This is a genomic window from Aliisedimentitalea sp. MJ-SS2, from assembly GCF_032586155.1.
Taxonomy (GTDB): domain Bacteria; phylum Pseudomonadota; class Alphaproteobacteria; order Rhodobacterales; family Rhodobacteraceae; genus JAWHTC01.
Window position 1 is genome coordinate 1,068,840 of the sequence record NZ_JAWHTC010000001.1, and the last position, 55,573, is coordinate 1,124,412.

Here is a 55,573-nt window from a genome sequence, read left to right on the forward strand (position 1 = left end):
AACTGACCGATACTATTCGGCGGCAGTTGCACTGAAGCGAGACGTTAAGGTGGTACCAACTGCCCGGCCACCTTACCGGTTCGAGGATAACGGCGGCCACGTTGAGATCCGCGCCGATGAACTTCTCGACCTAGGGCAAGAAGACGCGGTTGTAGCGATAGACCGACGCGTGTTGCAGTTCGGGCGGGCTTGTCTCGGCGATGTTTGCCACGGGTGCCAGGGTGGATTCGACAGCCTTCGTGCCGGCCTTCGAAACAAACAGGGTTGCCAGCTTAGCGTTTGAAAATAAGAGTATTTCCGGCGTTTCCGGGACCCATCCCACTTACCTGCATGGACGTAAACTACTCTTTAACCATTCTCGAAAAAAGTAGGCGCAGGAGTAATTTTAGTTGAAATGTTCTCATTTTGGTCTCATACGGAACAAGAGGTGAACAAAAACTCCCGATTGCTGCCGGTTGGTGGCTGTGGAATAAGAAAGGCGACAGAGATGGCAACGGCAAAAGTTCTCGATATGAAAAAAGGCAACGGCGACAAGCAGAAGGCGTTGGATAGCGCACTGGCTCAGATCGAGCGGCAGTTCGGCAAGGGCTCGATCATGAAGCTGGGCGCGGACAATGCAGTGCAGCAAATCGAGTCGACTTCGACCGGATCGCTGGGGCTGGATATTGCCCTTGGCATCGGCGGGTTACCCAAAGGACGGATCATCGAGATTTACGGTCCCGAAAGCTCGGGCAAGACGACGCTGACGCTGCATTGCGTGGCCGAGGAACAGAAAAAGGGTGGGGTTTGCGCCTTTGTTGACGCCGAACACGCGCTTGACCCGCAATATGCCAAGAAACTGGGTGTGAACCTGGACGAGCTGTTGATTTCGCAGCCCGACACTGGCGAACAGGCGCTTGAGATAACCGATACGCTAGTGCGTTCGGGTGCCGTGAGCATGGTGGTGGTCGATTCGGTGGCCGCGTTGACGCCCAAGTCGGAACTGGAAGGCGACATGGGGGATTCCAGCGTCGGAGTACACGCCCGATTGATGAGCCAGGCGATGCGCAAGCTCACCGGGTCTATCGCGCGCTCGAACTGCATGGTGATCTTCATCAACCAGATCCGGATGAAGATCGGCGTGATGTTCGGCTCGCCCGAAACCACCACTGGCGGTAACGCGTTGAAATTCTATTCAAGCGTCCGGCTGGACATTCGCCGCATCGGCGCGGTCAAAGATCGCGACGAAATTATTGGGAACCAGACCAAAGTCAAAGTGGTCAAGAACAAAGTGGCACCGCCCTTCCGCGTGGTCGAGTTCGATATTCTCTATGGTGAAGGCATCTCCAAGACCGGTGAGTTGATCGATCTGGGCGTGGCCGCGGGCGAGGTGCAGAAATCCGGCGCCTGGTATTCTTATGGTGATGAGCGCATCGGCCAGGGCCGCGAAAATGCGCGCCAGTTCCTCAAGGATCATCCAGAAATCGCGCTGGAGTTGGAAGATAAGATTCGTGCGGCGCACGGGCTTGATTTCGACCTGCTGGATGGGCCGGCCGGTGCCGATGGCGACGATGAATTGCTGGATGGCTGACGAGATCGGATGACTCAAGCCACCAAGGATGAGCTTTATCGGGCCATTCCCGATATTCTGGCCGCCCCCAAAGACGGGGCGGTCATTGACATGTTATGTCTGCGACCGGGCTACGGCGAGCGCAAGTTCGTGGATCAAATCGAGGTCACGCGCAGTGGCGGTATCCCGGGCGAACGTTGGGTCACGGCACCTTGGCTGAGGCTGGAGGATGGCAAGCCGCATCCGGGTATCCAGGTCTGTGTCCTGCAGAAACGTGTGCTGGACCTGGTCTGGCGGGATCGCGAGAACACACCTCATCCCGGTGATACTTTCATCGTCGATATGGAACTGAGCGAAGCGAATTTGCCGGTCGGTCAGCTGTTGCTGGCCGGCGGCGCGGTGTTGAAGGTTTCGGATGTGTTCAACGATGCCTGCGTGAAGTGGAAGGCACGCTATGGCGCGGCGGCCAAGGATTGGGTGACGGCACCGGGACACCCCGAATTGCGACTGCGCGGTCTCCTTTGCAGCGTCGAGCGGGACGGGGTCATACGCAACGGGGACAGTCTGACCAAACTCGCTGCCGATTAGGTGCGGGAGCCCCATGTCCTGTGGACAGGCGGCTGGGTAGGGGATAAACCCCGTCTGAACCGCCAAATTCTGCAAAAGAGACAAGAAAAATGGCCAGCCTGAACGACATCCGGTCGACCTTTCTAAACTTCTTCGCCAAGAACGATCACGAGATCGTGGCATCGAGCCCGCTAGTGCCGCGCAATGACCCGACGCTGATGTTCGTCAACTCGGGTATGGTACAGTTCAAGAACCTGTTCACCGGGGTCGAAACCCGCGACTACAAGCGCGCCACTACGGCGCAGAAATGTGTCCGCGCGGGCGGCAAGCACAACGATCTGGACAATGTCGGCTACACCGCGCGCCACCACACGTTTTTCGAGATGCTGGGGAATTTCAGCTTTGGCGACTACTTCAAGGACGAGGCGATCCCCTTTGCCTGGGAGCTGATCACCCGCGAATACGGCATCCCGAAGGACAAGCTCTATACCACCGTCTATCACACCGATGACGAGGCGTTCGAGATCTGGAAGAAGGTTGGCGTCCCGGAAGACCGGATCATCCGCATCGCTACGTCGGACAATTTCTGGCAGATGGGGCCGACCGGGCCGTGCGGACCCTGCACCGAGATTTTCTATGATCACGGCGATCACATCTGGGGTGGCCCTCCGGGCAGCCCGGAAGAGGATGGCGACCGGTTCATCGAGATCTGGAATATCGTTTTCATGCAGAATGAGCAGTTCGAAGATGGCTCGATGAAGGCGCTGGACATGCAGTCGATCGACACCGGCATGGGGCTGGAACGGATCGGGGCGCTGTTGCAGGGCAGCCATGACAACTACGACACCGATCTGTTCAAATCGCTGATCGAGGCCAGCGCCGATGCGACCGGCGTTGATCCTTATGGCGACAAGAACGTTCACCACCGAGTGATTGCGGATCACTTGCGCTCGACGTCGTTCCTGATTGCTGACGGGGTGATGCCGTCAAATGACGGGCGCGGTTACACCCTGCGCCGGATTATGCGGCGGGCGATGCGGCATGCGCATCTTCTGGGCGCCAAGGACCCGGTGATGCATCGGCTGGTTCCGGCGCTGGTGCAACAGATGGGAGCTGCTTACCCGGAACTGGGGCAGGCCAAGGCGCTGATCGAAGAGACATTGGAATTGGAAGAAACCCGGTTCCGCAAGACCTTGGATCGCGGGCTGAAGCTTTTGGATGATGAAGTGTCCGACCTGGGCGAGGGCACGGCGCTGTCCGGTGAAGCAGCGTTCAAGCTTTACGATACCTATGGTTTCCCGCTCGACCTGACCCAAGACGCGCTGCGCGAGATGGGGCGCGAGGTCGATGTCGACGGCTTCAAGGTCGCAATGGAAGAGCAGAAGCAGAAAGCCCGTGCCGCCTGGTCGGGGACTGGTGATGCCACCGAAAGTGCGGTGTGGTTTGACGTGGTGGACGCTGCGGGCGCAACCGATTTTCTCGGCTATGACACTGAAAAGGCCGAGGGCCAGATCGTGGCGCTGATCGTCGACGGGACCGAAGTTGAGCAGATCGCCGAAGGGCAATGCGGCTGGGCTGTGGTCAATCAGACGCCGTTTTATGGTGAATCCGGCGGTCAGGTCGGTGATACCGGCGTGATCCGACGGTTGGACAATCGCGATGATTGCGCGGTGGTGACGGACACGAAGAAATTTGCTGACGGGCGGCTCTATGCCCATGCCGTTGAGGTAAAACGCGGAACCTTGCTCAAAGGCGATCCGGTGGAGCTTGAGGTTGATCACGCGCTGCGCAGCGCGATCCGGGCCAACCACTCGGCCACGCACCTTCTGCACGAGGCGTTGCGGGTGCATCTGGGGGATCACGTGGCACAGCGTGGGTCCTTGAATGATGCTGAGCGCTTGCGCTTTGACTTCAGCCACGCCAAGGGGCTGAGCGGGGATGAACTGCGCGCGGTTGGGGAAGAAGTGAACGGCTTCATCCGTCAGAACTCGACGGTCAGCACAAGGATCATGACGCCGGATGATGCGCGCGAGATCGGGGCACAGGCGCTGTTTGGCGAGAAATACGGTGACGAGGTGCGCGTGGTGTCGATGGGCACCGCGCCAACCGGCAAAGGCTCGGGTGGCGAGACCTATTCGATCGAGCTGTGCGGCGGCACCCATGTGAAACAAACCGGTGATATCGGGCTCTGCGTGATCCTTGGGGATAGCGCATCGAGTGCCGGTGTGCGCCGGATCGAGGCCCTGACCGGGGCGGCGGCATTTGAATACCTGGAACAGCAGGCAGCCTTGGTGGCCAATCTGGCGGGGGCGGTCAAGGCACAACCGGGTGAGTTGCCCGAGCGGGTCAAGGCGCTGATGGATGAGCGCAAGGCGTTGCAGAACGAGGTGGCTCAGCTGCGCCGCGAACTGGCCATGGCTGGTGGCGCGGGGCAGGGCGGTGGTGCCGAAGCGGAAGAGGTCAACGGCGTCAAGCTGATGGCGCAAGTTCTGAAGGGTGTGTCAGGAAAGGATCTTCCGGCGCTGATCGACGAGCATAAGCTGAGGATTGAAAGTGGTGCCGTTTTGCTGATCGCGGAAGATGGCGGCAAGGTGGCCGTGGCCGCGGGCGTGACTAATGACTTGACCGAGACGCTCTCGGCAGTTGACCTTGTGCGGGCGGCTGTGGCGGAGCTGGGTGGCAAGGGTGGCGGTGGCCGTCCTGACATGGCGCGTGGCGGCGGCCAATCTGCCGACAATGCCGACGCGGCGATCAAGGCGGCCAAGGCCGCGATGGGAGGATAAGATGGGTGCACTTTGGATTGCGCATGTGACCGTGACCGATGCCGAAGCCTATGGCAAATATGCCGAGCTTGCGGGCCCGGCGATTGCCAAGCACGGCGGACATTTCATTGCCCGGGCCGGGCGGTTCGTTCAGCTTGAGGGAAAGGAGCGTCCGCGCAACGTGGTCGCCAAGTTCCCGTCCGTCGAGGCGGCGGTGGAGTGTTACAACTCGCCGGAATACCAGGAAGCGCTGAGTCATGCGCGCGGAGCAAGCGAGCGTGAACTGATGGTGGTTGAAACCAGCGAATAGACCTGGTTTCGCAGGGCGAATCCAGCCCTACGCAGAAAGAAGGCCGGGGATTAACCCGGCCTTTTGTTGTTTATCAGTAAGTCTTGGCCGCGCGTTTGCGCTCGTGTGGGTCAAGGTAACGTTTGCGCAGGCGGATCGCGTTGGGGGTGACCTCGACCAGCTCGTCGTCGTTGATATAGGCGATAGCCTCTTCCAAGGACAGCGTGATCGGCGTGGTCAGGCGAACCGCCTCGTCTGTGCCCGAGGCCCGCACGTTGGTCAGTTTCTTGCCCTTGAGCGGGTTCACCTCGAGGTCGTTTTCACGGCTGTGTTCGCCGATAATCATGCCGGTATAGATTTTCTCCTGCGGCGAGATGAACATCTTGCCGCGATCTTCGAGGTTCCACAGGGCATAGGCCACGGCCTCGCCGTTTTCCATCGAGATCAGAACGCCGGCACGGCGGCCAGGAATGGTGCCCTTGTGCGGGGCCCAGCCGTGGAACACGCGGTTCAGAACGCCGGTGCCGCGGGTGTCGGTCAGAAACTCGCCGTGATAGCCGATCAACCCACGTGACGGTACCTGGGCGATGATGCGGGTCTTGCCGGCACCGGCGGGGCGCATCTCGGTCAGCTCACCCTTGCGGGTGCCGGTGATCTTCTCGATCACCGCGCCGGAATACTCGTCATCGACGTCGATGGTGACTTCCTCGATCGGCTCCATGCGCTGGCCATCCTCTTCGCGCATCAGCACCTGCGGGCGCGAGATGGAAAGCTCGAAGCCTTCGCGGCGCATGTTCTCGATCAGAACACCCATCTGCAGTTCGCCCCGGCCTGCAACCTCAAAGGCTTCGCCGCCGGGCGTGTCGGTAATTTTGATGGCGACGTTGGATTCCGCCTCTTTCATCAGCCGATCGCGGATGACGCGGGACTGCACCTTCTTGCCGTCGCGACCCGCAAGCGGCGAGTCGTTGATGCCGAAGGTCACAGTGATGGTGGGTGGATCGATCGGTTGGGCGTCCAGCGGGGTTTCTACGGCCAGGGCACAGATCGTGTCGGCCACGGTGGCCTTGGACATTCCGGCAATCGAGACAATGTCACCTGCCTGAGCCTCGTCGATGTCCTGTTGTGACAACCCGCGGAAAGCCTGAATTTTGGTGACCCGGAATTGCTCGATTTTCTGACCGACGCGAGACAGGGCTTGCACCGTGGCGCCGACTTTGAGCTTACCGGTTTCGACCCGGCCAGTCAGGATGCGGCCCATGAACGGGTCGGCTCCCAATGTGGTAGCCAACATCGAGAAATCTTCGCCCTGATGGGCGATCTGGCGCGGCGCGGGCACGTGATTGACGATCAGGTCAAACAGCGCATGCAGATCCTTGCGCGGGCCGTCGAGTTCGAAGTCGGCCCAGCCGGAACGCCCAGAGGCATACATATGCGGGAAGTCGAGCTGGTCGTCATCGGCGCCCAGATTGGCGAAAAGATCGAAACACTCGTCCAGCGCGCGGTCGGGCTCTGCATCGGGTTTGTCGACCTTGTTCAGTACCACAATCGGGCGCAGGCCAAGCGCCAGAGCCTTGGAGGTGACGAACTTGGTCTGCGGCATCGGACCTTCGGCAGCATCGACAAGCAGGACAACGCCATCAACCATGCTGAGAATCCGCTCCACCTCGCCGCCGAAATCGGCGTGGCCTGGGGTGTCGACGATGTTGATGCGCGTGGTTTTCCATTCAACGGATGTAGGCTTGGCGAAGATGGTGATACCGCGTTCGCGTTCCAAATCGTTGGAATCCATCGCCCGTTCGGCAACAGCCTGGTTTTCCCGGAAAGCGCCGGATTGTTTGAGCAGTTCGTCCACAAGCGTGGTCTTGCCGTGGTCAACGTGCGCGATGATCGCGATATTGCGAAGGTCCATGATGATGCGTTCCCTTGAGTTGGCGCTGCGCCTAACCTGCCTGAGACCAAAAGGCCAGAGCCAAAGCGCGGCCCCGGGTTGCGGTGGGGGCAAGGTGTGATAAATGCAGGCGTCAGATCAGTCAGGATAGGCCAAATGAACCTTTTTTCCGATATTCGCACGCTTGTGATCCAAAGTCTTGAGGCCATGCTGGACGAGGGCACGCTGCCGCGCGATCTGGATTTCGCCAATGTTGCGGTCGAGCCGCCGCGCGATGCGGGTCATGGCGACATGGCGACCAATGCGGCGATGGTTCTGGCCAAGCCTGCCAAGATGAAGCCGCGAGACATTGCCGAGGCGCTGGCAGGGAAGCTGGCTGCGGATGACCGGATTGTCAGTGCCGAGGTGGCCGGGCCGGGGTTCTTGAACCTGCGGTTGGATACGGGCGTTTGGCAGGGAGTGGTAAAGGCGGCGCTGTCCGAGGGGGCGGAATTTGGTCGCTCGGCCATGGGGCGAGGTCAGCGGGTGAACGTGGAATATGTCAGTGCCAACCCGACTGGCCCACTGCATGTGGGCCATACGCGTGGCGCTGTGTTTGGCGATGCGTTGGCGTCGCTGCTGGATTTCGTCGGCTATAAGGTGACCCGCGAGTATTATATCAACGATGGCGGCGCTCAGGTTGATGTGCTGGCGCGGTCGTCTTTTGAACGTTATCGCGAGGCCTGTGGGCTGGAGCCAGAAATCGCAGAGGGGCTGTACCCCGGTGATTATCTTGTGCCGGTGGGTGAGGCGTTGAAGGCGAAATATGGTGAGAGCCTGCTTGATCAGCCCGAGGACAAGTGGCTGGAAGAGGTGCGCGAGTTCGCCACTGAAAAAATGATGGACCTGATCCGCGAGGATTTGGGTCAGCTTGGCGTGAAGATGGACGTGTTCTTTTCGGAAAAATCGCTTTACGGCACAGGCCGGATCGAGGCGGCGCTTGAGGCGTTGCAGGATAGGGGCCTGATCTATGAAGGTGTTCTGGAGCCGCCCAAAGGCAAGAAGCCCGAGGATTGGGAACCGCGCGAACAGACCCTGTTCAAATCGACCGAGCACGGCGATGACGTGGACCGGCCAGTAAAGAAATCCGACGGTAGCTGGACCTACTTTGCGCCGGACATCGCGTACCACTTTGATAAGGTTTCCAGAGGCTTCGACGCGCTTATTGATGTTTTCGGCGCCGACCATGGTGGCTATGTCAAGCGGATGAAAGCGGCTGTTTCCGCGCTTAGCGATGGCAAAGTGCCGCTTGATATCAAGCTCACCCAGCTGGTGAAGCTGTGGAAGAATGGCGAGCCGTTCAAGATGTCGAAACGCGCCGGCACCTTTATCACCCTGCGCGACGTGGTCGACCGGGTCGGTCCGGACGTGACCCGGTTTCACATGCTGACCCGCAAGAACGATGCGCCGCTGGACTTTGATTTCGACAAGGTTATGGAACAATCCAAGGATAACCCGGTCTTTTATGTGCAATATGCCCATGCGCGGGTCTGTTCGGTGTTGCGCAAGGCTGCGGATGCGGGGATCACTGCTGATGATGCCACGCTTATGGCTGCCGATTTGGGCAAACTGGATCACGATGCTGAGCAAGCGGTTGCCAAGAAGGTTGCCGAGTGGCCGCGTCTGGTGGAAACCGCGGGACGTACCAACGAGCCACATCGAGTGGCGTTTTATCTCTATGAACTGGCCAGCGAATTCCACTCGCTGTGGAACCGGGGCAATGACGAGGCCTCCTTGCGATTCCTGCAGGAGGGCGATGCGGCCACAAGCCAGGCGAAAATCGCTCTGGCGCGTTCCGTGGCCGTTGTTATTTCTGCAGGGCTTGGTATTCTAGGCGTGTCTCCAGCGGAAGAAATGCGGTAAAAAGCCGCCAACGCTGGGGATTGGCAGTAACGATCCCCGGCGACCATGCATCACCGGGGCGTAAGCGAGGCGAACATGGCGGATTTTCCTTACGGCGGCCCCACGGGGGCGGTCGAACCCGATCAGGCACCGATTCAGAGCTCTAGGGCGCAGGGCTCCGATACGCTTCAAACCCTTGGAACCGTTACCAACTGGGCGGGCGCAGCGGTATCGCTGGCGCTGATCGTTGGGATTGGCGTCTGGGGCTATAAGATGTTGTCGCGCGACGTGTCGGGCGTGCCAATCGTGCGCGTGGCCAGCGGTGATCCTATGCGCGTGCAACCAGTGGATCCCGGCGGCAGCCCGGCGATGCACCAAGGGTTGGCCGTAAACCAGGTGGCGGCAGAAGGCGCGGCCGAGCGCCCAGCGGATCGATTGGTTCTGGCCCCGGCACCGGTCTCGCTGGATGATGAAGACATGGCCGGTGCGGCAGCGCAGGTTGCTTCTGCTCCGGTGACAGATGATGAACCTGCCCCGGCAGCGGTTCCGGCCGTCGTGGCGGAGACGCCGCAAATGGCATCGATCCGGGCGTTGGCGGACCAATTGACCGGCGGCACCGCGCCGTTGGACGAGGTGGCCCCGGCACCTGATGCGACACCTGAAACCATTCAGTCAGTGGCTGCTGTTGCCCCGGTTGTTACCACACCGAAGAAACCTGATACGCCCACGGCCAAGCCCGATGTCAAACCAACCAAGGCTGTGGTTAAGGGGGGGATCAAGAAATCCCTGCGCCCGACTGTACGCCCGGACGGGTTGAAAAAGGCGGCTGCAGTGGTGCCTGCTGCAAGCGCGCTTGAGATTGACCCTTCGGACATTCCGGCAGGCACCAAGCTGGCGCAGTTAGGCGCGTTCGACAGTGCAGAGACTGCACGCAAGGAGTGGAACAAGCTGAGCAACCGGTTTGGCGACTACCTTGAAGGAAAGCAACGGGTTATCCAAAAGGCCAAGAGCGGCGGCCGGGTGTTTTACCGACTGCGCGCCATGGGCTTTGCTGATCTGAGCGATGCGCGGCGCTTCTGCTCGGCACTGGTGGCCGAGCGCGCTGATTGCATCCCGGTGACCACCAAGTGAGCAATTTCGGCGCCACGATACTGGATGCCGACGGGCTGACCCTGACGGGCGAAGAGAGGGCGTTTTTCCGCGAGGCTGATCCGTTCGGCTTCATCCTGTTTGCCCGCAATGTCGAAAGCGCCGATCAACTGCGTCGCCTGACCGGTGAGATGCGCGAGGCGGTGGGACGCGAAGCGCCGATCACCATCGACCAGGAAGGCGGACGGGTGCAGCGGATGCGCAGACCCCGATGGCGCGAATGGTTGCCGCCGCTGGAGCATGTTGAAGCCGCCGGTGAACGGGCGGAGCGGGCAATGTATTTGCGCTATCGCATCATAGCGGATGAACTGCGCCAATGCGGCATCGACAGTAATTGTGCGCCTTTGGTGGATGTGGCGCAGCGTGAGACTCATCCGTTTCTGTTCAACCGCTGTTACGGTGACGAAGCCAAGGCCGTGGCCCGGATCGGGCGCGCGGTGGCCCAGGCGCACCTAGATGGTGGGGTGCTGCCGGTGGTGAAGCATATCCCTGGCCATGGGCGCGCCGTGACCGACAGCCATTATCATTTGCCGCATGTTTCGTGCGCAAAGAATGACTTGGAAGAGATTGATTTCTTTCCGTTTTATGCATTGAATGACTTTCCGATGGGGATGACGGCCCACGTGGTCTATGAAGCGGTAGATGCTGCGCCAGCGACCCTGTCGCCAGTGATGATGCAAGTGATCCGAGAGGAGATCGGTTTTGATGGGCTGATCATGACCGATGATATTTCGATGAAGGCCTTGCGGGGCAATTTGGGGCAGTTGAGCCAAGACGCGCTGAAAGCGGGGTGCGATGTGATCCTGCATTGCAATGGCGCGCTGGACGAGCGTCGACAGGTGGCCGAGGCCGCAAGCCATATGAGCGATCAGGCGCAGGCCCGCGCCGAACGGGCGCTTGAGGCCCGTAAAACCCCAGATGAAGTTGACATTGCCGCGCTGGAAGCCGAACTTGAGGCGCTTTCGGGTGGCGCTACGGCAAGTTGACAGGGCATGGCTGAGAACACAGACGAGTTTCAGGAAGACCAAGTGTCGGTGGCCGAACGGCTGGCCGCCGAGGCGCTGATCGTCGATGTTGACGGGTTCGAGGGGCCATTGGATGTCTTGTTGACCCTGTCGCGGACCCAAAAGGTCGATCTGCGCAAGATTTCAGTGCTGGAACTGGCGCGGCAGTACCTGACCTTTGTCGAAAAGGCCAAAGCACTGCGCATCGAGTTGGCGGCTGATTACCTGGTGATGGCGGCGTGGCTGGCATTCCTTAAATCGCGCTTGCTGTTGCCCCCCGATCCGGCGGAAGAGGGCCCTTCAGGCGAAGAATTGGCGGCCCATCTGGCGTTCCAACTGGAGAGATTACAGGCGATGCGTGATGCGGCCGCGCGGCTGATGGCACGCGACCGGCTGGGGCGCGATTTCTTTGCCCGCGGCATCCCCGAAGACGTGATGCGCACCAAGAAAGTGATCTACACCGCCAACCTGCTGGACCTGATGCAGGGTTATGCGCGCATCCGTACCCGTGAGGAGTTCCGCCCATTTACCATGGATCGCGACGCGGTCTTTACCATGGAACAGGCGCTGGAACGGATGCGGGGGCTGATCGGATTTGCCGGCAACTGGACCGACCTGTCGAGCTATATGCCCGAAGGCTGGGAAAGTGATCCGGCCAAGCGGCGTTCGGCCACCGCCTCGACCTTTGCGGCCTCGCTGGAGCTGGCCAAAGAGGGTAAGGTCGAGATTCGCCAAGCCGAGACATTTGCTCCGATCCAGCTTCGGAAAAAGGATTAGGATCATGGCCGAGGATATTGAAAAAACAGAAGAAAGCCTGTTCGAAGCGCCGCCCGTTGCCGAGCAGGAGCGGATGTGTGAAGCGATCCTTTTTGCCAGCGCCGAACCGGTCAGCATCAAGGAGTTGAATAGCCGTATGCCGCACGGTGCGGATGCGGCCGAGGCGCTGGTGCATCTGCGTAAACGTTATGAGGGGCGCGGTGTGCAGGTGGTGAAGGTGGGCGATGCCTGGGCGATGCGCACGGCTGCGGACCTTGGCTTCCTGATGCAGAAAGAAACGGTTGAGACCCGCAAGCTGTCACGTGCGGCGATCGAGACGCTGGCGATCATTGCTTATCACCAACCGGTCACCCGGGCTGAGATTGAGGAAATCCGTGGTGTCTCGGTTAGTCGGGGAACGGTGGATCAGCTGCTCGAAATGGAATGGATCCGGTTCGGACGGCGCAAGATGACGCCGGGGCGTCCGGTGACCTTTGTGGTGACGCAAGGGTTCTTAGACCATTTCGGGCTGGAAAGCGCGCGCGATCTTCCGGGGCTGAAGGAGCTGCGTTCGGCTGGGCTGTTGGAGAGCCGACCACCACCGGGGCTGGGGCCGCAACTGACCGAACCGGACGACGATGAAGAGAGCAGCGAGGGGCAAAGCGAGCTGTTCGAGGACTGATTGTTTCCGGCATTGTTGCGAAAATGGAAACGCCATATTCTTGGCGTATTCCAGCGCTAGACTGCGCTCGAGGCAGCAGACAGGATGGGTGCAATGAACGTCAACCAGATTATCAACATGATCATGCGCATGGTCATGCGCAAGGCCATCAACAAGGGGCTTGATGTTGGAATCGACAAGGTCGCGGGCCGTGGCAAATCGCGCGAAGACATGACGCGGAAGGAGCGGCAGCAAGCGAATGCCGACAAGAAAAGCGTTAAGAACGCCCAGAAGATGATGAAGATGACCCGGCGTCTGGGCCGGATGTAACCGTGTCGCGGCCGGTTCAGGCCGCGCGGAAATGTTTCGACAGTTTCAGCCCCTGGCCTTGGTAATTCGAGGAAATCCCCGAGCCGTAGAGTTGCGACGGCAGGGCCGCCATATGTTCATAGACCAGCCGCCCGACCACCTGGCCGTGTTCCAGGACAAAGGGCGATTCGTGACAGCGGACCTCGAGAACCCCGCGTGATCCGGCGCCGCCGGCGGCGTCATGGCCGAAACCGGGATCAAAGAACCCAGCATAGTGCACCCGGAACTCGCCCACCATTGCCAGGAAAGGGGCCATTTCGGCGGCAAAGGCGGGCGGGATATGCACCGCCTCGCGGCTGACCAGGATGTAGAAGGCACCGGGATCAAGTATGATCTGGCCGGTGGCGCTGTTTAGTTCTTCCCAAAACTCGGTCGGGTTGTAATAGCCGATTCGGTCCAGGTCGATCACCCCGGTATGGGGCTTGGCGCGATAACCGACCAGCGTACCCGACGTCGGTTTCAGGTCGACCGAAAACCCCAGCCCGCCGTCGATCACGGCTTCGCCATCCACCAGCGGTGTTTGTGCATGTGTGGCGATGAGTTCCTCGTCGGTCAGAACCGCATGGCCGGCGCGAAAACGGATCTGGTTCAGGCGCATACCGGGGCGGACCAGCACGGAAAAGCTGCGCGGGCAGATCTCGGCATAAAGTGGGCCAGTGTAGCCAGGCGCGATGCGGTCGAATTCCTCGCCACCATCGGTGATAGTTCGGGTCAGCAGGTCGAGCCGCCCGGTCGAGCTTTTGGCATTGGCCACGGCCTGGATGTCGTCGGCCAGGTCAAGACTTTCCATCAAGGGCACGACATAGACGCAGCCCTTTTCCAGAACGGCCCCGTGGGAAAGGTCGATCTGATGCATTTCGAATTCGTTCAACCGTTCAGCAACCGAGCGCCCATACCCGGCCAGGAACGAGGCGCGGACACGATAGGCGCGGGTGCCCAGCCGCAAATCGAGGCTGGCCGGCTGGATCTGTTCGGGCAGGATTGGCAGTTCGGCGGACAAAGCGCCGCTTGCAATCATCTCTTCCAGGTGCTGGCTGGCGAGAACACCTTTCATGCGGCAACTCCTTGTCGTCTGGTGGTGCGGTTCTGCGTCCGCGCCGTTTGATCGGATATAGCAAGGCGAGAGCGGGATTTGGAGCGAAAATTGCACCGGTTCACCATGGCCGAGCAGATCAAGCCAGAACGGCCAGCGTTCACAGATGCAAAGGGGTAACCTCTTGCCTGGGAGGGGAGAAATTGGTCGGGCTAGCAGGGTTCGAACCTGCGACCTCCCGTCCCCCAGACGGACGCGCTACCAGACTGCGCTATAGCCCGACGGTGCGGTTTACATAGCGGTTTTATACGCGGGGGCAAGGGGGAATTGCGGTGTTTGTGGCTTATTCGCCTGCCGCGTTCCCCTGACCATCCTGCATTGCGGCCAGCTTGTCGCGCAACGCAGCGGCCTCGGCCAATTGTGTTGCGTCAAGCGGACGGCTTTTGCGGGCGGCGAGGCGGCTCAGAATGCCTGGTGGGGCGGTGATGTCCTCTTCGCTTGGAATATCAGGCACGTTGATTTGGGCTGGCCGTAGGGGTTCCGGTTCAGGCTCTGTTTCTTCCGCCGACGATTCGGCGAACTCGGCCGGAGTTTCGTCCGCAGCGTTTTCGACCGATTCTGCCATCGGGTTTTCTGCCGGTTCGGTGCCGGTTGCCTCGGGCGGCGTCGGCGCGGCGCGGTGCAGGAAGGCAGGAAGCTCTACCTCGGCTTCCGGTGCCGGGGTCTCGTCTGCGGCCTGCACTTCCTGTACATCGTCTTCGGCTGTGGCCCGTTCTGGTTCGGCTTCGAGGGCTGCGGGCGCGTCCGCTTCGGCGTGCGGGGCTGCGAAGTCTTCCAGAACGCGGGTATCGCTGGCCGGCGTGCCGTCGACGGGTTCCTGATCCTGTGCCGGGCCGTCGGACGTCTCAACAGGATCTGCCGCAGTTGCGCGCAAGTCGCTTGACGCCTCTTCGGTTGCTGCCTCTCCAGCCAAGTCCTCGGATGGTGCGGCGGTTCGCACGTCTTCGGCCGATGCAAAACTCGGGTCCGCGGCCGCAGGTTCAGCAGGCTGGAACGGAACCACGTCGGCGCTGGCGGGTTTGGCCAGGGTCTTGTCGACCTCGGAGACACCGGTGGTGATGTCGTCCTGTACGAATTCAAGTGGCTGCGAAAGTGAGGCGACGTATTTAACGCCTTGTTCGCGCAAGATTTTCTGCACTCCTTTGATGGTCATTCCATCATCGTGCAGCAGCTTCTTGATGCCGCCGATCAGCAGCATGTCACTGGGGCGGTAATAGCGCCGCCCACCAGCGCGCTTGACCGGTTTCACCTGTGTGAACTTGCTTTCCCAGAAACGCAGGACATGAGCCGGGGATCCAAGCCACTCGGCCACTTCGGAAATGGTGCGAAATGCATCCGCCGATTTTGCCATCTTAAAGGCGGCGCCTCCTTAGCGCTTGTTGCCTTCCGCGACACGTTCTTTCATCAGATGCGACGGACGGAAGGTGAGAACCCGGCGCGGGTTGATTGGAACCTCTTCGCCGGTTTTGGGGTTGCGGCCCACCCGGGCGGCCTTTTCACGTACCGAAAACGTCCCGAAAGACGATATCTTTACCTGTTCGCCACGCACAAGGGCATCAGACATGTGTTGCAGCACGCTTTCGACCAGCTGGGCGGAATCGTTGCGCGACAGACCAACCTCGCGAAAGACAGCTTCGCTCAGGTCCATTCTTGTCAGTGTCTTGTCGCTCATTGTTCATCTTCCCCCGTTGGTTTTCACAACTCTAGGGGCATAGGAATTTCCGAGTCAATAACAATGGCTTAGAAGCCTTGGTTTCAGAGTGTTTTTGCCCGGCCAAGTGGTGTAACGTACCAATCTTACCAGCGCAGAACCACAGACCCCCAAGCCAGACCGCCACCGATCGCTTCGGTCACTAGCAGGTCACCTTGCCTGATCTGGCCGCGTTCGACTCCGACCGACAGGGCCAGTGGGATGGAAGCGGCAGAGGTATTGCCGTGGTCCTGAACCGTGACGATGACGCGTTCCATCGGTACGCCCATCTTCTTTGCGGTGCCACGGATAATGCGGATATTGGCCTGGTGCGGTACGATCCAGTCGACGGCATCGTCGTCGAGGCCGATCTTCGACAGGGCGGTGTGTGCAGTCGAGGTGAGCTTGTCCACCGCTTGGCGGAACAGGGGGTTGCCCTGCATCCGAAGCTTGCCGGAATGGCCGGTGGAGGACACGCCACCATCGACAAACAGCATGTCACGGAACCGGCCGTCGGAATTGAGATCAGCGGACAGAACGCCACGATCGTCGGCGGTTCCTTTTCCGTTTTCAGCACCCAGAACGATGGCCCCGGCGCCATCCCCGAACAACACGCATGTGGAACGGTCAGTCCAGTCCATAATCCGCGAGAAGGTTTCAGCGCCGATGACCAGCACTGTCTTGGCCTGTCCCGACAGAATCAGCGCATTGGCGTTGGTCAGGGCAAAAACGAAACCGGCGCACACAGCCTGAACGTCAAAGCCAAAGCCTTGGGTCATGCCCAGCCCCGCCTGGACCATTGTCGCAACAGACGGGAAGGTGAGGTCAGGGGTCGATGTGGCCACGACCACGGCGTCTACGTCATCGGGTTCCAGCCCGGCCGAGGCCAGGGCCCGGCGCGCGGCGATAATGCCCATATCTGAGGTGGTTTCATCGGCGGCGGCAAAGTGTCGACGTTCAATGCCCGAGCGCGACTGGATCCATTCGTCGGACGTATCAAGGGTCTTCTCGAAATGGCTGTTGGGTACGACGTTTTCAGGCAGGTAATGGCCAACCCCTTGCACGACCGCTCTTACCGTCATTTGTCTGCACCATCCTTATCGTCAGCGTCGCCGTCTGCGGCGGCCATGGTTGCCGATGCAATCCGCGCCGCCAGTTTTGCCGAGAAGTTACTCTCGGCCAGTTGGAAGGCAAGCTGGATCGCCGCCGAAACCCCGGTGGCATCGGCGCCGCCATGGGATTTAACCACCGGTCCGTTGAGCCCCAGAAACACGCCGCCGTTCACCCGGCGCGGATCGATTCGTTTTCTCAATCGCTGCATCGAAGTATAGGCCAAAAGTGAAGCCAGCCGTGACAGCGGGGTGTACTGGAACGCCTCGCGTAGGAAATCCCCGATCAATGAGGCGGTGCCTTCGCCGGTCTTGAGCGCGATATTGCCGGTGAATCCGTCGGTCACAATAACATCGGCGCGACTTCCCGGAATGTCCGACCCTTCTACGAATCCAACATAGTCGAACCCGCCGTTCTGGGCGTTTTCAGCAATCAGCCGGTTGGCGGCCTGCATTTCCGAACGGCCTTTGAATTCTTCGGTCCCGACATTCAACAACCCGACGCGCGGGCGCTTCAGGCCAAGGCCGTTACGGGCATAGGACGCCCCCATGAGCGCATATTGCAACAGGTCGCGTTCGTCCGCTTTGATATCGGCACCCGCGTCCAGCATGACGTTGAAGCCTTGCGGGTTGCGTGACGGCCACAGCACCGCGATGGCCGGACGATAGACCCCGGGCAATTTGCGCAACCGCACCACCGACAGCATCATCAGCGCCCCAGTATTGCCGCAGGACACACAGACGTTGGCCTCACCCAAGCGTACGGCCTCGATCGCCGACCACATCGAAGTGGTCTTGGAGCTGCGCATGATCTGGCTGGGCTTGTCGTCCATGCTGACCACGTCAGGCGCGTCGCGAAGCTCGCAACGGTCGACCAGGTCCTTGCGTTTTACAAAAAGGGGCTCAAGCGTGGCTCGCGGCCCGTGGACGATGAAGCGCATGTCGGGACTGGTTTTCGCAGACAGCGAAATGCCGGCGACAACTGCCGCCGGCCCCTTGTCGCCGCCCATGGCGTCAACCGAAATGATGATGGGTGTCTGCCCCTCAGAGGGGAAAGTGCCCGATGATTGGCCGGGATTCTGTGTCTCGCCGGACATTCAGCGGGCGGCCCGAGACCGGCCTCAGGCCGCGTCTTCGTCGAGCTCGATGTCGTCAACCACCGCGACGATTTCCTTGTCGTCGTAATGCCCGCAGGAGGGGCAGACGTGGTGTGGTCGCTTCAGTTCACCGCAGTTCGAGCATTCGTTCGGGTTTGCGGCAACCAGCGCATCATGTGCGCGACGGTTGTTGCGACGCGATTTCGAGACTTTGTTCTGTTGGACGGCCATGGCGCACTTCCAATTCCATATTCGCGGGTCCACGTTCCAAAGCGGCGCATGGGGCCCTGTTTCGATTGGGCGCCGATGCGCCCGTTTCACGGGTGTTGGGGGCTCATATTCGGATCACACGGGCCTGTCCAACACAAATTTGTCAAGAAGCCGGGAAAATAGCCAAATTCCGCGCTTGTGCAAGCTATTTTTCTGCGTCTGCGAAGAAATCAGCCCTCACCATCGAGGCTGTCGCGCAGCGCCTTGAGCCCGGCAAAGGGGCGGGCGTCCTCGTCCTGCATCGGGGCCTTGCCGGGTTCGGTGAACTGGGCGGCCTCGAGATGGGCACCTCCCAGGCGGGGATATTGCGGCAACCCCAGTGCCAGGGCCTCTATCATCACCGCCTCGAGGTCGATATGGCTGCCCAGCTTGTCGATGGTTTCATCCTCGGGCATTTCGATTTCGCCGTCGATATCATCATCGCTGCTGGTCTCGTCGGGCAGGTTTGCGAGGAAGCGGCGGATCACTTGATCCTCGATCCTGGTGGTCACCGGGTCGAGCGTGACGACGCATGGCTGGACCACCGTGGCGCCCAGCCGGGCTTCGAGTCGCCAATCCGTTTTTCCTTCCGAGGTGATCTGGCCCTCGAATCGCATCTTGCGCAGCCCGGTCAGATTCATCTCGTCGGCGATGGCCGACATCTGGTCCGAATCCGGGGTTAGGCAAAACCGTGTGGCGCGGTTTTGCGGCAGGTCAGAGACCCGAAAACGGCTTGGGCTAGTGTTGGACATTCACGTTCCATTCTTGAAGACAGCTTGAAGATTGGGGGGAAGCTGTTGTAAGCGGATATAAAGGCGCAAATCGCCAAGGCAAGAGGGCAGCGTTATGGTGGGACATTCCAAGGCAAAGCTGTGGCTGGCAGGTATCGCGCTTGTCGCCGTGACCGCCTGTTCATCGATCTATCGCAATCACGGCTATGTTCCGACCGAGGACGAGTTGGCCGAAATCGTTGTCGGGGTTGATACCCGGGCCACGGTGGATGACGTGATTGGAGCGCCATCAGCCGGGGGGTTGCTTGAGGGCGGTGATTATTATTACGTGCGCTCGCGGGTGAAGCATATTGGCATGCTCGAGCCGCAGATTATCGACCGGCAGGTTTTGGCAATCAGCTTTGATGGCGGTGACGTGGTGCAGAATATCGAACGTTTTGGACTGGAAGACGGGCAGGTTGTTCCGATTGCCCGGCGCGTGACCAATTCGAGCGTTGAAGGCAAAGGTTTCCTGCGTCAGCTTCTCGGCAACCTAGGCAGCTTCAACCCGGGCGCTTTGCTAAGCAACAACTGATCTTTGGCGCCGTGGTCGGCGGCTCGTTCTAAAGTCACGTGCGGCGTGCTAGGATATGACTGTTTTGACTTGCCGGAGCGAGGCGCTTCATGAATCCGGTTTTGACCAAAGGCCGTTACAATGCGCGCCTTTCCCGAAATGCGGCGGATATTGCCGCGGCGCAGGCTTTGCGTCACAGGGCCTTTTTTGGCGGCAACGGCGTGGATCGTGATCGGTTTGACGGCACGTGCCTGCATCTTCTGGTGGACAAGCGTGAGACCGGCCAGACGGTTGCCTGCTGCCGCATCCTGCCGCTTGAGGCGGGTCAGATTGGCGAGAGTTATTCAGCGCAGTATTACGAGCTCTCGGCACTTGAAAGCTTTGATGGCAGGATGCTTGAAATTGGCCGCTTCTGCTTGCTGCCGGGCGAGGACAATCCCGACATCCTCCGCATCGCTTGGGGCGCGCTAGCTGCCTATGTCGCTGACAAAAAAGTCAAGATGCTGTTTGGCTGTTCCAGTTTCGAGGGCACGGACGCGGCGCGGTATATGGATGCATTTGCGCTGCTCAAGGCCCGCCACCTGGCACCGGAACGCTGGTTGCCACGGGTCAAGGCACCCCGGGTTTTCCGGTTTGCCACACAGCTTGTGGAAACACCGGACCTGCAACTGGGTATGCAGCGGATGCCACCGCTGCTGCGCACCTATCTGATGATGGGGGGATGGGTTAGCGACCATGCCGTGGTGGACCGGCAAATGGGGACGCTGCATGTCTTTACCGGGCTTGAAATCGCGGCGATTCCGCCGGCCCGCAAACGGTTGCTGCGGGCTGTGGCGGCTTGACGGCATGGGGTGCGCGGGGTAGCTGACAAGCCATGGCGCGAGCACCTTTGTTACAACTCTCCGACATTTCACTCACCTTCGGCGGTGAGCCAATTTTCGACGGCGTTTCGTTGGTGGTTCAGCCCGGGGATCGTGTCGCACTGGTTGGTCGAAACGGATCGGGAAAATCAACTCTTCTCAAGGTGATGGCGGGCCTTGTTGAGGCGGATCGCGGCACCCGCGTGGCCGGCCCCGGTGTCAGTGTCGGCTACATGGAACAGCATCCCGACATGGCCGGTTTTGCCACGCTGGGCGACTATGCATCGAGCGGGTTGGAGCCGGGCGAGCTTTATCGGGTGGAGCGGGCCGGTGAAGGGTTGAAATTCGACCCGGCGCGACCTGTCGAGACGGCGTCTGGAGGTGAGCGGCGGCGCGCGGCCTTGGCCAAGCTGATGGCGGAAGCGCCCGAACTGATGCTCTTGGACGAACCGACGAACCATCTGGATATCGAGGCGGTGGAGTGGCTGGAGAGCGAGTTGAAATCGACCCGCACGGCCTTTGTGTTGATCTCGCATGACCGGGCGTTCTTACGTGAGCTGACACGCGCAACCTTATGGATCGACAGGGGAATTGTGCGGCGACATGAAAAAGGCTTCAGAGATTTTGAAGCTTGGCGCGACAAGATCTGGGACGAAGAAGACACCCAGCGCCACAAGCTCAACCGCAAGATTAAGGCCGAGGCGCGATGGGCGGTCGAGGGCATCTCCGCCCGGCGGAAGCGCAACATGGGCCGGGTGCGGGCGCTGCAGGAACTGCGCAAGGAGCGCGCCAGCCAGATCAAGCGACAGGGCGCGGCAGGGATGGCGCTCGACTCGGGGCCAAAGTCCGGGCGTAAGGTGATCGAGGCACGTGGTATTTCAAAGGCTTATGGTGAAAAGTTGATCTTAAAGCCATTTGATCTGACGGTCATGCGTGGTGACCGGGTGGCCTTTGTCGGGCCCAACGGGGTGGGCAAGACGACACTGCTTAAGATGCTGATGGGCGAGATTGAACCTGATAGCGGTAGTGTCAAGCATGGCACCAATCTGGAACCGGCGGTTTTCGACCAGGCGCGGGCGCAATTGGACCCGGACGCGACGTTGTGGGACAGCCTGACTGGTGATCCGGGAATGCGGGTATCGGGCAGTTCGGATCAGGTGATGGTGCGTGGGACGCCGCGCCACGTGGTCGGATATCTGAAAGAGTTTCTTTTCGATGAACGCCAAGCGCGGGCGCCGGTGCGCTCGCTGTCGGGCGGGGAGAAGGCGAGACTATTGCTGGCACGGTTGATGGCACGGGAAAGTAACCTTCTGGTTCTGGACGAGCCGACAAACGATCTTGATGTCGAGACGCTCGATCTTATGCAGGAACTGCTCGATAACTATGACGGCACCGTTCTGTTGGTCAGCCATGATCGCGATTTTCTGGATCGGGTGGCCAGTATCACCATCGCGATGGAAGGCGATGGCAAGGCCGTGACCTATGCGGGAGGCTGGACGGACTACCGGGCGCAGCGGGCCGAGAGTGTTGCGATTGAGGCAGCGGAAAAATCATTTAAAACAAAAGCTTCCACGCCAAAGGTGAAGCGGGAGAGAGCGCCGAAGGCGGGGCTGTCTTTTACCGAGAAACATCGGTTGGAAGAGTTGCCCGAGGTGATGGAGCGGTTGGAGGCAGAGATTGGCAAGCTGGAGGAATTCCTGGCCCAGCCGGACCTTTTCACCGCTGAACCCTTGAAGTTCAAAAAGGCCAGCGAGGCGCTTGTCGAGCGTCAGGAAGCGCTGCGGAAAAGCGAAGAAGAATGGTTAATCCTGGCTGAAAAGGCCGAAGAAGAGGGTTAACACGGTCCGAAAACAGGGGGCTGGACTCTGTCCGCTATCTGTCGGGTATCTGTCGGGCGGCCGCGGTATTAACCTTTGCGCGGAGACACGCCTGCCTGTGCGCGGATTTCAGCGCTATTTCGTTGCACGACGTGTTTGTTGTTGTCGGCCCGGATTTGCCTGCATAGCGTTGAGCCACTGTTTTGCCGCAATTTGCTGCAAAAGATATCGAGCACGTGAACAAGAACGCAGAGGAGATTCGTCGTGGAATGCGTGAGGAAATCACTGTTGGCGCTTAGCGTTTCGGCCCTGGCCCTGGTGCCGGTGGCCACTGGATTTGTACTTGTTTCAGCCGATGAGGCCGCTGCGCGCAATGGCGGTAGCGGTGGCGCTGGCGGTTCCGGAAATGGTGGCAGCGGAAACGGAAATGGCGGGGCCAACGGAAACGGGCCGGGCGATGCAACCGGAAACCCGGGTAATGACAAGGATGTCGGCCGAGCCGGGGAGACCCCGAATGGCGACACCGAAGGATGGGGCGGCGGTACACGCGGGCGCTCTGATGCTGAAAATGAAGAAAACGAAGAAGAGCAAGAATCCGCGAACTGAGGTTCAATGCTCAATCTAAAAACAGCCTGCCCGAGGTCTCGGGCAGGCTGTTTCGTTTTGATCGTTCTGCTAAAGCCGGTTCGCCGATTGTCGACGACGGATTCTTATTCGATTGATGTTGCCAGCGCTACGACGTGACTGTCGGTGCTGCGCGCAAATCATTGCATCCGCAAGGCGCCGTCGATTCGAATCACGGTGCCGTTCAAGTAGCCACATTCGACGATGAATCCGGCCAGGCGGCCATATTCATTCGGGTCGCCCAGGCGTTGCGGGCAGGTGACATCCGCGGCAAGGCTGTCCTGCACCTCTTGCGGCAGGCCGGTCAGCATCGGCGTGGCAAAGATGCCCGGCGCGATGGTCATGACCCGGATGCCATCACGCGCCAGATCGCGCGACATCGGCAGGGTCATGCCGACGATGCCACCTTTGGAACTGGCATAACCGACCTGGCCTTTCTGACCGTCGAACGCGGCGATTGAGGCGGTGTTGATGATCACGCCGCGGGCGCCGTCGGATTCGGGGTCGTTCTTGGCCATCTCGGCGGCGGCGAGGCGGGCGACATTGAAGCTGCCCATCAGGTTGATGTCGAGAATACGCTTGTAGTGATCGAGGTTATGCGGGCCGTCGCGTCCCAAAGTCTTTTCAGCGGTGCCGATCCCGGCGCAGTTGATGGCGGCGTTGATCCCGCCCATGGCCGATTTCGCCGTGGCGATGGCGTTGGCGACGCTGTCTTCCGAGGTCACATCGGTTTCAACGAAGGTCTGGCCCAGTTCCTTGGCAAGGGCCTCGCCCTTGGTCGCGTCACGGTCGAGAAGCGTAACCTTGGCGCCGTTTTTGGTGAAATGGCGGGCGGTGGCTTCGCCGAGACCCGAGGCGCCCCCTGTAATGACGGCGCATGTGGTGGAAAGCTGCATGGGAGGGCTCCTTCGGGTTAAGAAATGAACATATGTTCAGTTAACGCGATGGACAGGTTTTGTCAAAGTTACGTTGGGGCCGGGTGTTTATCAGCCTTTTGGTCGGGTCAGGGTGCGTTTCATCACGCCGAGCGCCAGCACGGTGACGGTGATGCGAAAGACGTGGTGCAGGGTGACAAAGGCCGGATTGGCGTTGAGCGACAGCGCCACCAGCGCCATTTCGTTGACCCCACCGGGGGCGAAAGTGATGAGCAGGACCTTGAAATCCTGACCTGTAGCGGGGCCGATGAGCAGCGCGATGACCCCGCCGAGGATCAGCATGGCCGAGACCGAAAGAATCGACAGGCCAAGGCCACGGATTAGCATATCGCGGCTAAGGCCGGCAAAGCGCATGCCCAGCGACGTGCCGACGATCACCTGGGCCAGTTGCATGAGCCATGCCGGGATTGAGAGCGGGTAGCCGAGGAGCGCCAGAGCGGCCGAGGCGAGGAGTGCGCCGGTCAGCTGCCAGGCGGGCAGGCGCAGGAGCTTGCCCAGGGTGATGCCGGCGATTTGGGCAGCGATGAGAAGTGGCCAGTTGATCGGCATGTCCGGGGCCGAGAGCCCCATGCCCGCGGCAGAGCCCACCGGGTGCCCTTCCCACAAGGATAATCCGAGAGGGACGAGGGCGATGACGCCTGTGATGCGCAGGAATTGCTGGGTCACCAAGCGGCGGATGTCTGCGCCGGCCTCTTCGCCCATTGTGATCGCCTCGATCAGCCCTCCGGGGGCCGAGGAATAATAGGCGGTGGCGTGATCATAGCCGCCGATGCGGCGGAAGATCAGGTAATTGACGGCAAATGCAATAGGCACGAAGGCGACGATGGCGCCCATGGAGATGGCAAGGGCCGTGGGTTGGGAGAGCAGTTCGGGTGAGACCTGGGCACCGATCACAAGGCCGATGATGGCGATGAAGATAATGCGGAAGGTCATCGGGAACCGGTAATCAGGCGGCAGCAGGCGTGGAATCGCGATCGCGGGGATGGCGCAAGCGACCAGGCTACCCAGGAGCCAGGGCAGAGGCAGGAGGGTATACGAAGCCAGCCAGCCGCCAAGCCCACCACAGAGGCACAGGGCAAGGGTGATCAGGGCGAGGCGGGTCAGGGGCATGCGGTGTCCGATGTCAGGGGATGGTAGGCCCGGCAGGACTTGAACCCGCAACCAAAGCGTTATGAGCGCTCTGCTCTAACCAATTGAGCTACAGGCCCATCCAAGGGTGTTGCTAGCGGTGGCAGGAGGTGGCGTCAAGCATGGCTGTGGGATTGGGGGCCAGCCCCCAAACCCCCGGGATATTTCGGCAAAAGGAAGAGGCGGGTATGGGTTGGAATTGTGGGCTTTGCGTTGCATGGGGTGCGGGGATGAGATAGGGCAAGCCCCAAGCATTTTCCGGGGGACGATCATGACCAAAAAAAACGGAATCACCTATGCCGAGGCGGGCGTCGATATTGACGCGGGCAACGAGCTGGTGGAGCGGATCAAGCCCGCTGCCAAGCGGACCACGCGGCCCGGTGTGATGGCGGGCCTGGGCGGTTTTGGGGCGCTGTTTGACCTCAAGGCGGCCGGGTATGAGGATCCGGTTCTGGTTGCGGCGACGGACGGCGTGGGCACCAAGCTGCGGATTGCGATTGACACTGGTGAAGTCGATGGCGTCGGTCAGGACCTTGTGGCCATGTGCGTCAATGACCTTGTGTGTCAGGGCGCCGAGCCGTTGTTTTTCCTTGATTATTTCGCGACCGGTCGGTTGGAGATGGACACGGCAGCACGGATTATCGAGGGCATTGCCAAAGGGTGCGAGCTTTCGGGTTGTGCGCTGATTGGCGGCGAGACGGCGGAGATGCCGGGGATGTACCCGGACGGTGATTTCGACCTGGCTGGTTTTTCTGTGGGTGCGATGGAGCGGGGCGTGACCCTGCCGGCCGATGTGAAAGAAGGCGATGTGCTGTTGGGCATGGGCTCTTCGGGCGTGCATTCCAATGGTTACAGTCTCGTGCGCAAGCTGGTCGAGATCAGCGGACTGGGCTGGGATGCCGATTGCCCCTGGGGTGAGGGCACGCTGGGTGCGGCCCTGCTGGCACCGACGCGTCTTTACGTGAAACAGGCGCTGGCGGCGATAGGCCAAGGCGGCGTGCACGGGCTGGCGCATATCACCGGCGGTGGGCTGACCGAGAACCTGCCGCGAGTCTTGCCCGAAGGGTTGGGCGCGGAGATTGATCTTGGTGCCTGGGACCTGCCGCCGGTCTTTGGCTGGCTGCGCGAAACCGGGGGAATGGCCGAGGCGGAAATGCTCAAGACCTTCAACTGTGGCATCGGCATGATCCTGGTCTGCGATGCGGAACAGGCGGGCGCCGTCAAGGCACTGTTGGAAGGTGAGGGTGAAGCCGTCACCGAGCTTGGCCGCGTGGTCACCGGCGAGGGCGTGGCCTATTCCGGAGCGCTGTGAGCATGAAACGGGTTGCGATCCTGATTTCAGGTGGGGGCTCGAACATGGTGAAGCTGGTCGAGAGCATGACCGGCGATCATCCGGCACGGCCCTGTCTTGTGCTGGCGAACTCGGAGGATGCGGGTGGGTTGAAGAAGGCCGGTGAGATGGGGGTGGCGACGGCGTGGGTCGACCACAAACACTTTAAGGGCGACCGGGAAGCCTTTGAGAAACAACTCATTTCGGTCGTTGATGCACAGAAGCCGGACATCATTTGCCTGGCCGGTTTCATGCGCATTCTGACACCGTTTTTCATCAATCATTACGAGGGGCGGATGTTGAATATCCATCCGTCGTTGCTGCCCAAGTATCGCGGGTTGCACACGCACAAACGGGCGTTGGAAGCCGGTGATACCGAGGCGGGCTGCACGGTGCATGAGGCCACGGCGGAGCTGGATGACGGGCCGATATTGGGGCAGGCGCAGGTGCCGATTGAACCGGGGGATACGCCCGAGACGTTGGCGGCACGGGTTCTGAAGAAAGAACACCAGCTTTATCCGGCGGTGCTGCGCCGGTTTGCGGAAGGCAACCGGAAGCGGATCGAGCTTTAGCGGCGATCAGCGCGGCATCGGGCCGTTACCTTGCTTTTGGCTGACGCGACATTGGCCAAGCAGATCCCGTGTGGAATCAAGGCGGCGTGTGCCGCCGTGCGATCACCAAACCGCCCGCAGTGCTGGTGATTTCGATGGCGCGGTACAACACAGAGAGTTCGCGCGGGTTTCTCGTGGATTGATTGGTCTTTACTGGTTTTAAGCCACCATCACGCGGTCTGGTGATCGCTCGGCTATCCCACAGCGTTTGCGTCAGGTTGCGACCCGACGACTTGAAAACCGCGGCTTCCTTTCATCGCCAAAAACACTTAGAACGAACGCTATGGCAAGAAACAAAGACCAAAAAGAAAAGCCCCGCATGCGTACCCTGAAAACGACCGAAGAGCTTGCGGCGTTCTGCGCCGAGGCAGCCAAACACCCCTATGTCACGCTCGATACCGAGTTTCTGCGCGAGCGGACCTATTATTCCAAGCTGTGCCTGGTGCAGATGGCCTTTCCCGGCGACGGTGAAAACGACGCGGTTCTGATCGACCCGCTGGTCGAGGGGCTATCGCTGGAGCCGATGTACGAGCTGTTCCGCGATACCGACGTGGTCAAGGTATTTCATGCCGCGCGTCAGGACCTGGAGATTTTCCAGGTCGAGGCGGGGGTGATTCCCGACCCACTGTTCGACACCCAGGTGGCGGCGATGGTCTGCGGTTTTGGCGAACAGGCTGGATACGAGACGCTGGTGCGCAAGATCGCCAAGCAATCGCTCGACAAGACGTCGCGCTTTACCGACTGGTCCCGCCGCCCGCTGACGGATGCGCAGCAGCGATACGCGCTGGCGGATGTGACCCATCTGCGGGTGATTTATGAATACCTGGCGGGCGAGCTGGTCAAGACGGGCCGCGACAAATGGGTGAAACAGGAGCTTGAGGTGCTGACCAGCCCCGAGACCTATGAAATCAAGCCCTCCGAGGCGTGGAAGCGGGTAAAGACGCGGACCAGTTCCGGCCGGTTCATGGCCATCGTGCGGGAATTGGCGCGGTTCCGCGAAGGCTATGCCCAGGCGCGCAACGTGCCGCGTAATCGGGTGTTCAAGGATGATGCGCTGGTCGAGCTGGCCTCCACCAAACCAAGTAACATGGGCGAGCTGGGGCGCTCACGGCTGTTGTTGCGCGAGGCCCGCAAGGGCGAGATCGCCGAAGGCATCCTGGCGGCGGTTCACGCCGGGCAGGAATGCGATCCGGCAGATTTTCCGCAAGTCGACAAAACGCGCGAGAAGTTGCAGGTCAATCCGGCGCTGGCCGATCTGCTCCGGGTTCTGCTCAAGGCCAAGACCGAAAGCGCGGGCGTGGCGCCCAAGCTGATTGCTTCGGCTGCCGATCTGGATGCGATTGCGGCAGGGATGCGGGATGCCAAGGCGCTCAAGGGCTGGCGGCGGGACGTGTTCGGGGCCGACGCGCTGCGGCTCTGCGATGGTGAGGTCGCGTTGGCCGTCAAGGGGCGCAGCGTGAGCGTCGTGGATCTGTGAGACTTGGGGTTGGGGTGAAGCCTGCCCAACAAGGTCAGCGGCGGCGCGAGGAGCGGGCGTTCTTGGCGCCTTTGACGCGGATCACCCGGATACCTGCAAGATCGTTTTCGGTGACCACCTTGGCAACCACGATTTCGCGCCCCTGCGGCGGACCGATCAATTCGCGATAGGGCGAGCGTTGGGCCTGCAGCGTGTAGGTCAGCGTGGTGTCGCTGCCGTCGTCTTCCTCTTCGATCAGGCGGGCATTGTGCCAGCCCTGGGTGTTGGCGATGCCCTTGACCTGGATGATCGCGCCGTCGGTGGCGCGTTCGATGCGAAGTTCGGCGATGGTATCGATGACGATGCCGCGATATTCTTCCTCGGCCTTGCGGCGGAAGAGGCCGCGGCTCTTGGGAATGAGCGGATTGACTGGCCCCTCGTCGACCGCCTCGGCCCGGGAACGACCAAACCAGTTGCCCGGGTTCAAAAACGAATCCCGCATCGAACCGCATGCCGTGAGCAACATGGTTGCTGCCAAGGCTGTGAGAATGGATTTGCGCATCTTGCCTGCCCCAAAGTCGATCATTAGCCGATTTACCAAATGGGTTACCGCATTCGAGCCGCGTTGAAAAGACGCTCTGGACGTTTCAGGGGCGTCAGCGTATTTCAGCCGCAAGCAAATCGGGGGGCAGGATGGCCAGCGCAGCGTTTGAAGAGCTTGTCGAGGATTTCGAATTCCTGGACGATTGGGAAGACCGCTATGCCCATGTCATCGAGCAGGGCAAGGCGATGACGCCTTTGGATGATGCGCTGAAAGTGCCGGCCACAAAGGTTGATGGCTGCGCCAGCCAGGTGTGGTTGCATGCCTCGATCGAGGGCGGCGTGTTTTCTTTCGATGGCGACAGTGATGCGATGATCGTGCGCGGGCTGATCGCCGTGCTGCGGCATTTGTATAACGGGCTGTCTGTTTCAGAAGTTGTGAAGGTTGATGCGCGCGCCGAGATGGCCCGGCTGGGGCTGGATGAGCATTTGTCGGCGCAGAGGTCCAATGGATTGCGCGCGATGATCGAGCGGATTCGCGAGACGGCTGCGGCGGCTTGAACAAGGCTTGTCGTTTGAGAAGTGCACGGGCTTGGCTTTGAATGGCCATTCGGTTTTGTCGGCGACGAAGACTGCCAAGCAAATCGACTAGGGCCATGCATCGCGCCCGGATCAGGGTGAGTGAACGGTTGAAAGCACCCGCTCCCCCTCAACTGACTGATCCATGATAGAGTGCCATATTAGGGGGGAACGGGTATGACACTGCGACTTCTTTTCGCCGCTCTTGTCGCACTGGTAACGGCTACGACCGCGAACGCCCAAGGTCTTCTTTTGTCGCAGATGCAGTGCAAGGCTGACTACCGTGGAGCGACATTTCAGGGCGTTATACAGATCCAGCTTTTTCAATATGCCGGCGCCATCGGTATTGGCGCCTCAGGCGAACGCAGCCAACTCAACTTATTGATCAAGACCGGTCGCGCCAGTGAGATTTCCGGAACGCTCTACATGATTGGTGAGTTCATCGGGGCGGGTCTTTACGTCAATATCGAGGCGCCCAACATCGTTGGTGGCCGAGGCGCAGGCAGCATCGTCGTGAACGGAGTCGCGCACCGCGCCACCTATGCCACGTTTGCGCTGGTCGAAGGCGGCGTTGTCGCTGTGACCGAAGATGGCGAACGGATTGAATATATCTGCCAATAGGCTGGCCCCAGCAGACGGCAACGCGCGGTTTGGCCTTCGCGATCATTTCTGTGAAGACCGACATTGTGTAAGACAGGCTCAAACGGGGCATTCGCCGCAAGCATGACGACAGTCGGTTAAGCGGACAAAGCACTCCTTTGGTGCAGTTGCTTATGTGGCTGCTATCAATAAAATTCCTTTGTTGTGAAGAATGATTTCAGGTGTCTATAGTTGATAGGAAAGAAAAGTAACGTTTCTTTAAATTGTCAAAAATGGATTTATTGTGACTGAAACTGGATCTGCTGAGAAAGCAACGAGTGAGCAACAAGAGGCAGCCGACGTCGATCGAGGAAGCAAAGGCTCTGACAGTTTTCGTAATTGCGTCGACTGCATGTCTCGAATTTCTGAAGAGGCAAAAAAGTGCCCCGTTTGTCACTCATTTCAGCACAAAGGCCGTCACCTACTATCTCTGGCTCCAGCCCTGAGCTTATTGGTTGCCATCCTCGCGTTGATGCCCGCAACGGTGTCGATAATTGCCAAGACACTTTCCGAAAAAGAGCCACGATACAGTGTTCTCACCTTTTTCGCTGATAATATCTCCGGTCCCAATGGTCACATTCTCGATCCTCTAGATTTTGCGATCAGCGCCCAAATCACCAATTTGTCTGACGAAACCCTAATCGTGGACGATTCTTTGACTTGCCGAACACGTGAAGGGGTCTGGGAGACCGCTTCTGAGGTGTCTACCTCCAACTCAGAAGATGAAGTGCAAGTGGCTGTAGTGAGGGAGTCTGCTGGGTTTGAATTGCACTTTGAAAATGCTGAAAAGTCACTGATACCTGCGCTATCAACGCAAACAATTTCATGGCAAGTCACAGACGATCAGTTCGTGGAAATTAATCCGTGGAGTACGTGGCAGACGGTTGGGTTGACAAAATTCGCAGCAAGGGATTTGGGCGCATTCTATAAAGCAATCATCAATGAGTTCGAAGAATCGAGAATCGAGAATCGAGAAGCGATGCGGGCGGGCGAGAATTTCCTCGTGGAGCAAGTTTTGATGGAGAGAATTTGGCCTCGTTTTTCCTGAATCTCGACTGTGATATTTCATTGGAAAACTCATATTCCGTAGTTAGCGAGGAGCTGCATTTGGAGTTTGTTGTCGAGTATTCCGGGGATGGTGGAAACTACCCTAATTGGCGAATTGGAAAAAACATTGGTGGTGGTTTTGGCAATGGATTTGGGAACGGCGCAGGCGGCTAGTCTCAACGGACATCGCGCATGTAGATTACCCTCTCCATCAAATTTCAAATCTTCAGGGCACAGATCAAGCCTATTGGGCGCGCTGTGTCGTTGCCTTGGAGTTGTGCAGGCAATCCGAGCGAAGCGGCCTTTCGTACACAGCGCGGCATTAGTCAATTAGGGTTCGAAGCCGCCGTTCGCTGCATTTGGGTCCAATGTAGGCTTTTGACTAAAAAACGGCCGCATATTATGACGCCATTATCGGGCCGCTTCCTGTTCCAGCACCATAGCCAGATCGCCATAGCCGGTCTGGCGATGCTCGAAATCTAGACCCAACCGCTCGGCGTGAGAGCGGGCGAGGTCGACAAGTGCGGGATCGTTTATCTGCGCCTGATAGACCAGCTTAGTGTAGTTGCCGAACATCATGTCGCGCAGCTCCGGGTGGCGGTCGAGCCCCATGGGGCGCCAGATGAAGGCGTCGAACTGGCGCACCAGGAAATCGGTGAGATAGAAGGCTGTGACCTCGCCAAGTGCGGCAAAGGTGTCGTTTCCCTCGAAGAAGGAATAGCAATGCGGGCCAGCGATCATGTCCACGCCTAATTCAGCGCATTTCGCTTCCAACAAGCCGCCGGTGCCGCAATCAGCATAGGCGATGAAGATGCGATCATAGTTGTCGCGGTGTTTTTCCACCGCGTTTTCGACGGCGTCTACGATCTGATCGGGATAAAGGTGCAGCTTGGCGGGCAGGCATTGCAGGTCAATATGGGTCCAGCCGTTCTGCTTTATCAGATCGAGAATTTCGCGTGCCAGAGCGCCACAGGCAATCAGAAGAAGTCTGCCTTGCCCCTTGGGGGTGAGGCCGGTTTCGGTGAGGTTTTTGTCGTCGAGTTTCACGTCAGACCTCGGGCTTGGCTTAATCGCGGGGGTCGCGGCGCAATGCGCGGAGCGCGAGCGAGGCCAGCAGGACAAGAGGCAGCAGCGCGCTGAGCGTGGCACCGTTGAGTTGATCCGCGCGTGCGGCCAGAACCACAACCCAGATCGTGAGGCCCGCAGCGGCAATCACCAGGGACAGCAACATGACAAACCGGAGCATCGTGCCCTCCTTTCGCTGCCAACCAATGTGGGCATGGAACCAGGAAAAGAAAAGGCCCCGCTGTGGGCGGGGCCTTGAACAGATCGCTTTTCGGATCAGGCCGAAGCGCCCTGATTGTGCTTGCGACCAACCAGGGTCTTGGCGGTTTCCACCGCGACGGCGGCGTCGCGACAATAGGCGTCGGCGCCGATGGCCTTGCCGAATTCCTCATTCAGCGGCGCGCCGCCGACCAGCACGATGTAATCCTCGCGCTTGCCTTGTTCGACCAGCGTGTCGATGACCACTTTCATGTAGGGCATGGTGGTGGTCAGCAGGGCCGACATGCCAAGGATTTCCGGTTCCTCGGTTTCCAGCGCTTCGAGATAGGCCTCGACCGCGTTGTTGATACCCAGATCGACCACTTCGAAACCGGCGCCTTCCATCATCATCGACACAAGGTTCTTGCCGATGTCGTGGATGTCGCCCTTGACGGTGCCGATCACCATCTTGCCGACGCGCGGCGCGCCGGTGGCGGCCAGAAGCGGCTTGAGAATGGCCATGCCGCCCTTCATCGCGTTGGCGGCCAGAAGCACCTCGGGGACAAACAGAATGCCGTCGCGGAAGTCGTCACCGACAATCTTCATGCCGCCAACCAGCGCCTCGGTCAGCACCCGGTAAGGTTCCCAGTCGCGTTCCAGAAGAATGTTCACGGCCTCTTCGATCTCTTCCTTGAGACCGTCGTAAAGGTCGTCGAACATCTGTTGGACAAGCTCTTCGTCATCCAGTTCGCTGAGGATGATGTCGTCTTCCTCGGACATGGGCGCTTCCTTTGATTGGGCGGGCGCTGTGGCCCGGGGTTGGGATGTTTCCCGATGCTAATGCCAAAATGCCGCGCCGGGACTGTTCGAATTGCGACATCGCCTGTGCAATAGCCGACTTATAGCAACGAATTTTGCCGAAGCTGTGTGAAAAATCTTCATGGGTTTGATGTGGATATTGCAAATGTTCGCTAAATGTTCTCTTCCGTTGTCATGCAGGACAGAAATGTGGATTTCGTGGCGCAGACGCGCCGACGTGGCCGGGGGGCGGTCAGCAACGCGGCGGGTCGCTATGAGGTGCAGCGCCACGAGGCGGTCAGCGATGGCTGGGAGATTGAGCCGGAACGGCCGAAATTCGAAACGCACGTGGCGGTCGAATGGGCACGGTCGCTGATCACCTATAACCGTTCGCCGGACCTGCCATTCGATCGCTCGATCAACCCATATCGGGGCTGCGAACATGGCTGCATCTATTGCTTTGCGCGCCCCAGCCACGCCTATCTGGGCCTGTCTCCGGGGCTGGATTTCGAGACCCGGCTGGTGGCCAAGGCCAACGCGCCGGACCTGCTGCGGGTCGAGTTGTCGAAGCCGCATTACCGTGTGGCGCCGCTGGCGATTGGGACCAACACGGACCCCTATCAACCGATTGAAAAGGAAAGAAAGTTGATGCGGGCCTGTTTGAAGGTGCTGCGCGATTTCAAACACCCGGTGGCAATTGTCACCAAGGGAACGATGGTGGAGCGAGACCTCGATATCCTAGTGCCGATGGCGCGCGAAGGACTGGTGCGGGTCGGGGTTTCGGTGACCACGCTGGACGATACGTTGGCGCGGCGGATGGAACCGCGCGTGCCCGGGCCGCAGCGACGGTTGCGCACGATCCGCAGGCTGGTGCAGGCCGGGGTGCCGGTACGATTGATGGCTTCACCCATCGTGCCGGGGCTAAGCGATCATGAGATCGAGGCGATTCTGCAGGCGGGCGCCGAGGCCGGGGCGGATGCGGCAAGCTGGATCATGCTGCGCCTGCCGCGTGAGGTCTCGCCACTGTGGCGCGAATGGCTGGACGAGCATTATCCTCAACGCGCTGCCAGGGTGATGGCGAGATTGCGCGAGATGCATGGCGGCAAGGATTACGACGCCCGTTGGGGGCATCGCATGCGCGGCGAGGGCCATTATGCCGAGATGATTGCGCATCGCTTTGATCTGGCCGCCGCGCGGCTGGGGTTGAGCAGGGCACAACCGGAATTGCGCCGCGATCTCTTCCGGGTGCCACCAAGGGTTGGGGATCAACTACGCCTGTTTTGATATCGGGGCGCGATATTCCGTGAAAAATCGTTGTTGCGGACGTAGTTATTGCGCAGGTGCCAAATAGCGCGAATAGACCCAGCCGCTGACAGGCGGCGATTGATCGGAAAGGTAGACCCGGGTCCAGTTTCCACGCGGTTCGATGGCCAGGGCAAGGGCGCCAGTGTCGAGACGTGCGCGCACCTGCGAGCGTGCGTTGGGGGCTGCGCGCAGATGTACCGTCGTGCCCAGGATGGTCAGAAAATTGCGGGCCGGGTGCGTCGCGGGGAACGGCGGTGGCATCGGTCGCGCCAGAGGCGATGGTTTTGCGGCGTCGCTGGCGTCGCTCAGCTGTGGCAGACGCAGAGTCAGGTCCGCGCTATCGGGTGCGGCAAGAGCCAGTGATGCCGGGCCGGTTTGAGGTCGGGTGCCGGGGTTCGGCTTGGCCGGAGGCGCACTGCGTGTGAGCGTCGTCAGGAGGGTCGGGGCAGAGGACGTGACTGACCCGCTTTGCGTCGTGGCGATGACCGGAGCGGAGCGCGGAGCTGCAAGGCCAGGCAGCTTGGGCTGCCAGACGGGGCCTGTAAGTGAGGGGCGTGGCGGCGCGGGCAGGGCGCGGGCCAGGCGCTCCGAGGTTGGCCGGTCAGGGGCAGTTGGTCGCGCGATGCGGGCAATGCGTTGAGCGTATGGCAGGCGGGGTGGAGTTTCGTCCTCCCCACGGCGGGCCAGATCGGTTGTGGACGCTGCAGCACTCATGTCCATCCGCTCGGCCGGGTTCTCGGGGGGCGGCACCGGCCCGCCGGTGGCCAGGGCATAGAGGATCAGGCCGACAAAAAGCGCCGGGCCCAAGGCCGATTTGTCATCGGGATTTGACATGCTGTTCTGCGTTCCGCCAGTGCTCTGGGGATCATATGCCATGAGCGCAGGGTCGGAAACATGGCAAACCGCCCTGTAATCCGGCTTTTCGGTCCAAATTCACCCGCTAGGCGATCGCCCCTTCGGTTGCATCAACCCCGGCGGCGTCGCGGGCGGCGTTTGGCGGCGCCTGCATCCTCGCCGGTGCCATCGGCTGCGGAGGAAAATGCGCCAAGCCGTTCGGCGATGGTTTCGAGCGTTGGGCGCGGGCCACGCGGGGTGTTTTCCAGTGCTGCGCGCATCGCGGTGAGATGTTCGGCGGTGGTGCCGCAGCACCCGCCGATGATCTTGGCACCACAATCGCGGGCCAGAACGGCGTAATCGGCCATCAGTTCAGGCGTGCCGTCATAGTGGATATGGCCGTCATGGTATTTCGGGATGCCCGCATTGCCTTTGGCAATGATGGGACGTTCGGTTCCCTGGGCGACAAAGCCCAGAACGGTGCGCAACAGGTCCGAGCCGCCAACCCCGCAATTGGCCCCGAAGGCCATCGGCGGATTCGGCAGTTTCTCGACCAGGGTAACCATGTCGGATGAGGTCACGCCCATCATGGTGCGGCCTGCGGTGTCAAAGCTCATGGTGCCAACCCAGGGCATGTCGACCAGCTCGGCGGCGCGGGCCACGGCGCGATATTCGTCCGAGGCCGAAATGGTTTCGCACCACAATACGTCGGCGCCACCCTCTTTCAGTGCCTCGGCCTGTTCGTGGAACATCTCGACGGCGCCGTCGAAGGTAAGCGACCCCATCGGTTCCATGATTTCGCCTGTTGGTCCGATGTCACCACCAACAACGATGGGGCGGCCCGCAGCATCGGCCACTTCGCGGCCGATTGCGGCCGCGGCGCGGTTCAATTCGGCCACACGCCCTTGGGCATCGTGCAGTTTCAGACGCGCGGCGTTGCCGCCAAAGGAATTGGTGACGAACATGTCGCTGCCCGCGTCGACGGCGCTTTTGTAAAGCGCATGAATCTTCTCGGGATGGTCGATGTTCCACAACTCGGGTGGCTCGCCGGATTCGAGGCCCATGTTGAACAGCGTCGTGCCTGTGGCACCATCGGACATCAGCCAATCGCGGGTTTCGAGCAGGTGGGCAAGCGTGTTGGTCATCAGGGATCTCCCGGGCGCAGATGTGGCGCGAATTCATGCGCCTTCCCCTGTCACAGAAGGGCGTGGGCTGCAATTGTCAATTTTTCAGAATGATCATGAGAGGCGGTATCATTCGGAGTTCCACCGGATAATCGGAAGAGGGAAGGCGTGACAGCCACAATTCGGGCAAAAACAAACGCCGCCCCGGTTGGGGCGGCGTTTCAAAAAACCGGATCGGTTTGAAAGAGGGTTTAATTGACCTCGTTCATCACCTGCTCTTTGGCGACCGGCGTCAGCTCGGCCAGTTTGGCGCGCACGGTGTCTGCGTCGGCAATGTCACCCAGATCGCCCGAAACCTTGCGGATCACGTCTTCGTTGCCGGCTTCTTCGAAGTCGGATTTGACCACTTCGATCGCGTAGGCGTCGGCCTCGGCGCCGGATTTTCCCAGAAGCTCGGCCGCCCAGAGGCCCAGAAGCTTGTTGGCGCGGGCGGCAGCCTTGAACTGCATTTCTGCGTCATGGGCGAATTTGTTTTCAAAGGCGCTTTCGCGTTCGTCGAAGGTGGTCATGAGGGGCCTCCAAGGGTATCAGTAGATTTGTCACCCATATGCCCGCGCGCGAGCACAAGGGCAACCCCTGATAGGGTAGCGCGACAAAGCACCCTTTGCAAAACCTTGCCCATGCAATATGACGGCGCCAAATGGCGCGAGATGAGTCCCGCCACGCGAGAGGAGCCCCCATGGCACGGCGCAAGAAGATTTACGAAGGCAAGGCCAAAACCCTGTTCGAAGGGCCGGAGCCCGGCACCATCGTGCAGTATTTCAAGGACGATGCCACAGCCTTCAACGCGGAAAAGAAGGACGTGATCGAAGGCAAGGGCGTGCTGAACAACATGCTGAGCGAGTTCTTCATGAATGGCCTGACCAATATCGGCGTGCCCAACCACTTCATCCGCCGTCTGAACATGCGCGAACAACTGGTACGCGCCTGCGAGATCGTGCCGCTTGAGGTGATTGTGCGCAACTTTGCCGCCGGGTCGATTTCCAAGCGTTTGGGGATCGAAGAGGGGACGCCGCTGCCGCGTCCGATCATCGAATACAGCTACAAGGATGATGCCCTGGGCGATCCGCTGGTCCCCGAGGAATACATTGCCGCCTTCGGCTGGGCCAGCCAGCAGGACATGGACGATATCGTCAGCCTTGCCTTGCGGGTGAATGATTTCCTGTCCGGCGTCATGTTCGGTGTGGGCATCAAGCTGATCGATTTCAAGATCGAGGTTGGCCGGGTGTACGAGGGCGATTACCAGCGCCTGATCGTGGCCGATGAGATTTCGCCGGATAGCTGCCGGTTGTGGGACATCGAGTCGGGTCAGAAGCTCGACAAGGACGTTTTCCGCCGCGATCTGGGCTCGCTGACGGATGCCTATTCGGAAGTGGCCAAACGGTTGGGTGTGATGCCCAAGGGCGCAACGCCGATGACCAAGCCGACATTGATCAATTGAGACAAGGGTGCCGGGCTGAAGCCCGGCCTACGGAAATGCAGGGGATAGAGCGATGAAAGCCAAGGTTTACGTGATGCTGAAACAGGGTGTTCTGGACCCGCAGGGCGAGGCGGTGCGTCACGCGCTTGGGGCTCTGGGCTTTGACGGTGTCGACAAGGTGCGGCAGGGCAAGGTGATCGAGCTCGATCTGGCCGAGGGCACCACCGAAGAGACCGTGACCGAGATGTGCGAGAAGCTGCTCGCCAACACGGTGATCGAAAGCTACCGGATCGAGATCTGAGGCGGGCGTTGCGCCCCGTTGTGACGCGCCTGCGACATTGACATGTCACGCGGGTCTTTCGACAGTGCGTGCATTCCGTATCTGCGAAAGCCTTACCGATGTTTCTTTTCAGCCAGCCCTTTCTTTTTGGAACTGACAAGTCGGGGAACCGGGTGGTGTCCTGGCGGGTCTGGCTGTTGATCTGGATCGTGCCGGGCCTGTTCGTGCTGGCCGCGTTGGGGCTGTTGGCCGAGGCGGGGTATCGGCAGCTGTCGACCGTGCCGGGCACGGGCGAGGTGGTCCGGGTCTATGAATGGGAAGGCGAGACGCCGTTCGACAAGGGCCGGATGAATTATGGGCCGGTGTTTCGTTACGAGTTTCAACCCGGCGAGATGACCGAGGCCAGCACCGGCAAGTCGCATCCGGGCTGGAATTTCGAGATCGGGACAAGGATGCCGATCCGCTACACCCCCAATCGCAAGGTCAACGTGATGCTGCCCGGCGGCCATAACTGGGCCGTGCCCGGGGTGATCGGTTTGTTTGCGCTGATGATGGCGCTGCCGGCGTGGTGGGGACACCGGCGCGTGCGGCGCTGGCAAAGAGGGTGATGGTGCGTGAAATCACGCACCCTACGGGGAGTGATGGACCATGAAAGCGGCGCAATTGACCGGGTGGCGGGAACCGCTCAAGATCGTGAACCTGCCCGATCCGGTGGCGGGCAAGGGCGAGGTGGTGCTGGACGTGCTGGCCTGTGGGGTGTGCCGGTCTGATTGGCATGCCTGGACCGGGAGCGACCCGGATGTGAACCTGCCGCATGTGCCTGGACACGAGTTCTGCGGTGAAGTGGTGCAGGTTGGCGCGGGGGTTGACCTCTGGGCTGTGGGGGATCGGGTGATCGCGCCTTTCATCTTGGCCTGTGGCGCCTGTCCGGATTGTGCCGCCGGGAACCAGACGATCTGTGCATCACAGGCGGTGCCGGGATTCACCATTCCCGGCGCCTTTGCCGAGAAGATCGCAGTTCCCTTTGCCGATCAAAACCTGTCGGCATTGCCCGAGGGGATCGAGCCGGCGCTGGCCGCCGGGCTGGGCTGCCGGGTGACGACTGCCTGGCATGCGTTGACAGGCCGCGCGGCGCTGCGTGCGGGCGAATGGCTGGCGGTGTTTGGTGGCGGCGGCGTGGGCACGGCGGCGCTGTTGCTGGGCCGTGCGTTGGGCGCGCGGGTTGTCGTGGTCGATGTGGTTGAGGAAAAATTACGATACGCCAAGGCGTTGGGGGCCGATGCGGTGGTGAATGCCGCCGAATGCGATGCGGCCGAGGCGGTGAAGCAGATCACCAGCGGCGGCGCCGATCTGGCGGTCGAGGCATTGGGGATCGAGGCCACTGTGCTGGGCGCGCTCGAATGCCTGCGTAAACTGGGGCGGATGGTGATGGTGGGAATGCCTGCGGGCGATCATGCCACCATGCAACTGCCGATGGATGTGGTCTATTCCGGCCAACTGGCATTTTACGGAACGCGGGGGATGCCGGCGTGGCGCTATCCTAGCCTGCTGAGCCTGATCGAGGGCGGGCAGGTTGACCTGTCGCCGCTGGTGACACGTCATATCAGGCTGAGCGAGGCGACCGTAGAGTTGCAGGCGTTCGATGCGCCCGCGCCGCCGGGGGTCGCGGTGATCACGGATTTTACGGGGTGAGAAAGAACGTGAGGTCTTGTGAAACAGATGCATATGCCTATCTGACAATCACTTCGAAAACTCACCCGCTGGACGACATCACTTTGCATATGAGAGTGTCACCGGACCGGCGGAGTTGGTCCAAGGGCGATGATCGTCATGTTCCCAATCGGCTGCGTCCAAAATACGAGTTCTCGCGCTGGTCACTTGCAAGCGGCGTTTCTGAGGGCGAGGGTCTGAATGCGCATTTCGCCGGTTTGTGCCGGCGAATGGAACCTTTGCGCCAGCAGCTCAAGACCCTGCCAAATGGTATGAACGCATACATCTCGTGCACAGGTTGGGCGGTGAGCGATACGGATTCGGTGCAATTCGAAGCCGGAGTTTTGCGCGACATTGGTGGGTTTGGAATGTCGTTTGATTTTGACCTCTACTCAGAAAACGGCTGAGATTAGGCCGCCACAGCCGAGATGTCGGGCGCAGGTTTTTATTAGTCTCGACAAGCGGGTTGGTGAAAGGGGTCGCGATGGAACAACTAAACGGTGGATGTCTTTGCGGTAAAGTAAGGTTCAAGGCCGAGGGCCAGCCTTATCGTATCGGTATCTGCCACTGCATGGAGTGCCGCAAGCATCATGGGGCGCTATTTCATGCTTCTGCCGTTTTCCCCGAGGATGCGGTGACGGTCGAGGGGGAGATGCGTGACTATGACGGGCGGTATTTCTGCCCCAATTGCGGCTCGTCGGTCCTGTCGCGCAGCGGCGATGAGGTGGAGCTGCATCTGGGTACGATGGACGACATTGACCGGTTTGCGCCCACTTATGAACTTTGGACCGAACGGCGCGAAGCCTGGTTGCCAGCATTTCCCGGGGTTCGGAGCTATGCGCGCGATCGGACGGGCAAGGGCCGACGGGAAGATTGAGGGCCCGGGATCAGCGGTATTTTGCGGCGGTGATGAATTCCGAGAAGGCCTCGCACCAGATCAGGACCGTGTTGTATTCCTCGGGGTTCACACCGTCGGGGAGGTCGAGGGCAAAACCCTTGAAGGTCTTGACCGGGCCAATGGCCAGAGAGCGGTCCTTGATGGGAAGGAATTCGTCTTCATGGGTAACATAGTTGGGGACCAGATAAGCCATGTAGTCGGGACCCGGGGCCAGCGCGCCCTTGTGGACGAGTTGGGTCGGGGTCAGGCTGACCGTGCCTTCGCCCCAGTGCAGAAAATCGCTGCCCAGCAGGTCGCGGCTGAACTCGGCGGTGAAGACCGCGTCCTGTGCCATGGCGTCCAGCGTGGCGGCATCGGGCGACGGCGGGGCGGTGAGGATGGGCAGAAAGTAGACCCCCAATGCAAAGCCAAAGGCAATGGCAATGAAATGCGTTGTCAGTGTGATGGCGCGGCGCATGTGCTTCCCGGGTTTTGATGGTGCTTCAGCATGCAGGATAGGTTTCAAAGCGTGGCTGCGTCAACGTGCGGGGATGCGGGGTTGAAAGCGGCTCGGCTGCGGCCTAAAAGGCGGCACGGACCCGCCGCAGGACAGGAGCAGTACCATGCACGCCGCCGTTATCGTGTTTCCCGGATCGAATTGTGATCGCGACCTGATTGTCGCCTTCGAGCGCGCCGGCGCCAAGGTGAGCAAGGTCTGGCACAAGGACACGGAGTTACCCCAAGGCGTCGATATCGTGGGAATCCCCGGTGGGTTTTCGTTTGGCGATTACCTGCGCTGCGGCGCGATTGCGGCAAATTCGCCGATCTGTCAGTCGGTGGTGAAACATGTTGAGGCCGGTGGCTACGCTTTTGGTGTGTGCAACGGGTTCCAGGTGCTGACAGAGACCGGGCTTCTACCCGGCGCACTGCGGCGCAATGCCAACCTTAAATATATCTGCAAGCCGGTCGAGCTGCGGGTTGAGGACTGCGACAGCATCTACCACAGCGGTTATGAGGCCGGGCAGACGATTACCGTTCCGATCGCGCATCACGACGGCAATTACTATTGCGATGACGACAAGCTGGCGCAGTTGCGCGACGAGAACCGGATCGCCTTTACCTATGTCGACAATCCCAATGGCTCGGTGGCCGATATTGCCGGGGTGGTGTCGCGCAATCACCGCGTTCTGGGAATGATGCCGCATCCCGAGCGGATGGCGGAACCGGCCCATGGCGGCACCGACGGGGCGGCGATGTTTACCGGCATCATGCGCGCGATGGAGATGGCCTAGGGATCGGGGCCTGTTTGGCCTTGTGGTGTTGGTTGGATTTAGCATTTGACCGGGCATTGGCGAAGCAATGCCCGAACGAAGGCAAGGCTACTTGGGCCGCGGAGCGATCACCAGCATTGACCTGGCAGGCGTTTTTTCCACTTAAAACCTGCCGGGCGGGGATCACCCATTGGGCTGGTGATTTCAAAAGGGCACCGCTTGGCCGGGAATTGGCGCGAATAACTCAAGGCAAAGCGGTTCCAAGAGATACTGGATCATCATTCATAAGTCCCTCGGAATTTGCGGCAATTGGGCGGATTGCGGCCTGAGAAAGGTGGAAATCGGCCAAGCGGCGCCCACCTGTGCGGCACGGCTTGAGAGCAGCGCCTGCGCGGCGTAGGTTGGGGCATGACCGACAGGCAGACACCAGACCACCACCCCAAGCGGCGCCGACCGCCCCGTACCACGGGGTGGCGAATTCGTGTGGCATTGGCGCTTCTCATCGTGGTGGCAACGGCAACGGTGGTGATCACCAACCGGTTGCTGACCGACCGCTTTACCGAGAACACACGCAACCGGGCCGAGCTACGGCTGGCGCTCTATTCCGGCAACCTGTTGAGCGAACTTAGGCGCAATTCGATCGTGCCACAGCTTCTGGCCCGTGACCCGGCGCTGATCGGGGCGTTGAATTCGGATGATTTCAGCCAGTCGACCCAGCGCCTGTTGTCCTTTGTCGAAGAGATCGGCGCGGCGTCTCTGATGCTTTTGGATGCCGATGGGCGGACCGTGGCGGCCACTGACCGCAACCGGTTGGGTGAGAACCACAAGGGCGAGCATTACTTCCTTGATGCGCTGCGGTCGAACCAGACGATTTTCACCGTCTCGGAACGCGAGGCGGGGGGCTATCACTTCACCTATTCACGACGGATCGACTTTCAAGCTGACAGCCTTGGCGTGATCGCTGTTGAGGTCGATCTGCGTAAGTTCGAACGCGCCTGGGCAGGGATTTCCGATGCGGTTCTGGTGACAGACAGCACCGGGCGGATCATTCTTGCCACCGAACCGCGCTGGCGCGGGCTGACCGAGGTAGAGGCAGTCCAGCGCGAGCCGGTAACCTCGGCCATCGAACGGGCCATCCGGGCGACGGCGGATTGGACCCAGCTGCCGGCGGATGCCTATGTGCAGGGCGAGGCGGTGATGCGGATGGAGGGCCGGGTGGCGTTCCATGGCTGGCGGATCGCCAGTTTCACCACCTATGCCAGCGTTCGTGAGAAGGTGAATGGATTCCTGGCGCTGGAAATCATGGGATTCGCCATCTTGTTGGCGCTGGCCTTTTACTTTCTCAGTCGCAAGACGGCGCTGCGGATGAACCTGTTCCAGCGCGAGTCGGCAGAACTTCGCGCAGTGAACGCAAGGCTCCAGCGGGAAATTGCCGAGCGCAAGAAGATGCAGGGACAGTTGGAAGTGGCCGAGCAGACGCTGGCGCAAAGCTCGAAACTGGCCGCATTGGGCGAAATGTCGGCAGCGGTGAGCCACGAGTTGAACCAGCCGCTGGCGGCGATGAAAACCTATCTGGCGGGGGCGGGGCTTTTGTTGCGCCGGAATCGGCCCGACGAGGCGCTGGCCTCGTTTTCCCGGATTGACGACCTGATCGAGCGGATGGGGGCGATTACGCGGCAGTTGAAGAGTTACGCGCGCAAGGGGGGCGAGTCGTTTACGCCTGTAAACATGGGCGATGCGCTACTATCCGCGCTCAGCATGATGGAGCCACAGCTGAAACGTCGAAGGGTGCAGATTACCCGGGCCTTGCCGGATGAGTCGGTGATGGTGCTGGGCGATCGGGTGCGGATCGAACAGGTGATGGTGAACCTGTTGCGCAATGCCTTGGATGCAACCCAAGGGGTGGCCGAGCCACAGGTGGAAATCCTGCTGTCGGCGGGGGAAACAGCCACGCTGACGGTGCGCGACAATGGCCACGGGATCGAGGATCTCGAGACCCTGTTTGAGCCGTTTTACACCACCAAGCAACCGGGCGAGGGGGTCGGGCTGGGGCTTGCGATTTCCTCGGGTATCGTCAACGACCTAGGGGGGCGGCTGACCGCAAGGAATGCCGCCGCAGGGGGGGCTGTATTTGAAATGCAGCTACCTATCTTGGAAGAAGAAGAGCACAGGGCCGCAGAGTAAGACGGCTACAGATCGGAGGATCACCCCATGGCCAAAGCCATGAAAATCGCCATCGTCGACGACGAACAGGACATGCGTCAATCCATCAGCCAATGGCTGGCCCTGTCGGGGTATGACACCGAGACATTCGCCAGTGCAGAGGATGCGTTGAAGAATCTTGGCCCGGAATACCCGGGGATCGTGATTTCCGACATCAAGATGCCCGGCATGGACGGGATGCAATTCCTGAAAAAGTTGATGGGCAATGACAGCGCCCTGCCAGTGATCATGATCACCGGCCATGGCGATGTGCCGATGGCGGTCGAGGCGATGCGAGTGGGGGCGTTCGACTTCCTTGAAAAACCGTTCAACCCGGATCGGATGAGCGAGCTGGCCAAGAAGGCCACCAATGCGCGCCGTCTGACGCTGGACAATCGAGCCCTGCGTAAAGAGCTGTCTGATGGCGGGCAGCTGATGAAGAAGCTGATCGGCCAAAGCCCGGTTATGGAGCGGCTGCGCGAAGACATTCTGGATCTGGGGCAGGCGGACGGCCATGTTCTGATCGACGGCGAGACCGGAACCGGCAAGACGCTGGTGGCGCATGCGCTGCACGCGGTCGGCGCGCGGGCGGGCAAGAAATTCGTTCTTCTGAGCTGTTCGGCCTTTGAAGAAGAAGTGCTTATGAAGCGCCTGTTCGGCCCGATGCAGCCCGAGGACAGCCAGTTGCCGGCGGTGGAAGAGGCCCGCGGCGGGACGCTTGTGCTGGAAGACATCGAGACGCTGAGCGAGGCCGCGCAAGGCAAGCTTCTGAGTTTTATTAATGAAGAAGGCACGCCACCCGAAACCCGGATCATCGCCATTTCCAATATGCAGGAACAGGGTAAGACCAGCGAAGACGCTTTGCGGTCCGATCTCTACTACCGGTTGGCGGCGCTCAAGATCACCGTGCCACCGCTGCGGCAGCGGGGCGAGGATATCCTGACTCTGTTCACCCGCCTGGCCGATCAGTTTTCCGAGGAATACGGCTGCGATGCGCCCAAGGTTTCGGCCCAGGAGGCGGCGCAACTGTTGCAGGCGCCTTGGCCTGGGAACGTGCGCCAACTTATCAATGTGGCGGAACGCGCGGTGCTGCAATCGCGACGCGGATCGGGCTCGATCACCTCGCTGCTGATGAACGATCACGAGGAAATGCAGCCGGTGATGACCACCGAGGGCAAGCCGCTGAAGGAATACGTCGAGGCGTTCGAGCGGATGCTGATCGACAACACGATGCGCCGCCACAAGGGCAGCATTGCAAACGTGATGGAAGAGTTATGCCTGCCGCGCCGAACGCTGAACGAGAAAATGGCGAAGTATGGGCTGCAGCGGGCGGATTACCTGTAACAGCAGTGTTTGCGCGTCAAGGGTGCCGACTGCTACAGCGCATGTCTGTTCTTTCGGTGCCATATTCGAGTTTGTCCTTGCCTGCCCGCTTGCCATCAGAGAACTGGTCTAAAAAAATTCAGTTCGAAATGATTACAAAGGGTTAGCGTGCTATGAGCCGTGCAGTCGACCCCATACTTGAACGCTGGAGGGGTTTCTGAAATACCATGATTTCGCCGCGAAATTGCCCGAAAGATTTGTAAGGTCAATGTGCACAGTGCGCCGTAGTAAATACAGCGCGCCGTAGTAAAAAAGTAAAAACCCGAGTGGTATGGGCGAATGGCGGAACTTGACAAAAGTAAGCTTTTCCTGCGCGACGAAGAGGGCAGTTTCACGATTGAATTCGTGATCTGGACGCCGATATTCGTGATTATGATGGCGATCATGATGAACGTATCAATGGTCTTCTTTCATGAATCTCAAATTCTGCGCGTGGTTCAGGATGCGAACCGAGCTTATGCCCAAAAACGCATCACATCTACGGAAGATAACGAAGCCTATATCCTGAGTAAGCTGTCCTACCTCAATGCGACGCCAACGATCACATCTGTCGAAACGGGCGGGGCGATCAGAACCACTTTTGCCGTTCCGGTGACCGACCTTATGCCGTTCACCCTGATGGAAGACGCCTTTACGTCCAAGCAAATTGTGGTGACGTCAGATCAAGTTCTGGAATTTTGAGCATGTGGATGAAGCGGATTGCTCAAGGCGAAAACGGAACGGGCACTGTCTTTGCCCTTGGAATCCTCCTAATTTCTCTGATATTTACGGGTATAGCCATCGACTTCAACAAGGCGATGTCGAAACGGACTCATATGCAAGTCGCAGCCGAGGCTGCGGCACATGCCGCGTTGGTAACCCGCGAGCTGCATTCCGTCGGTGCCGCCAAAAGCAAAGCACTAGAAATCGCGGCAACCAATCTTCCTCAGGGTAGGAACGGTGATGCCATCCAATCCGCCGACATCGAATTTGGAGTTTGGGATCCCGAAAACGGAGTCTTCACTGTCGACTCTTCCGAACGTGAAGCGGTGCGTGTGTACGCTCATCGCACGGCAGAGCGCGGAAACAGTGTCCGCAACATCTTGCTGGATTTGATTGGCTTCGACACATTCGACCTCTCCCGCGCAGTGATTTTCGAAAGTTACATTCCGTCATGCTTGCGCGAGGGTTTTGTTGCCGAAGATCGCATCGAGATTCAATCGGGCAATCTTTTCAAAGAGGGGTACTGCCTGCATTCGAATACGCATGTCGCGCTCTCCAGCGGCAATACGTTCGAGAAAAACGTGATTGTTTCGATGCCTGATATCGCAGACCTTGTCACGCCGTCCGGCGGTTTTGGTGACAACGATGGGCTTGAGCCTGCCTTGCGTGAAAACGGCTATCACATCAATATTCTTGATCGCATCACTGATATCGCCCTTGGGGTCAGCAATCCAACCTCGCCCCATTTTCGCGATTACCTGACACCGGGTGCGGAGCCGCTTTCTGTCAACCCAAATGGTGTTCTGGATGCGTCAGATTTTACTCCGGGGCGGCTTCACGGTCTCTACTGCGCCTCCCACGGTCAGCAGGCCACGATCGCCCACGATACCCTGCTGTCCGGCGTCGCGATCGTTACCAATTGCAAATTGCATTTCGGTGAAGGCATTGCGCTTGAAAATGCGACAATCGTGAGTCTGAATGCAACTGCGGCTGCAATTGGCGGTGCGTCAGGTATTCGGCTTGGCCGGGATGACAATTGCGCCGACGGCGGTGATGCGCAGATTGCAACCCTGGGCAGCATCGATTTTCCAAGCAACATGCAACTTTATGGAGGCCAGATGATTGCCCAGGGCGATATTTCTTTCTCGGCCAATGCCTATGGAGTGCAAGGCGCGTCCGTCATCGCCGGTGGCCGGATTGACGGGACATCTAACATGCAGATGGGGTTTTGCGACGGCGCGGGTATGGGAAACAATTACGAAGCCCAGTATTTCCGCATGGCGCAATATAGCGAAACCTCGCCCCTGATATATTCTCCGTGATCTAATCGAGACTCGAGTTTTTGAAAGACTGGTCTGGGCTGGGCTGAGCGTGGCGTAACTGCCCGCTGTGCGTGACCGGAGGAACCGAGTGCGTTGAATCGGCGCGATACCGTACGGGAGACCAGGTTTGACGGAGGTTCGAAATGTCGACTCGCTAAGGCACGTCAGGCTGAGGGCTGTCGGGAAGATTGTCTCGATCTAGGGCGCGCGCTTTTTGCTGCCCGTTCCGTTTTCAGCATTGTAATCGCCCCGTGCATGGCCTTATGTAAGAGAGACGGCAGATGTCACTTTTGTGACCGGCCGCAAGAGTTTCGCTGTTCATGACAGACGCAGGATCTAACCCGCATGACGTGAACAGACCGATTGGACCCTTGAGAAAGGGTCAGATGAACAGCCTGCCACCCGCGTATATGGGTGCTCCTGGCTTTTGAATGGGCGCCCACCCGGTAACGAGGCGGGCGTCGGAGAAGAAACGCGATGAAGCGCGCGACGCGATTGAGTATCGGAGCAGGGGGTGGAAACGCTCGCACCTGCCGCGCGTCTGACATTGCCCTGAATAGACACCGCAACACCACCTCTGGGCCGCCTGGCCGCAGGGGCGTTTTGCGGTGCAATTGGACAACATGGCTAAGAAAATGCTTATCGACGCCACCCACACCGAGGAGACTCGGGTTGTGGTGGTCGACGGAAACAAGGTTGAGGAATTTGACTTTGAGTCCGAAAACAAACGCCAGCTTGCTGGCAATATCTATCTAGCAAAAGTTACCCGGGTCGAACCGTCACTGCAGGCGGCCTTCGTGGACTATGGCGGCAATCGCCATGGTTTCCTGGCCTTTTCGGAAATCCACCCTGACTACTATCAGATTCCGGTTGCCGACCGCGAAGCGCTGATGGAGGAAGAGCGCGCCTATGCCGAGGCGATGAAGGCGCGCGAGGACGAAGAAGAGAAGAAACCCCGTCGCCGTCGCCGCTCGCGCGCGAAGGCGGCGTCGGCCGACAATGGCGACGCGGTAGAGACCAAGGAAGTTGAAACCCCCGAGGCCACCGAGGATAGTGGCCAGATTTCGGGCATGGAAACCATCGACCTGGATGAGGGAGGCGGTGAAGCCGGCGCTGATACGCTTGAAGGCCATTCACCGATGGACCTTGTTGCCGAAACCCCGGTTGAGGAACCCAACGAAGACGCTGAAGCCGAAGCAGCGGATGCAGAAGCCCCCGCAGACACAGAGGAGGCCAATGACGAGGCCGCCGACGCAGTCGCTGAAGCGCCCGTCGAGGAGACCGGTGAGTCTGCTGAAAACGTAGAGGAAGCCACCGAAGCCAAGGATGACGCGGCCGAAGGCGACGCCGAAGTTGAGGCTTCCGGTGAGGATGACGACGAAGACGAGGATGACGACACGCCAAGCGGGCGCCGCAAGCGCAAGACAAGCAAGCGCGCGGCCTCGGATCGCGATGCATCGATCGAATCCGTCGCCGATGATGACGACCAGGAAGACATCCGTCCGCCGCGCAAACCGCGCCCGCGCCGCTACAAGATCCAGGAAGTGGTCAAGGTCCGCCAGATTCTGCTGGTGCAGGTGGTCAAGGAAGAGCGTGGCAACAAGGGTGCGGCACTGACGACTTACCTGTCGCTGGCTGGCCGGTACTGTGTGCTGATGCCCAACACCGCGCGTGGTGGTGGGATTTCCCGCAAGATCACCAACGCTGCCGACCGCAAGAAGCTGAAGACCATCGCCGGTGAGATCGACGTACCGCAGGGCGCGGGTCTAATTGTTCGCACCGCCGGGGCCAAACGCACCAAGACCGAGATCAAGCGTGACTATGAATACCTGCAACGCTTGTGGGAACAAATCCGCGAGCTGACGCTGAAATCCATTGCGCCGGCGAAGATCTATGAAGAGGGCGACCTGATCAAACGCTCGATCCGCGATCTGTATTCCCGCGAGATCGACGAGGTTCTGGTCGAGGGCGAGCGCGGCTACCGCATCGCCAAGGACTTCATGAAGATGATCATGCCGTCCCACGCCAAGAACGTGAAGCAGTATGGCGAGGCAATGCCGCTGTTTGCGCGCTACCAGGTGGAAAGCTACCTGAGCTCGATGTTCAACCCGACGGTTCAGTTGAAGTCGGGTGGATACATCGTGATCGGTGTGACCGAGGCGCTTGTGGCGATCGACGTCAACTCGGGCCGGGCCACCAAGGAAGGCTCGATCGAGGAAACCGCGACCAAGACCAACCTGGAGGCCGCCGAAGAAGTGGCGCGCCAGTTGCGCCTGCGCGACCTTGCCGGTCTGATCGTGATCGACTTCATCGATATGGACGAGCGCAAGAACAACAACGCCGTTGAAAAGCGCCTGAAAGACAAGCTGAAAACCGACCGCGCCCGTATCCAGGTGGGCCGTATCAGCGGCTTTGGCCTGTTGGAGATGAGCCGTCAGCGGCTGCGCCCTGGCATGATCGAGGCCACGACCCAGCCGTGCCCGGCCTGTCATGGCACCGGTCTGATCCGCTCGGATGACAACCTGGCGCTGTCGATCCTGCGGCAGATCGAGGAAGAGGGTACCCGCGGGCGGTCCCGCGAAGTATTGGTGAAATGCCCGGTCGGCATTTCCAACTTCCTGATGAACCAGAAGCGCGAGCACATCGCCCAGATCGAGGCGCGTTATGGTCTGAGTGTGCGGGTTGAGGGCGATCCGATGCTGATCTCGCCCGATTTCGCGCTGGAGAAATTCAAGACCGCCACCCGGGTTGTTCCCGAAGCCAGTGCGCCGGTGGTTTCAGTTGATACCTCGCTGATGGCAGAGATCGACAGCAATGCCGAGGAAGAGGCCCAGGCCGAAGCCATCCCCGCCGCCGAGGGCGACGAGGAACAGAAACCGCGCAAGCGTCGTCGTCGTCGTCGTCGCCGGAAACCGTCACAGGGTGGTGCCGAGGGCGAGACCCAGGAGGCGCAGGACAGCGCCGAGGAAGAGGCTGCGACAGAGGCTGGCGAAGCCGAGGCCCAGCCCCAGCAGGCCCCGGAGACTACTGAGGGTGAAGCCGAGGAGAAGCCTGCTCGGAGGCGTCGTCGTAGCAAGAAGGTGGAGACCGAGGTCGAGGCCCAAACCGAAGGCACTGAGGAGGCCAAACCGGAAGAGGCCGCCGAGGAACAGGCGGAAGCCAAGCCCAAGCGGACCCGCCGCCGGAGCACGAAAAAGACGACCGAGGACGCAGGCCCCGTGGTTGAGGCCAAACCCGAAGAGACCACTTCCGAACCGGAAGCAGCCGAAGCAGAAGCGGAAAAGCCCAAGAAGCGGACCCGGCGCACAGCCAAGTCGAAGGCGGCTGAGGAAAGTGCTGACGCCGTGATCGAGGCAGCCCCCGAGGTCGAAGCCGAGGTGGAAGAGAAGCCCAAGCCCAAGCGCCGGACGCGCAAGGCAAAGCCCAAGGTTGAAGAGTCCGTGGCGGCGCAAACGCCCGTCGAAGCGGCCCCTGAACCTGCGGCCGAGCCTGAACCGGCACCGGCGATGGCGGAAGCCGCCGCCCCTGAGCCCGTGGCGACGGCCAAAGCAGACGAGCCGCCCAAACCGAAGCGCAAGGGTTGGTGGTCGTTGGGCAAGAGCTGAGCCTGGCAACAGGAAGATCAGGAACGCCGCGGGGTTGCACCCCGCGGCGATTTGCTTTTGGGAATTGGTTCGGAACGCTCAAAGGGGGGCTGTGTTCACGCTCTGGCCTTGAGCAGACTTTCGAATTGCGTTCGCAATCCGACCGGCTGGGGGGCGCTGCCCCCCAGACCCCCCGGGATATTTTCGGTCTGATGAAGGGGTGGCCCAGGTGTTCGAGTGGTGGCTTGAAGCCGAAGCCTGACCGAACCTTTGGGCAAGCGCTTCAATCTAGCCTTTGCGGATGACGTAGAGCTGGGCACCGTCCTGTTCGGACATCCCTACAAGGGTGTGACCCTGTTCAGTACAGAAATGCGGCATGTCAATCACCGCCGCAGGGTCGTCGGCCAGCACTGAAAGCTCGTCACCGGCGGCCATGGATTGCAGTCGTTTGCGCGCCTTGAGCACGGGCAGGGGGCAAAGCAGGCTGCGGGTGTCGAGAAAGCTGTTATCAGTCATGACCCGGATTTAAGGCAGGGCACACCGCCCGTCCACGGCTTTGTGACATTTGGGCGCGTGACGCCGGGACGGGATTGGCCTACATCAGAGGCATGTTTGGAATCGAAATCATCGACGCGGGTCTGTTACCCGCGATGTTCGTGGCGCTGGTGGCGGGGATCATCTCGTTCCTCAGCCCCTGTGTCTTGCCGATCGTGCCGCCTTACCTGGCTTACATGTCCGGCGTGTCGCTCACCGACCTGAGCGAGGGGCGCAACCGGGCGATCCTGCCGGCGCTCTTCTTCGTTCTGGGGCTTTCGACCGTTTTCCTGTTCCTGGGCTTCACCGCCTCTGCGGTGGGGGTGATGTTTCTGCAATATCAGGATTGGTTCAACACCATTGCAGGCATCCTGGTGATGATCTTCGGGGCGCATTTCGTTGGTATCTACCGTATCGGGTTTCTCGACCGCGAGGCGCGGATGGATGCGGGGGACCGGGGCGGTAGCGCTTTTGGCGCCTATATTCTTGGTCTGGCCTTTGCCTTTGGCTGGACGCCCTGCATCGGCCCGCAGCTGGGCGCGATCCTGTCGCTTGCCGCCAATGAAGGTGATGTGACACGGGGCACGGTTCTGCTGGCGATCTACGCGGCGGGTCTTGGCATTCCGTTCCTGCTGGTGGCGGCCTTCCTGCCGCGCCTGAGCGGGCTGATGGGTTGGATGAAGCGCCACATGGAGCAGATCGAGCGGGTCATGGGGCTGTTGTTGTGGACCATCGGGCTGTTGATGCTGACCGGTGGCTTTTCAACCTTCAGCTATTGGCTGTTGGAACAGTTCCCGGCGCTGGCGACTTTGGGGTAACCCGGCTTAAGCGCTTTCATGATTGCTTCGCTGTTTTCTGCCACGGTGCGCTGGTCGGTGCGCGGGCGTTGAGAGTTTGACCGGACGCTTACGTGGTGGTGAATGCCATGATCTCAAGTTAGGGCTGAAGCCAAAGGTCGAGTACGATGGATATTCTGAAATGGTTGAACCTGACAAATCACTTCTCGAAGAGATTGGCGCCTGCATCGCGAAGGTGAAAGTGTTTCACGAAAGCCATAACCGCAGGATCGCCAATTTCATCAAGAGGTCGCGCAAGGGGCGGCAAGGTCTGGAACGGCTTGCGGAGTTCGGCGTGCCAATCGCGGAAGACTTCCAAGCGCTCTATTGGAATTACAATGGTACGAACCAGAGAAGTAGTATGTCCATGTGGGCGGCGGCGGTATTTCTGGATTTTGAATGGTACCCTTGGGATTCGATAATCATCTCGACTGAGGAGAGTTTTGCACGCTCAGACCTGCCGGTGACGGACAGATTATTGGCATTCCGGGGGGACCAAGGGCTGGATTTGGATACGGCCCCCTTTCTGGCGAGCGAAGGAGCTACGCCGCTTGTCGTGTCGATAGCGCCCCTCAGTGAAAAAACTTTTATTGCCTTCGATAGCACAATCGCCTTTCTGCGCAGCGTATGTGGGGCCCAGGATGCCGGGATTATCTGGTTCGAAGAGGACAAGGCGAGCTACAAACTTGACGAGTTTTGGGACGTGGCAAAAGAGTTCAACACGCGCGCGGAATACTGGCCCTTGATGTTGCAGGACAAGCTGGATTGGGAAGAGATCGAATATGACGAAGACGATCTAACAATTGAACCCGCCGTGGCCCGGATCATTTCGAAAGCTTTGAAAGGCGGTCCAGATTAACGCCAAACTCTGCAATGCCGGTTTTGTGTACTTTGCGGAATGCACTCTCATTCCGGTTTTCTAGACACTCCGTGGCGCCGGGCAGGCGTGACGCTTTGTCGTTCGAACTCCGTTGCACTTGACGGTAATATGAAGGCCTTATCGCAAGGCGATGATGCCATCGAGCGACCAACGGGAACGGGATAACCACATGACAGACAACAAGCGCATTGTTCTTTCCAGCGACCACGCTGCCATTGATCTGCGGCTGGCGATTGCCAAACAGGTCGAGGCCTTGGACTGGGAAGTGGTCGATATCGGCCCGACGACGCCGGAAAGTACCCATTACCCCAAGCATGGCGAGGCGGCGGCCCGGAAAGTAGCCTCCGGGGAATGCCGGTTCGGCATCATCGTCTGTGGCACCGGTCAGGGCATTATGATGGCGGCAAACAAGGTCAAGGGTATCCGCTGTGGTGTCTGTTCTGACGAGTTCTCAGCCCGGATGATCCGTGCGCATAATGACGCCAACATGCTGTCGCTGGGTGCGCGTGTGGTGGGTGAGGGGCTTGCCCTGTCGATTGTCGAGGCTTTCCTGGGCTCCGAATTCGAAGGCGGTCGACATGGGACAAGGGTAGATATGATCAAAGAGATGGAAGAGTAACCACTCGCCGGTCCTGACGTTCCGTCTCGTGCGAGACCGCTTGTGAGGGTGGACGAGCAGTTCAGCCTGCGTGAATCCAGCCGCCGCCGTAAATCCGCGTGCCGTCGGTTTCATAGAACACGCAAGCCTGCCCCGGCGAGACGCCTTCCTCGGGGGTCAGCAACTCCACTTCGGCCGTATCCGGGCCGGTGGGGCGCAGGATCGCCGGGCGGGGTGGTCGGGTGGAGCGGACCTTGACCGAGATTTCACGCTCGACCTCGTCCTCGAACCCACCGTCGCCCAGCCAGTTGATCTCGCGCACCGGGATGATGCGGGTTGAGAGTGCCTCTTTTGGGCCGACCACCACCTGTTTGGCGTCCACGTCCAGTTTCACCACGTAGAGTGGGTCGGAAAGCCCACCGATGCCAAGGCCGCGGCGTTGGCCGATCGTGTAGTGGATCACGCCCTTGTGGCTGCCCAGCACGTTGCCGGCCATGTCGACGATCTCGCCCGGCTCGGCCGCACCTGGGCGCAGTTTCTCGATCACGCTGGCATAGTTGCCGTCGGGCACGAAACAGATGTCCTGACTGTCGGGCTTCATCGCTACCGGCAACCCAAACTTGGCCGCTAGCGCGCGGGTTTCGTCCTTGGACGCGAGATGGCCCAGCGGGAAGCGCAGATAGTCCAGTTGCTCTGGCGTGGTGGAGAACAGGAAATAGGACTGGTCGCGGTCGGCGTCGGTGGCCGAATGCAGTTCCGGGCCGTTCGGGCCCATCTTGCGCTGGATGTAGTGCCCCGTCGCCATGCAATCGGCATCGAGATCTTTGGCGGTCTCCAGCAGGTCCTTGAACTTGACCCGCTCGTTGCAGCGGATGCATGGCACCGGGGTGGCACCGGCAAGGTAGCTGTCGGCGAACTCGTCGATCACGGTTTCACGAAAGATGTTTTCATAGTCGAGAACGTAATGCGGAAAGCCCATCTCCTCGGCCACGCGGCGGGCGTCGTGGATGTCGATCCCGGCACAGCAGGCGCCCTTCTTGGCCAGCGCCGCGCCGTGATCATAAAGCTGCAGGGTGACGCCTACCACGTCATAGCCTTCCTCGGCCAGTTGCGCGGCCACGACGGAACTGTCGACGCCACCGGACATGGCCACGACAACGCGGGTTTCCGACGGTGGCTTGGCAAAGCCCAGCGAATTGAGCGGCGGTGAAGCGTCGAGCGGCATGGATGTCTCCGGGAAGGTGATCGCGTGTTTGCGGGAGTTCCCACGGAATATAGGAAAATCCTAGATACTCTCAAGATGTGGTTTCACCCGGCATTAAGGGTCGCTTGTGCATCAAGGCAAGGTGCAAAGACGAGGTTGAGACGATGTATCTCAAGAAAATCGAAGGGCCAAGAGCGGTGAACCTGCCGAACGGCCAGGTAATGACCCGGGCCGATCTCCCACCGAAAACCACGATCCGGTGGGTGGCCAGCCGCAAGGCGGCAGTTGTGCGCGGCGTTCTTTATGGTCTTATTTCCAAGGATGACGCGCTGAAGCGCTATGATCTGAGCCAGGACGAGTTTTTCGAATGGGTGTCAGCGGTTAGCGATCATGGAGAAGAGGCCTTAAAGACCACGTTTC

At 60.0% G+C, this 55,573-nt stretch carries 58 protein-coding genes and 2 tRNA genes (2 of these 60 only partly in view); 38 read left to right on the forward strand and 22 right to left on the reverse strand.

Features of this window, described 5'->3' with window-relative positions; translation table 11 throughout:
- The 5 genes from RXV86_RS05275 to RXV86_RS05295 all read left to right on the forward strand — a co-directional run.
- Positions 1-35, forward strand: the 3' end of a protein-coding gene (locus tag RXV86_RS05275; RefSeq protein ID WP_316298056.1) for an ATP-binding protein. 2,335 nt of this gene lie to the left of the window's left edge; 35 of the gene's 2,370 nt are visible here — the last part of the coding sequence; its start codon lies off the left edge, out of view; it ends in the stop codon at positions 33-35.
- A gap of 452 nt (positions 36-487) precedes the next feature.
- Positions 488-1,570, forward strand: a complete 1,083-nt coding sequence (gene recA, locus RXV86_RS05280; RefSeq protein WP_316298057.1) for a recombinase RecA — start codon at positions 488-490, stop codon at positions 1,568-1,570.
- A gap of 9 nt (positions 1,571-1,579) precedes the next feature.
- Positions 1,580-2,137 (forward strand): hypothetical protein, encoded by a 558-nt coding sequence (locus RXV86_RS05285; protein WP_316298058.1) that lies wholly within the window; start codon positions 1,580-1,582, stop codon positions 2,135-2,137.
- Between the two features lie 89 nt (positions 2,138-2,226).
- Positions 2,227-4,899 (forward strand): alanine--tRNA ligase, encoded by a 2,673-nt coding sequence (gene alaS, locus RXV86_RS05290; RefSeq protein WP_316298059.1) that lies wholly within the window; start codon positions 2,227-2,229, stop codon positions 4,897-4,899.
- Between the two features lies 1 nt (position 4,900).
- Positions 4,901-5,188 carry a DUF1330 domain-containing protein gene (locus tag RXV86_RS05295; RefSeq protein ID WP_316298061.1) on the forward strand — a complete coding sequence of 96 codons (288 nt, stop codon included), beginning with the start codon at positions 4,901-4,903 and terminating at the stop codon, positions 5,186-5,188.
- 73 nt (positions 5,189-5,261) lie between these two features.
- On the opposite strand, the gene typA is transcribed toward RXV86_RS05295, so the two are convergent.
- Positions 5,262-7,079, reverse strand: a complete 1,818-nt coding sequence (gene typA / locus RXV86_RS05300; protein WP_316298062.1) for a translational GTPase TypA — start codon at positions 7,077-7,079, stop codon at positions 5,262-5,264.
- A gap of 135 nt (positions 7,080-7,214) precedes the next feature.
- Between typA and argS the strand changes: the two genes are divergently transcribed.
- The 6 genes from argS to RXV86_RS05330 all read left to right on the forward strand — a co-directional run bounded on the left by argS (position 7,215) and on the right by RXV86_RS05330 (position 12,839).
- Positions 7,215-8,960, forward strand: coding sequence for an arginine--tRNA ligase (gene argS / locus RXV86_RS05305; protein WP_316298064.1), 1,746 nt, complete (start codon positions 7,215-7,217; stop codon positions 8,958-8,960).
- Positions 8,961-9,035: 75 nt separating this feature from the next.
- Positions 9,036-10,070, forward strand: a complete 1,035-nt coding sequence (locus RXV86_RS05310) for an SPOR domain-containing protein (protein WP_316298066.1) — start codon at positions 9,036-9,038, stop codon at positions 10,068-10,070.
- Positions 10,067-11,074, forward strand: coding sequence for a beta-N-acetylhexosaminidase (gene nagZ, locus RXV86_RS05315; protein WP_316298068.1), 1,008 nt, complete (start codon positions 10,067-10,069; stop codon positions 11,072-11,074). The genes RXV86_RS05310 and nagZ overlap by 4 nt, the downstream gene beginning before the upstream one ends.
- 6 nt (positions 11,075-11,080) lie before the next feature.
- Complete coding sequence (locus tag RXV86_RS05320) at positions 11,081-11,869, forward strand: ScpA family protein (protein WP_316298069.1); 789 nt, start codon at positions 11,081-11,083, stop codon at positions 11,867-11,869.
- Between the two features lie 4 nt (positions 11,870-11,873).
- Positions 11,874-12,530 carry an SMC-Scp complex subunit ScpB gene (gene scpB, locus RXV86_RS05325; protein WP_316298070.1) on the forward strand — a complete coding sequence of 219 codons (657 nt, stop codon included), beginning with the start codon at positions 11,874-11,876 and terminating at the stop codon, positions 12,528-12,530.
- Between the two features lie 93 nt (positions 12,531-12,623).
- Entirely contained in the window at positions 12,624-12,839 is a 216-nt protein-coding gene (locus RXV86_RS05330; RefSeq protein ID WP_316298072.1) for a hypothetical protein, read from the forward strand.
- A 16-nt stretch (positions 12,840-12,855) separates the two neighbouring features.
- Here the strand turns inward: RXV86_RS05330 and RXV86_RS05335 are convergent, their stop codons facing one another.
- The 8 genes from RXV86_RS05335 to RXV86_RS05370 form a co-directional block, all read right to left on the reverse strand.
- Positions 12,856-13,932 (reverse strand): 2'-deoxycytidine 5'-triphosphate deaminase, encoded by a 1,077-nt coding sequence (locus tag RXV86_RS05335; protein WP_316298074.1) that lies wholly within the window; start codon positions 13,930-13,932, stop codon positions 12,856-12,858.
- Between the two features lie 183 nt (positions 13,933-14,115).
- A tRNA-Pro gene (locus RXV86_RS05340) sits at positions 14,116-14,192 on the reverse strand.
- Positions 14,193-14,254: 62 nt separating this feature from the next.
- A complete protein-coding gene (locus tag RXV86_RS05345) occupies positions 14,255-15,322 on the reverse strand; it encodes a MerR family transcriptional regulator (RefSeq protein WP_316298076.1) in 1,068 nt (355 codons plus the stop codon).
- Positions 15,323-15,340: 18 nt separating this feature from the next.
- Positions 15,341-15,643: an integration host factor subunit alpha gene (gene ihfA / locus RXV86_RS05350; protein ID WP_316298078.1), complete on the reverse strand. Its 303-nt coding sequence runs from the start codon at positions 15,641-15,643 to the stop codon at positions 15,341-15,343.
- A gap of 125 nt (positions 15,644-15,768) precedes the next feature.
- On the reverse strand, positions 15,769-16,743 hold the full coding sequence (locus RXV86_RS05355; protein ID WP_316298080.1) for a beta-ketoacyl-ACP synthase III: 975 nt from the start codon (positions 16,741-16,743) through the stop codon (positions 15,769-15,771).
- Complete coding sequence (gene plsX, locus RXV86_RS05360; protein ID WP_316298081.1) at positions 16,740-17,867, reverse strand: phosphate acyltransferase PlsX; 1,128 nt, start codon at positions 17,865-17,867, stop codon at positions 16,740-16,742. The genes RXV86_RS05355 and plsX overlap by 4 nt, the downstream gene beginning before the upstream one ends.
- A 24-nt stretch (positions 17,868-17,891) precedes the next feature.
- Positions 17,892-18,098 (reverse strand): 50S ribosomal protein L32, encoded by a 207-nt coding sequence (rpmF, locus tag RXV86_RS05365; protein ID WP_316298082.1) that lies wholly within the window; start codon positions 18,096-18,098, stop codon positions 17,892-17,894.
- Between the two features lie 209 nt (positions 18,099-18,307).
- Positions 18,308-18,868 (reverse strand): DUF177 domain-containing protein, encoded by a 561-nt coding sequence (locus RXV86_RS05370; protein ID WP_316298083.1) that lies wholly within the window; start codon positions 18,866-18,868, stop codon positions 18,308-18,310.
- Between the two features lie 94 nt (positions 18,869-18,962).
- Between RXV86_RS05370 and RXV86_RS05375 the strand changes: the two genes are divergently transcribed.
- The 4 genes from RXV86_RS05375 to RXV86_RS05390 all read left to right on the forward strand — a co-directional run bounded on the left by RXV86_RS05375 (position 18,963) and on the right by RXV86_RS05390 (position 22,683).
- Entirely contained in the window at positions 18,963-19,421 is a 459-nt protein-coding gene (locus tag RXV86_RS05375) for an outer membrane protein assembly factor BamE (protein WP_316298084.1), read from the forward strand.
- Between the two features lie 89 nt (positions 19,422-19,510).
- The gene (locus tag RXV86_RS05380; RefSeq protein WP_316298086.1) at positions 19,511-20,242 is read left to right on the forward strand and encodes a GNAT family N-acyltransferase; all 732 of its coding nucleotides are present in this window, start codon (positions 19,511-19,513) and stop codon (positions 20,240-20,242) included.
- A gap of 32 nt (positions 20,243-20,274) precedes the next feature.
- Positions 20,275-22,098: an ATP-binding cassette domain-containing protein gene (locus tag RXV86_RS05385; RefSeq protein WP_316298088.1), complete on the forward strand. Its 1,824-nt coding sequence runs from the start codon at positions 20,275-20,277 to the stop codon at positions 22,096-22,098.
- Positions 22,099-22,365: 267 nt separating this feature from the next.
- On the forward strand, positions 22,366-22,683 hold the full coding sequence (locus RXV86_RS05390) for a hypothetical protein (protein ID WP_316298090.1): 318 nt from the start codon (positions 22,366-22,368) through the stop codon (positions 22,681-22,683).
- A gap of 158 nt (positions 22,684-22,841) precedes the next feature.
- Here the strand turns inward: RXV86_RS05390 and RXV86_RS05395 are convergent, their stop codons facing one another.
- The 3 genes from RXV86_RS05395 to RXV86_RS05405 form a co-directional block, all read right to left on the reverse strand.
- Entirely contained in the window at positions 22,842-23,597 is a 756-nt protein-coding gene (locus RXV86_RS05395; RefSeq protein ID WP_316298091.1) for a 3-hydroxyacyl-CoA dehydrogenase, read from the reverse strand.
- A 90-nt stretch (positions 23,598-23,687) separates the two neighbouring features.
- Positions 23,688-24,746 (reverse strand): AbrB family transcriptional regulator, encoded by a 1,059-nt coding sequence (locus RXV86_RS05400; RefSeq protein ID WP_316298092.1) that lies wholly within the window; start codon positions 24,744-24,746, stop codon positions 23,688-23,690.
- Between the two features lie 21 nt (positions 24,747-24,767).
- Positions 24,768-24,844, reverse strand: a tRNA-Ile gene (locus RXV86_RS05405).
- Positions 24,845-25,032: 188 nt separating this feature from the next.
- Here RXV86_RS05405 and purM point away from each other — a divergent pair.
- The 3 genes from purM to rnd all read left to right on the forward strand — a co-directional run bounded on the left by purM (position 25,033) and on the right by rnd (position 28,182).
- Entirely contained in the window at positions 25,033-26,076 is a 1,044-nt protein-coding gene (gene purM / locus RXV86_RS05410) for a phosphoribosylformylglycinamidine cyclo-ligase (RefSeq protein ID WP_316298452.1), read from the forward strand.
- Between the two features lie 2 nt (positions 26,077-26,078).
- A complete protein-coding gene (gene purN / locus RXV86_RS05415) occupies positions 26,079-26,666 on the forward strand; it encodes a phosphoribosylglycinamide formyltransferase (RefSeq protein ID WP_316298094.1) in 588 nt (195 codons plus the stop codon).
- Positions 26,667-27,024: 358 nt separating this feature from the next.
- Positions 27,025-28,182 (forward strand): ribonuclease D, encoded by a 1,158-nt coding sequence (gene rnd, locus RXV86_RS05420; protein WP_316298095.1) that lies wholly within the window; start codon positions 27,025-27,027, stop codon positions 28,180-28,182.
- A 34-nt stretch (positions 28,183-28,216) separates the two neighbouring features.
- Here rnd and RXV86_RS05425 read toward each other — a convergent pair whose 3' ends face one another.
- Positions 28,217-28,663 (reverse strand): hypothetical protein, encoded by a 447-nt coding sequence (locus tag RXV86_RS05425; RefSeq protein ID WP_316298096.1) that lies wholly within the window; start codon positions 28,661-28,663, stop codon positions 28,217-28,219.
- Positions 28,664-28,854: 191 nt separating this feature from the next.
- Between RXV86_RS05425 and RXV86_RS05430 the strand changes: the two genes are divergently transcribed.
- The 3 genes from RXV86_RS05430 to RXV86_RS05440 all read left to right on the forward strand — a co-directional run bounded on the left by RXV86_RS05430 (position 28,855) and on the right by RXV86_RS05440 (position 30,967).
- A complete protein-coding gene (locus tag RXV86_RS05430; RefSeq protein WP_316298098.1) occupies positions 28,855-29,262 on the forward strand; it encodes a SufE family protein in 408 nt (135 codons plus the stop codon).
- A gap of 195 nt (positions 29,263-29,457) precedes the next feature.
- A complete protein-coding gene (locus RXV86_RS05435) occupies positions 29,458-29,901 on the forward strand; it encodes a hypothetical protein (RefSeq protein ID WP_316298099.1) in 444 nt (147 codons plus the stop codon).
- Between the two features lie 262 nt (positions 29,902-30,163).
- Entirely contained in the window at positions 30,164-30,967 is an 804-nt protein-coding gene (locus RXV86_RS05440; protein WP_316298102.1) for a hypothetical protein, read from the forward strand.
- Between the two features lie 410 nt (positions 30,968-31,377).
- Here RXV86_RS05440 and RXV86_RS05445 read toward each other — a convergent pair whose 3' ends face one another.
- From RXV86_RS05445 to RXV86_RS05455, 3 genes are all read right to left on the reverse strand, one after another.
- A complete protein-coding gene (locus tag RXV86_RS05445) occupies positions 31,378-32,013 on the reverse strand; it encodes a DUF1638 domain-containing protein (RefSeq protein ID WP_316298104.1) in 636 nt (211 codons plus the stop codon).
- Between the two features lie 19 nt (positions 32,014-32,032).
- The gene (locus RXV86_RS05450) at positions 32,033-32,212 is read right to left on the reverse strand and encodes a hypothetical protein (RefSeq protein WP_316298105.1); all 180 of its coding nucleotides are present in this window, start codon (positions 32,210-32,212) and stop codon (positions 32,033-32,035) included.
- 95 nt (positions 32,213-32,307) lie between these two features.
- Positions 32,308-33,009: a B12-binding domain-containing protein gene (locus RXV86_RS05455; RefSeq protein ID WP_316298107.1), complete on the reverse strand. Its 702-nt coding sequence runs from the start codon at positions 33,007-33,009 to the stop codon at positions 32,308-32,310.
- Between the two features lie 213 nt (positions 33,010-33,222).
- On the opposite strand from RXV86_RS05455, the gene RXV86_RS05460 reads away from it, so the two are divergent.
- Positions 33,223-34,311 carry a PA0069 family radical SAM protein gene (locus RXV86_RS05460; protein WP_316298109.1) on the forward strand — a complete coding sequence of 363 codons (1,089 nt, stop codon included), beginning with the start codon at positions 33,223-33,225 and terminating at the stop codon, positions 34,309-34,311.
- Between the two features lie 45 nt (positions 34,312-34,356).
- Here RXV86_RS05460 and RXV86_RS05465 read toward each other — a convergent pair whose 3' ends face one another.
- The 3 genes from RXV86_RS05465 to RXV86_RS05475 all read right to left on the reverse strand — a co-directional run bounded on the left by RXV86_RS05465 (position 34,357) and on the right by RXV86_RS05475 (position 36,859).
- Entirely contained in the window at positions 34,357-35,166 is an 810-nt protein-coding gene (locus RXV86_RS05465; protein WP_316298110.1) for a hypothetical protein, read from the reverse strand.
- Between the two features lie 131 nt (positions 35,167-35,297).
- Positions 35,298-36,311, reverse strand: a complete 1,014-nt coding sequence (gene bmt / locus RXV86_RS05470; RefSeq protein ID WP_316298111.1) for a betaine--homocysteine S-methyltransferase — start codon at positions 36,309-36,311, stop codon at positions 35,298-35,300.
- A gap of 230 nt (positions 36,312-36,541) precedes the next feature.
- Positions 36,542-36,859 carry a DUF1476 domain-containing protein gene (locus RXV86_RS05475; protein WP_316298112.1) on the reverse strand — a complete coding sequence of 106 codons (318 nt, stop codon included), beginning with the start codon at positions 36,857-36,859 and terminating at the stop codon, positions 36,542-36,544.
- Between the two features lie 170 nt (positions 36,860-37,029).
- Between RXV86_RS05475 and purC the strand changes: the two genes are divergently transcribed.
- From purC to RXV86_RS05505, 6 genes are all read left to right on the forward strand, one after another.
- Positions 37,030-37,791 (forward strand): phosphoribosylaminoimidazolesuccinocarboxamide synthase, encoded by a 762-nt coding sequence (purC, locus tag RXV86_RS05480; protein ID WP_316298114.1) that lies wholly within the window; start codon positions 37,030-37,032, stop codon positions 37,789-37,791.
- A 52-nt stretch (positions 37,792-37,843) separates the two neighbouring features.
- The gene (purS, locus tag RXV86_RS05485; protein WP_316298116.1) at positions 37,844-38,071 is read left to right on the forward strand and encodes a phosphoribosylformylglycinamidine synthase subunit PurS; all 228 of its coding nucleotides are present in this window, start codon (positions 37,844-37,846) and stop codon (positions 38,069-38,071) included.
- A gap of 98 nt (positions 38,072-38,169) precedes the next feature.
- Positions 38,170-38,658 carry a DUF3592 domain-containing protein gene (locus RXV86_RS05490; protein ID WP_316298119.1) on the forward strand — a complete coding sequence of 163 codons (489 nt, stop codon included), beginning with the start codon at positions 38,170-38,172 and terminating at the stop codon, positions 38,656-38,658.
- A gap of 40 nt (positions 38,659-38,698) precedes the next feature.
- Positions 38,699-39,742, forward strand: a complete 1,044-nt coding sequence (locus tag RXV86_RS05495) for an alcohol dehydrogenase catalytic domain-containing protein (protein ID WP_316298121.1) — start codon at positions 38,699-38,701, stop codon at positions 39,740-39,742.
- A gap of 8 nt (positions 39,743-39,750) precedes the next feature.
- Positions 39,751-40,167: a DUF4279 domain-containing protein gene (locus tag RXV86_RS05500; protein ID WP_316298122.1), complete on the forward strand. Its 417-nt coding sequence runs from the start codon at positions 39,751-39,753 to the stop codon at positions 40,165-40,167.
- Between the two features lie 77 nt (positions 40,168-40,244).
- A complete protein-coding gene (locus tag RXV86_RS05505; RefSeq protein WP_316298124.1) occupies positions 40,245-40,637 on the forward strand; it encodes a GFA family protein in 393 nt (130 codons plus the stop codon).
- 10 nt (positions 40,638-40,647) lie between these two features.
- Here the strand turns inward: RXV86_RS05505 and RXV86_RS05510 are convergent, their stop codons facing one another.
- Positions 40,648-41,115 carry a DM13 domain-containing protein gene (locus RXV86_RS05510; RefSeq protein WP_316298126.1) on the reverse strand — a complete coding sequence of 156 codons (468 nt, stop codon included), beginning with the start codon at positions 41,113-41,115 and terminating at the stop codon, positions 40,648-40,650.
- A 145-nt stretch (positions 41,116-41,260) separates the two neighbouring features.
- On the opposite strand from RXV86_RS05510, the gene purQ reads away from it, so the two are divergent.
- The 6 genes from purQ (at position 41,261) to RXV86_RS05540 (ending at position 51,122) form a co-directional block, all read left to right on the forward strand.
- Positions 41,261-41,929: a phosphoribosylformylglycinamidine synthase subunit PurQ gene (purQ, locus tag RXV86_RS05515; RefSeq protein WP_316298128.1), complete on the forward strand. Its 669-nt coding sequence runs from the start codon at positions 41,261-41,263 to the stop codon at positions 41,927-41,929.
- Positions 41,930-42,316: 387 nt separating this feature from the next.
- Entirely contained in the window at positions 42,317-44,092 is a 1,776-nt protein-coding gene (locus RXV86_RS05520) for an ATP-binding protein (protein ID WP_316298130.1), read from the forward strand.
- Positions 44,093-44,119: 27 nt separating this feature from the next.
- The gene (locus RXV86_RS05525; RefSeq protein WP_316298131.1) at positions 44,120-45,454 is read left to right on the forward strand and encodes a sigma-54 dependent transcriptional regulator; all 1,335 of its coding nucleotides are present in this window, start codon (positions 44,120-44,122) and stop codon (positions 45,452-45,454) included.
- A gap of 318 nt (positions 45,455-45,772) precedes the next feature.
- Positions 45,773-46,174: a TadE/TadG family type IV pilus assembly protein gene (locus tag RXV86_RS05530; RefSeq protein ID WP_316298132.1), complete on the forward strand. Its 402-nt coding sequence runs from the start codon at positions 45,773-45,775 to the stop codon at positions 46,172-46,174.
- 8 nt (positions 46,175-46,182) lie between these two features.
- Positions 46,183-47,517, forward strand: coding sequence for a TadG family pilus assembly protein (locus tag RXV86_RS05535; protein WP_316298133.1), 1,335 nt, complete (start codon positions 46,183-46,185; stop codon positions 47,515-47,517).
- 623 nt (positions 47,518-48,140) lie between these two features.
- Positions 48,141-51,122 (forward strand): Rne/Rng family ribonuclease, encoded by a 2,982-nt coding sequence (locus RXV86_RS05540; RefSeq protein WP_316298134.1) that lies wholly within the window; start codon positions 48,141-48,143, stop codon positions 51,120-51,122.
- 267 nt (positions 51,123-51,389) lie between these two features.
- On the opposite strand, the gene RXV86_RS05545 is transcribed toward RXV86_RS05540, so the two are convergent.
- Positions 51,390-51,617, reverse strand: coding sequence for a sulfurtransferase TusA family protein (locus RXV86_RS05545; protein WP_316298137.1), 228 nt, complete (start codon positions 51,615-51,617; stop codon positions 51,390-51,392).
- Positions 51,618-51,709: 92 nt separating this feature from the next.
- On the opposite strand from RXV86_RS05545, the gene RXV86_RS05550 reads away from it, so the two are divergent.
- The 3 genes from RXV86_RS05550 (at position 51,710) to rpiB (ending at position 53,970) form a co-directional block, all read left to right on the forward strand.
- The gene (locus RXV86_RS05550; RefSeq protein WP_316298138.1) at positions 51,710-52,453 is read left to right on the forward strand and encodes a cytochrome c biogenesis protein CcdA; all 744 of its coding nucleotides are present in this window, start codon (positions 51,710-51,712) and stop codon (positions 52,451-52,453) included.
- 160 nt (positions 52,454-52,613) lie between these two features.
- Complete coding sequence (locus RXV86_RS05555) at positions 52,614-53,330, forward strand: hypothetical protein (RefSeq protein WP_316298139.1); 717 nt, start codon at positions 52,614-52,616, stop codon at positions 53,328-53,330.
- Positions 53,331-53,520: 190 nt separating this feature from the next.
- Entirely contained in the window at positions 53,521-53,970 is a 450-nt protein-coding gene (gene rpiB, locus RXV86_RS05560; protein ID WP_316298140.1) for a ribose 5-phosphate isomerase B, read from the forward strand.
- A gap of 61 nt (positions 53,971-54,031) precedes the next feature.
- Here the strand turns inward: rpiB and mnmA are convergent, their stop codons facing one another.
- Positions 54,032-55,174 (reverse strand): tRNA 2-thiouridine(34) synthase MnmA, encoded by a 1,143-nt coding sequence (mnmA, locus tag RXV86_RS05565; protein WP_316298142.1) that lies wholly within the window; start codon positions 55,172-55,174, stop codon positions 54,032-54,034.
- Between the two features lie 143 nt (positions 55,175-55,317).
- Between mnmA and RXV86_RS05570 the strand changes: the two genes are divergently transcribed.
- Positions 55,318-55,573, forward strand: the 5' portion of a protein-coding gene (locus RXV86_RS05570) for a DUF1153 domain-containing protein (RefSeq protein ID WP_316298144.1). 23 nt of this gene lie beyond the right edge of the window; only the first 256 of its 279 coding nucleotides appear in the window; the start codon lies at positions 55,318-55,320; the stop codon falls past the right edge of the window.

Coding starts and splice junctions, on each gene's coding strand:
- recA (WP_316298057.1), top strand. CDS start 488: ATGGCAACGGCAAAAGTTCTCGATATGAAAAAAGGCAACGGCGACAAG.
- RXV86_RS05285 (WP_316298058.1), top strand. CDS start 1,580: ATGACTCAAGCCACCAAGGATGAGCTTTATCGGGCCATTCCCGATATT.
- alaS (WP_316298059.1), top strand. CDS start 2,227: ATGGCCAGCCTGAACGACATCCGGTCGACCTTTCTAAACTTCTTCGCC.
- RXV86_RS05295 (WP_316298061.1), top strand. CDS start 4,901: ATGGGTGCACTTTGGATTGCGCATGTGACCGTGACCGATGCCGAAGCC.
- typA (WP_316298062.1), bottom strand. CDS start 7,079: ATGGACCTTCGCAATATCGCGATCATCGCGCACGTTGACCACGGCAAG.
- argS (WP_316298064.1), top strand. CDS start 7,215: ATGAACCTTTTTTCCGATATTCGCACGCTTGTGATCCAAAGTCTTGAG.
- RXV86_RS05310 (WP_316298066.1), top strand. CDS start 9,036: ATGGCGGATTTTCCTTACGGCGGCCCCACGGGGGCGGTCGAACCCGAT.
- RXV86_RS05320 (WP_316298069.1), top strand. CDS start 11,081: ATGGCTGAGAACACAGACGAGTTTCAGGAAGACCAAGTGTCGGTGGCC.
- scpB (WP_316298070.1), top strand. CDS start 11,874: ATGGCCGAGGATATTGAAAAAACAGAAGAAAGCCTGTTCGAAGCGCCG.
- RXV86_RS05330 (WP_316298072.1), top strand. CDS start 12,624: ATGAACGTCAACCAGATTATCAACATGATCATGCGCATGGTCATGCGC.
- RXV86_RS05335 (WP_316298074.1), bottom strand. CDS start 13,932: ATGAAAGGTGTTCTCGCCAGCCAGCACCTGGAAGAGATGATTGCAAGC.
- RXV86_RS05345 (WP_316298076.1), bottom strand. CDS start 15,322: ATGGCAAAATCGGCGGATGCATTTCGCACCATTTCCGAAGTGGCCGAG.
- ihfA (WP_316298078.1), bottom strand. CDS start 15,643: ATGAGCGACAAGACACTGACAAGAATGGACCTGAGCGAAGCTGTCTTT.
- RXV86_RS05355 (WP_316298080.1), bottom strand. CDS start 16,743: ATGACGGTAAGAGCGGTCGTGCAAGGGGTTGGCCATTACCTGCCTGAA.
- plsX (WP_316298081.1), bottom strand. CDS start 17,867: ATGTCCGGCGAGACACAGAATCCCGGCCAATCATCGGGCACTTTCCCC.
- rpmF (WP_316298082.1), bottom strand. CDS start 18,098: ATGGCCGTCCAACAGAACAAAGTCTCGAAATCGCGTCGCAACAACCGT.
- RXV86_RS05370 (WP_316298083.1), bottom strand. CDS start 18,868: ATGTCCAACACTAGCCCAAGCCGTTTTCGGGTCTCTGACCTGCCGCAA.
- RXV86_RS05375 (WP_316298084.1), top strand. CDS start 18,963: ATGGTGGGACATTCCAAGGCAAAGCTGTGGCTGGCAGGTATCGCGCTT.
- RXV86_RS05380 (WP_316298086.1), top strand. CDS start 19,511: ATGAATCCGGTTTTGACCAAAGGCCGTTACAATGCGCGCCTTTCCCGA.
- RXV86_RS05385 (WP_316298088.1), top strand. CDS start 20,275: ATGGCGCGAGCACCTTTGTTACAACTCTCCGACATTTCACTCACCTTC.
- RXV86_RS05395 (WP_316298091.1), bottom strand. CDS start 23,597: ATGCAGCTTTCCACCACATGCGCCGTCATTACAGGGGGCGCCTCGGGT.
- RXV86_RS05400 (WP_316298092.1), bottom strand. CDS start 24,746: ATGCCCCTGACCCGCCTCGCCCTGATCACCCTTGCCCTGTGCCTCTGT.
- purN (WP_316298094.1), top strand. CDS start 26,079: ATGAAACGGGTTGCGATCCTGATTTCAGGTGGGGGCTCGAACATGGTG.
- rnd (WP_316298095.1), top strand. CDS start 27,025: ATGCGTACCCTGAAAACGACCGAAGAGCTTGCGGCGTTCTGCGCCGAG.
- RXV86_RS05425 (WP_316298096.1), bottom strand. CDS start 28,663: ATGCGGGATTCGTTTTTGAACCCGGGCAACTGGTTTGGTCGTTCCCGG.
- RXV86_RS05430 (WP_316298098.1), top strand. CDS start 28,855: ATGGCCAGCGCAGCGTTTGAAGAGCTTGTCGAGGATTTCGAATTCCTG.
- RXV86_RS05435 (WP_316298099.1), top strand. CDS start 29,458: ATGACACTGCGACTTCTTTTCGCCGCTCTTGTCGCACTGGTAACGGCT.
- RXV86_RS05450 (WP_316298105.1), bottom strand. CDS start 32,212: ATGCTCCGGTTTGTCATGTTGCTGTCCCTGGTGATTGCCGCTGCGGGC.
- RXV86_RS05455 (WP_316298107.1), bottom strand. CDS start 33,009: ATGTCCGAGGAAGACGACATCATCCTCAGCGAACTGGATGACGAAGAG.
- RXV86_RS05460 (WP_316298109.1), top strand. CDS start 33,223: ATGCAGGACAGAAATGTGGATTTCGTGGCGCAGACGCGCCGACGTGGC.
- RXV86_RS05465 (WP_316298110.1), bottom strand. CDS start 35,166: ATGTCAAATCCCGATGACAAATCGGCCTTGGGCCCGGCGCTTTTTGTC.
- bmt (WP_316298111.1), bottom strand. CDS start 36,311: ATGACCAACACGCTTGCCCACCTGCTCGAAACCCGCGATTGGCTGATG.
- RXV86_RS05475 (WP_316298112.1), bottom strand. CDS start 36,859: ATGACCACCTTCGACGAACGCGAAAGCGCCTTTGAAAACAAATTCGCC.
- purC (WP_316298114.1), top strand. CDS start 37,030: ATGGCACGGCGCAAGAAGATTTACGAAGGCAAGGCCAAAACCCTGTTC.
- purS (WP_316298116.1), top strand. CDS start 37,844: ATGAAAGCCAAGGTTTACGTGATGCTGAAACAGGGTGTTCTGGACCCG.
- RXV86_RS05490 (WP_316298119.1), top strand. CDS start 38,170: ATGTTTCTTTTCAGCCAGCCCTTTCTTTTTGGAACTGACAAGTCGGGG.
- RXV86_RS05495 (WP_316298121.1), top strand. CDS start 38,699: ATGAAAGCGGCGCAATTGACCGGGTGGCGGGAACCGCTCAAGATCGTG.
- RXV86_RS05505 (WP_316298124.1), top strand. CDS start 40,245: ATGGAACAACTAAACGGTGGATGTCTTTGCGGTAAAGTAAGGTTCAAG.
- RXV86_RS05510 (WP_316298126.1), bottom strand. CDS start 41,115: ATGCGCCGCGCCATCACACTGACAACGCATTTCATTGCCATTGCCTTT.
- purQ (WP_316298128.1), top strand. CDS start 41,261: ATGCACGCCGCCGTTATCGTGTTTCCCGGATCGAATTGTGATCGCGAC.
- RXV86_RS05520 (WP_316298130.1), top strand. CDS start 42,317: ATGACCGACAGGCAGACACCAGACCACCACCCCAAGCGGCGCCGACCG.
- RXV86_RS05525 (WP_316298131.1), top strand. CDS start 44,120: ATGGCCAAAGCCATGAAAATCGCCATCGTCGACGACGAACAGGACATG.
- RXV86_RS05530 (WP_316298132.1), top strand. CDS start 45,773: ATGGCGGAACTTGACAAAAGTAAGCTTTTCCTGCGCGACGAAGAGGGC.
- RXV86_RS05535 (WP_316298133.1), top strand. CDS start 46,183: ATGAAGCGGATTGCTCAAGGCGAAAACGGAACGGGCACTGTCTTTGCC.
- RXV86_RS05540 (WP_316298134.1), top strand. CDS start 48,141: ATGGCTAAGAAAATGCTTATCGACGCCACCCACACCGAGGAGACTCGG.
- RXV86_RS05545 (WP_316298137.1), bottom strand. CDS start 51,617: ATGACTGATAACAGCTTTCTCGACACCCGCAGCCTGCTTTGCCCCCTG.
- RXV86_RS05550 (WP_316298138.1), top strand. CDS start 51,710: ATGTTTGGAATCGAAATCATCGACGCGGGTCTGTTACCCGCGATGTTC.
- RXV86_RS05555 (WP_316298139.1), top strand. CDS start 52,614: ATGGTTGAACCTGACAAATCACTTCTCGAAGAGATTGGCGCCTGCATC.
- rpiB (WP_316298140.1), top strand. CDS start 53,521: ATGACAGACAACAAGCGCATTGTTCTTTCCAGCGACCACGCTGCCATT.
- mnmA (WP_316298142.1), bottom strand. CDS start 55,174: ATGCCGCTCGACGCTTCACCGCCGCTCAATTCGCTGGGCTTTGCCAAG.